The organism is Microbacterium sp. GCS4 (assembly GCF_001262495.1).
In the GTDB taxonomy this organism is placed as follows: domain Bacteria; phylum Actinomycetota; class Actinomycetes; order Actinomycetales; family Microbacteriaceae; genus Microbacterium.
In genome coordinates, this window is record NZ_LGYE01000001.1 from 167,348 (window position 1) to 224,615 (window position 57,268).

The 57,268-nt window shown below is 69.6% G+C and carries 51 protein-coding genes (2 of these 51 cut by a window edge); 27 read left to right on the forward strand and 24 right to left on the reverse strand.

Features of this window, described 5'->3' with window-relative positions:
- A protein-coding gene (glnA, locus tag AKH00_RS00895) for a type I glutamate--ammonia ligase (RefSeq protein WP_050720853.1) crosses the window boundary here: on the reverse strand, positions 1-1,384 show its 5' portion. The gene continues 41 nt to the left of window position 1, outside the view; the window shows 1,384 of its 1,425 coding nt (coding positions 1-1,384); its start codon is at positions 1,382-1,384; its stop codon lies off the left edge, out of view.
- 160 nt (positions 1,385-1,544) lie between these two features.
- Between glnA and AKH00_RS00900 the strand changes: the two genes are divergently transcribed.
- Positions 1,545-1,931 carry an RDD family protein gene (locus AKH00_RS00900; RefSeq protein ID WP_152926116.1) on the forward strand — a complete coding sequence of 129 codons (387 nt, stop codon included), beginning with the start codon at positions 1,545-1,547 and terminating at the stop codon, positions 1,929-1,931.
- A 6-nt stretch (positions 1,932-1,937) separates the two neighbouring features.
- On the opposite strand, the gene AKH00_RS00905 is transcribed toward AKH00_RS00900, so the two are convergent.
- Complete coding sequence (locus tag AKH00_RS00905) at positions 1,938-2,417, reverse strand: ATP-dependent zinc protease family protein (protein WP_050720855.1); 480 nt, start codon at positions 2,415-2,417, stop codon at positions 1,938-1,940.
- A 26-nt stretch (positions 2,418-2,443) separates the two neighbouring features.
- On the opposite strand from AKH00_RS00905, the gene AKH00_RS00910 reads away from it, so the two are divergent.
- Positions 2,444-3,631, forward strand: coding sequence for a RimK family alpha-L-glutamate ligase (locus AKH00_RS00910; RefSeq protein ID WP_050720856.1), 1,188 nt, complete (start codon positions 2,444-2,446; stop codon positions 3,629-3,631).
- A 72-nt stretch (positions 3,632-3,703) separates the two neighbouring features.
- On the opposite strand, the gene AKH00_RS00915 is transcribed toward AKH00_RS00910, so the two are convergent.
- Positions 3,704-4,414 (reverse strand): DUF4191 family protein, encoded by a 711-nt coding sequence (locus tag AKH00_RS00915; RefSeq protein ID WP_050720857.1) that lies wholly within the window; start codon positions 4,412-4,414, stop codon positions 3,704-3,706.
- 146 nt (positions 4,415-4,560) lie between these two features.
- Between AKH00_RS00915 and AKH00_RS18225 the strand changes: the two genes are divergently transcribed.
- Positions 4,561-6,135, forward strand: coding sequence for a hypothetical protein (locus AKH00_RS18225; RefSeq protein ID WP_050720858.1), 1,575 nt, complete (start codon positions 4,561-4,563; stop codon positions 6,133-6,135).
- Between the two features lie 14 nt (positions 6,136-6,149).
- Here the strand turns inward: AKH00_RS18225 and sucB are convergent, their stop codons facing one another.
- From sucB to AKH00_RS00935, 3 genes are all read right to left on the reverse strand, one after another.
- A complete protein-coding gene (sucB, locus tag AKH00_RS00925; RefSeq protein WP_050720859.1) occupies positions 6,150-7,934 on the reverse strand; it encodes a 2-oxoglutarate dehydrogenase, E2 component, dihydrolipoamide succinyltransferase in 1,785 nt (594 codons plus the stop codon).
- A gap of 97 nt (positions 7,935-8,031) precedes the next feature.
- Positions 8,032-9,405 (reverse strand): dihydrolipoyl dehydrogenase, encoded by a 1,374-nt coding sequence (gene lpdA / locus AKH00_RS00930; RefSeq protein ID WP_050720860.1) that lies wholly within the window; start codon positions 9,403-9,405, stop codon positions 8,032-8,034.
- 4 nt (positions 9,406-9,409) lie between these two features.
- Positions 9,410-10,882: a leucyl aminopeptidase gene (locus AKH00_RS00935; RefSeq protein WP_050720861.1), complete on the reverse strand. Its 1,473-nt coding sequence runs from the start codon at positions 10,880-10,882 to the stop codon at positions 9,410-9,412.
- A 105-nt stretch (positions 10,883-10,987) separates the two neighbouring features.
- Here AKH00_RS00935 and AKH00_RS00940 point away from each other — a divergent pair, with 105 nt between their 5' ends.
- From AKH00_RS00940 to AKH00_RS00950, 3 genes are all read left to right on the forward strand, one after another.
- Entirely contained in the window at positions 10,988-11,929 is a 942-nt protein-coding gene (locus AKH00_RS00940; protein ID WP_050720862.1) for a proteasome assembly chaperone family protein, read from the forward strand.
- A gap of 130 nt (positions 11,930-12,059) precedes the next feature.
- Complete coding sequence (locus AKH00_RS00945; protein ID WP_050720863.1) at positions 12,060-13,337, forward strand: RNA polymerase sigma factor; 1,278 nt, start codon at positions 12,060-12,062, stop codon at positions 13,335-13,337.
- Entirely contained in the window at positions 13,334-14,029 is a 696-nt protein-coding gene (locus tag AKH00_RS00950; RefSeq protein ID WP_050720864.1) for a coenzyme F420-0:L-glutamate ligase, read from the forward strand. Before AKH00_RS00945 ends, AKH00_RS00950 begins: the two co-directional genes overlap by 4 nt.
- Positions 14,030-14,114: 85 nt before the next feature.
- Here AKH00_RS00950 and AKH00_RS00955 read toward each other — a convergent pair whose 3' ends face one another.
- Positions 14,115-15,131, reverse strand: a complete 1,017-nt coding sequence (locus AKH00_RS00955) for a sugar-transfer associated ATP-grasp domain-containing protein (protein ID WP_050720865.1) — start codon at positions 15,129-15,131, stop codon at positions 14,115-14,117.
- A gap of 80 nt (positions 15,132-15,211) precedes the next feature.
- Here AKH00_RS00955 and AKH00_RS00960 point away from each other — a divergent pair, with 80 nt between their 5' ends.
- Both AKH00_RS00960 and AKH00_RS00965 read left to right on the forward strand, forming a co-directional pair.
- Positions 15,212-15,910 carry an alanine racemase C-terminal domain-containing protein gene (locus AKH00_RS00960; protein WP_235556649.1) on the forward strand — a complete coding sequence of 233 codons (699 nt, stop codon included), beginning with the start codon at positions 15,212-15,214 and terminating at the stop codon, positions 15,908-15,910.
- On the forward strand, positions 15,907-16,959 hold the full coding sequence (locus AKH00_RS00965; protein WP_050720866.1) for an alanine racemase: 1,053 nt from the start codon (positions 15,907-15,909) through the stop codon (positions 16,957-16,959). The genes AKH00_RS00960 and AKH00_RS00965 overlap by 4 nt, the downstream gene beginning before the upstream one ends.
- Before the next feature lie 52 nt (positions 16,960-17,011).
- On the opposite strand, the gene AKH00_RS00970 is transcribed toward AKH00_RS00965, so the two are convergent.
- The gene (locus AKH00_RS00970; protein WP_050720867.1) at positions 17,012-17,230 is read right to left on the reverse strand and encodes a DUF7455 domain-containing protein; all 219 of its coding nucleotides are present in this window, start codon (positions 17,228-17,230) and stop codon (positions 17,012-17,014) included.
- Between the two features lie 157 nt (positions 17,231-17,387).
- Between AKH00_RS00970 and AKH00_RS00975 the strand changes: the two genes are divergently transcribed.
- A complete protein-coding gene (locus AKH00_RS00975; protein WP_082297458.1) occupies positions 17,388-19,529 on the forward strand; it encodes a DNA gyrase/topoisomerase IV subunit B in 2,142 nt (713 codons plus the stop codon).
- Here AKH00_RS00975 and AKH00_RS00980 read toward each other — a convergent pair.
- Positions 19,483-20,730: a glycosyltransferase gene (locus AKH00_RS00980; protein ID WP_050720869.1), complete on the reverse strand. Its 1,248-nt coding sequence runs from the start codon at positions 20,728-20,730 to the stop codon at positions 19,483-19,485. The two genes, AKH00_RS00975 and AKH00_RS00980, sit on opposite strands and share 47 nt — an antisense overlap.
- Before the next feature lie 32 nt (positions 20,731-20,762).
- Between AKH00_RS00980 and AKH00_RS00985 the strand changes: the two genes are divergently transcribed.
- Genes AKH00_RS00985 through AKH00_RS01005 form a run of 5 tightly spaced genes read left to right on the forward strand, consistent with a single transcriptional unit; the run spans position 20,763 to position 25,710 of the window.
- Complete coding sequence (locus AKH00_RS00985; RefSeq protein ID WP_082297459.1) at positions 20,763-21,752, forward strand: NAD-dependent epimerase/dehydratase family protein; 990 nt, start codon at positions 20,763-20,765, stop codon at positions 21,750-21,752.
- Positions 21,749-22,546, forward strand: coding sequence for an MBL fold metallo-hydrolase (locus tag AKH00_RS00990; RefSeq protein WP_050720871.1), 798 nt, complete (start codon positions 21,749-21,751; stop codon positions 22,544-22,546). Before AKH00_RS00985 ends, AKH00_RS00990 begins: the two co-directional genes overlap by 4 nt.
- The gene (locus AKH00_RS00995) at positions 22,546-23,838 is read left to right on the forward strand and encodes a F390 synthetase-related protein (protein WP_050720872.1); all 1,293 of its coding nucleotides are present in this window, start codon (positions 22,546-22,548) and stop codon (positions 23,836-23,838) included. Before AKH00_RS00990 ends, AKH00_RS00995 begins: the two co-directional genes overlap by 1 nt.
- Positions 23,835-24,767, forward strand: coding sequence for a 3-oxoacyl-ACP synthase III family protein (locus tag AKH00_RS01000; protein WP_050720873.1), 933 nt, complete (start codon positions 23,835-23,837; stop codon positions 24,765-24,767). Before AKH00_RS00995 ends, AKH00_RS01000 begins: the two co-directional genes overlap by 4 nt.
- Positions 24,768-24,804: 37 nt before the next feature.
- Positions 24,805-25,710, forward strand: coding sequence for an arginase family protein (locus AKH00_RS01005; protein WP_082297334.1), 906 nt, complete (start codon positions 24,805-24,807; stop codon positions 25,708-25,710).
- 9 nt (positions 25,711-25,719) lie between these two features.
- On the opposite strand, the gene AKH00_RS01010 is transcribed toward AKH00_RS01005, so the two are convergent.
- The gene (locus AKH00_RS01010; RefSeq protein ID WP_050720874.1) at positions 25,720-26,256 is read right to left on the reverse strand and encodes an AAA family ATPase; all 537 of its coding nucleotides are present in this window, start codon (positions 26,254-26,256) and stop codon (positions 25,720-25,722) included.
- Positions 26,256-28,697, reverse strand: a complete 2,442-nt coding sequence (locus AKH00_RS01015; protein ID WP_082297335.1) for a DNA gyrase/topoisomerase IV subunit A — start codon at positions 28,695-28,697, stop codon at positions 26,256-26,258. Before AKH00_RS01015 ends, AKH00_RS01010 begins: the two co-directional genes overlap by 1 nt.
- A gap of 59 nt (positions 28,698-28,756) precedes the next feature.
- Between AKH00_RS01015 and AKH00_RS01020 the strand changes: the two genes are divergently transcribed.
- The gene (locus AKH00_RS01020) at positions 28,757-29,878 is read left to right on the forward strand and encodes an alkaline phosphatase family protein (RefSeq protein ID WP_050720876.1); all 1,122 of its coding nucleotides are present in this window, start codon (positions 28,757-28,759) and stop codon (positions 29,876-29,878) included.
- Positions 29,879-29,902: 24 nt separating this feature from the next.
- Here AKH00_RS01020 and sepH read toward each other — a convergent pair whose 3' ends face one another.
- Positions 29,903-30,949, reverse strand: coding sequence for a septation protein SepH (sepH, locus tag AKH00_RS01025; RefSeq protein ID WP_050720877.1), 1,047 nt, complete (start codon positions 30,947-30,949; stop codon positions 29,903-29,905).
- Positions 30,950-31,145: 196 nt separating this feature from the next.
- On the opposite strand from sepH, the gene AKH00_RS01030 reads away from it, so the two are divergent.
- A complete protein-coding gene (locus AKH00_RS01030) occupies positions 31,146-31,439 on the forward strand; it encodes a DUF4193 domain-containing protein (RefSeq protein WP_050720878.1) in 294 nt (97 codons plus the stop codon).
- Positions 31,440-31,516: 77 nt separating this feature from the next.
- Here AKH00_RS01030 and AKH00_RS01035 read toward each other — a convergent pair whose 3' ends face one another.
- Entirely contained in the window at positions 31,517-31,981 is a 465-nt protein-coding gene (locus AKH00_RS01035; protein WP_050720879.1) for a DUF3093 domain-containing protein, read from the reverse strand.
- 12 nt (positions 31,982-31,993) lie between these two features.
- Here AKH00_RS01035 and dut point away from each other — a divergent pair, with 12 nt between their 5' ends.
- The 5 genes from dut (at position 31,994) to dxs (ending at position 38,875) form a co-directional block, all read left to right on the forward strand.
- The gene (gene dut / locus AKH00_RS01040) at positions 31,994-32,467 is read left to right on the forward strand and encodes a dUTP diphosphatase (protein ID WP_050720880.1); all 474 of its coding nucleotides are present in this window, start codon (positions 31,994-31,996) and stop codon (positions 32,465-32,467) included.
- Entirely contained in the window at positions 32,460-33,047 is a 588-nt protein-coding gene (locus tag AKH00_RS01045; RefSeq protein ID WP_050720881.1) for a DUF3710 domain-containing protein, read from the forward strand. The genes dut and AKH00_RS01045 overlap by 8 nt, the downstream gene beginning before the upstream one ends.
- On the forward strand, positions 33,044-33,784 hold the full coding sequence (locus AKH00_RS01050) for a DUF3159 domain-containing protein (protein ID WP_050720882.1): 741 nt from the start codon (positions 33,044-33,046) through the stop codon (positions 33,782-33,784). The genes AKH00_RS01045 and AKH00_RS01050 overlap by 4 nt, the downstream gene beginning before the upstream one ends.
- Positions 33,785-33,892: 108 nt before the next feature.
- On the forward strand, positions 33,893-36,775 hold the full coding sequence (locus AKH00_RS01055; RefSeq protein WP_200903776.1) for an aconitate hydratase: 2,883 nt from the start codon (positions 33,893-33,895) through the stop codon (positions 36,773-36,775).
- 159 nt (positions 36,776-36,934) lie between these two features.
- Entirely contained in the window at positions 36,935-38,875 is a 1,941-nt protein-coding gene (gene dxs / locus AKH00_RS01060; RefSeq protein WP_050720884.1) for a 1-deoxy-D-xylulose-5-phosphate synthase, read from the forward strand.
- Between the two features lie 110 nt (positions 38,876-38,985).
- Here dxs and AKH00_RS01065 read toward each other — a convergent pair whose 3' ends face one another.
- The 5 genes from AKH00_RS01065 to AKH00_RS01085 form a co-directional block, all read right to left on the reverse strand.
- Positions 38,986-39,558 carry a hypothetical protein gene (locus tag AKH00_RS01065; protein WP_050720885.1) on the reverse strand — a complete coding sequence of 191 codons (573 nt, stop codon included), beginning with the start codon at positions 39,556-39,558 and terminating at the stop codon, positions 38,986-38,988.
- Positions 39,555-40,229: a TetR/AcrR family transcriptional regulator gene (locus tag AKH00_RS01070; protein WP_050720886.1), complete on the reverse strand. Its 675-nt coding sequence runs from the start codon at positions 40,227-40,229 to the stop codon at positions 39,555-39,557. The genes AKH00_RS01065 and AKH00_RS01070 overlap by 4 nt, the downstream gene beginning before the upstream one ends.
- 62 nt (positions 40,230-40,291) lie before the next feature.
- On the reverse strand, positions 40,292-40,987 hold the full coding sequence (locus AKH00_RS01075) for an SPFH domain-containing protein (RefSeq protein WP_050720887.1): 696 nt from the start codon (positions 40,985-40,987) through the stop codon (positions 40,292-40,294).
- Positions 40,988-41,112: 125 nt separating this feature from the next.
- Positions 41,113-42,582 carry a glycerol-3-phosphate dehydrogenase/oxidase gene (locus AKH00_RS01080; RefSeq protein WP_200903777.1) on the reverse strand — a complete coding sequence of 490 codons (1,470 nt, stop codon included), beginning with the start codon at positions 42,580-42,582 and terminating at the stop codon, positions 41,113-41,115.
- Positions 42,579-43,211, reverse strand: a complete 633-nt coding sequence (locus tag AKH00_RS01085) for a TetR/AcrR family transcriptional regulator (RefSeq protein ID WP_050720888.1) — start codon at positions 43,209-43,211, stop codon at positions 42,579-42,581. Before AKH00_RS01085 ends, AKH00_RS01080 begins: the two co-directional genes overlap by 4 nt.
- A 20-nt stretch (positions 43,212-43,231) precedes the next feature.
- Between AKH00_RS01085 and AKH00_RS01090 the strand changes: the two genes are divergently transcribed.
- From AKH00_RS01090 to AKH00_RS01100, 3 genes are read left to right on the forward strand one after another with little or no spacing between them, the layout of a single operon-like run.
- Complete coding sequence (locus AKH00_RS01090) at positions 43,232-44,854, forward strand: FAD-binding oxidoreductase (RefSeq protein ID WP_235556650.1); 1,623 nt, start codon at positions 43,232-43,234, stop codon at positions 44,852-44,854.
- A gap of 1 nt (position 44,855) precedes the next feature.
- Positions 44,856-45,782 carry a YegS/Rv2252/BmrU family lipid kinase gene (locus tag AKH00_RS01095; RefSeq protein WP_050720889.1) on the forward strand — a complete coding sequence of 309 codons (927 nt, stop codon included), beginning with the start codon at positions 44,856-44,858 and terminating at the stop codon, positions 45,780-45,782.
- Positions 45,775-47,436, forward strand: a complete 1,662-nt coding sequence (locus tag AKH00_RS01100; protein WP_050720890.1) for a GMC oxidoreductase — start codon at positions 45,775-45,777, stop codon at positions 47,434-47,436. The genes AKH00_RS01095 and AKH00_RS01100 overlap by 8 nt, the downstream gene beginning before the upstream one ends.
- Positions 47,437-47,483: 47 nt before the next feature.
- Here the strand turns inward: AKH00_RS01100 and AKH00_RS01105 are convergent, their stop codons facing one another.
- The 4 genes from AKH00_RS01105 to AKH00_RS01120 form a co-directional block, all read right to left on the reverse strand.
- Entirely contained in the window at positions 47,484-49,643 is a 2,160-nt protein-coding gene (locus tag AKH00_RS01105) for a 3-hydroxyacyl-CoA dehydrogenase NAD-binding domain-containing protein (protein WP_050720891.1), read from the reverse strand.
- A 6-nt stretch (positions 49,644-49,649) separates the two neighbouring features.
- Positions 49,650-50,855 carry a thiolase family protein gene (locus AKH00_RS01110; protein WP_050720892.1) on the reverse strand — a complete coding sequence of 402 codons (1,206 nt, stop codon included), beginning with the start codon at positions 50,853-50,855 and terminating at the stop codon, positions 49,650-49,652.
- A 73-nt stretch (positions 50,856-50,928) separates the two neighbouring features.
- A complete protein-coding gene (locus tag AKH00_RS01115; protein WP_050720893.1) occupies positions 50,929-52,122 on the reverse strand; it encodes a ribonuclease D in 1,194 nt (397 codons plus the stop codon).
- A complete protein-coding gene (locus AKH00_RS01120; RefSeq protein WP_050720894.1) occupies positions 52,115-52,696 on the reverse strand; it encodes a DUF3000 domain-containing protein in 582 nt (193 codons plus the stop codon). The genes AKH00_RS01115 and AKH00_RS01120 overlap by 8 nt, the downstream gene beginning before the upstream one ends.
- Before the next feature lie 25 nt (positions 52,697-52,721).
- Here AKH00_RS01120 and AKH00_RS01125 point away from each other — a divergent pair, with 25 nt between their 5' ends.
- Complete coding sequence (locus AKH00_RS01125; protein WP_050720895.1) at positions 52,722-53,876, forward strand: alpha/beta hydrolase; 1,155 nt, start codon at positions 52,722-52,724, stop codon at positions 53,874-53,876.
- Here the strand turns inward: AKH00_RS01125 and AKH00_RS01130 are convergent.
- Positions 53,860-54,291, reverse strand: a complete 432-nt coding sequence (locus AKH00_RS01130) for a SufE family protein (protein WP_050720896.1) — start codon at positions 54,289-54,291, stop codon at positions 53,860-53,862. The genes AKH00_RS01125 and AKH00_RS01130 overlap by 17 nt on opposite strands.
- 18 nt (positions 54,292-54,309) lie before the next feature.
- Positions 54,310-55,203 carry a sulfurtransferase gene (locus tag AKH00_RS01135; protein WP_050720897.1) on the reverse strand — a complete coding sequence of 298 codons (894 nt, stop codon included), beginning with the start codon at positions 55,201-55,203 and terminating at the stop codon, positions 54,310-54,312.
- Between the two features lie 146 nt (positions 55,204-55,349).
- Between AKH00_RS01135 and zapE the strand changes: the two genes are divergently transcribed.
- Both zapE and AKH00_RS01145 read left to right on the forward strand, forming a co-directional pair.
- Complete coding sequence (zapE, locus tag AKH00_RS01140; protein ID WP_050720898.1) at positions 55,350-56,402, forward strand: cell division protein ZapE; 1,053 nt, start codon at positions 55,350-55,352, stop codon at positions 56,400-56,402.
- A 115-nt stretch (positions 56,403-56,517) separates the two neighbouring features.
- Positions 56,518-57,268: the 5' portion of an ammonium transporter gene (locus AKH00_RS01145; RefSeq protein ID WP_050720899.1), read on the forward strand. The gene runs 488 nt beyond the window's last position; 751 of the gene's 1,239 nt are visible here — the first part of the coding sequence; it begins with the start codon at positions 56,518-56,520; the stop codon falls past the right edge of the window.

Here is a 57,268-nt window from a genome sequence, read left to right on the forward strand (position 1 = left end):
GCTGGGCCATCGGCAGGATCTCGTTCTCGTACTTGTAGGAGATCCAGGTCTCGATGAGCTCCTCGGTGAACACGCCGCCCTCGAGAAGGAAGGCGTGGTCCTCGCGCAGGGCCTCGAGCGAGTCCAGCAGCGAGTTCGGGACCTGGGGGATGTTCTTGGCCTCCTCGGGCGGGAGCTCGTAGAGGTCCTTGTCGACGGGCTCGTGCGGCTCGATGCGGTTCTTGATGCCGTCGAGGCCGGCCATGAGCTGCGCGGCGAAGGCGAGGTACGGGTTGCCCGAGGCGTCCGGCGCGCGGAACTCGATGCGCTTGGCCTTGGGGTTGGAGCCCGTGATCGGGATGCGGATCGCGGCGGAGCGGTTGCCGGCCGAGTAGACCAGGTTGACCGGAGCCTCGAAGCCCTTGACCAGACGGTGGTAGCTGTTCAGCGTCGGGTTGGTGAAGGCGAGCAGCGCCGGCGCGTGTGCCAGGATGCCGCCGATGTACCAGCGCGCGATGTCGCTGAGCTGACCGTAGCCGGCCTCGTCGTAGAACAGCGGCTTGCCGTCGTTCCACAGCGACTGGTGCGTGTGCATGCCCGAGCCGTTGTCGCCGTACAGCGGCTTCGGCATGAAGGTCGCGACCTTGCCCCACTCCTCGGCGGTGTTCTTGACGATGTACTTGAACTTCAGGATGTCGTCCGCCGAGTGCACCATGGTGTCGAAGCGGTAGTTGATCTCCTGCTGACCGGCGGTGCCGACCTCGTGGTGCGAACGCTCGAGCGTGAAGCCCGCGTCGATGAGCTTGAGCGTGATGTCGTCGCGCAGGTCGGCGGTCTTGTCGACCGGGCTGACCGGGAAGTAGCCGCCCTTGTACGGGGTCTTGTTGGCGAGGTTGCCGCCCTCCTCCTCACGACCGGTGTTCCACGCGGCCTCCTCGGAGTCGACCTTGTAGAAGCTCTCGCCCGACGTGACCGAGTAGCGGACGTCGTCGAAGATGTAGAACTCGGCCTCGGGGGCGAAGTACGCGGTGTCGGCGATGCCGGTGGAGGCGAGGTACTTCTCGGCCTTCTTGGCGACCTGGCGCGGGTCCTTGGAGTAGATCTCACCCGTGCGCGGGTTGTAGATGTCGAAGATCATCACGAGGGTGCTGGCCTCGCGGAAGGGGTCGATGTAGGCCGTGGTGACGTCGGGGATCAGCTGCATGTCCGACTCGTGGATGCTCGCGAAGCCGCGGATCGAGGAGCCGTCGAACAGCTGGCCGTCCGTGAAGAAGTCCTCGTCGACGGTCGCGGCGGGGATGTTGAAGTGCTGCTGCACACCCGGGAGATCGGTGAAGCGGATGTCAAGGAACTTGACGTCGTTCTCCTTGATGTAGGCGAGCACCTCGGACGAATCTTTGAACATGAAAAGCTCCTGGATTGCGGGTCGATGGCTTCACGGCCAATTTGCACAGTACGGCCGGGGCGTTACTCCACGGTATCCGCTTTGTTTCCAGCGTGTTACACGCCGGTAGGGTTGATGTGTGACGGATGCTGTGAACACGTACCCCGGTGAACGACTCGGAATGCCGAAGGCCGGGACCGGCAGCATCGCCCGTCCGGGACGCCGCATCGGCGCTCTGCTCATCGACTACGTCGCCGCGACGATCATCGCCACCGGGTTCCTCGGATTCGACCAGTTCGCGTTGCCGTCCGAAGCCGGCCTCACCCAGTTCGCGCCCATGGCGGTGTTCGCCGTGCTGCAGATCCTGTTCATCCCCACGGCGGGTGGCAGTCCGGGACACCGCATCCTCGGCATGCGCCTCGTGCGACTCGGCGGCGGCTGGGTCGGCATCTGGCGGCCCATCGTGCGCACGCTCCTGCTCGTCGTCGTGATCCCCGCAGTGATCTGGGACACGGATCAGCGCGGTCTGCACGACAAGGCCGCGGGCCTGGTGCTCATGCGCGCCTGAGCGGGATCACTCCTTGCCGCGGTTGCGGCGCCTCGCCTCTCGCGGTGCGCGTCCGCCCACGAACGATCGCGACGGATCGACGACGTAGCCCTGCTTGAGCGCCTCGCGCCCGATCAGCATCCGGAATCCCATCTCGTCCCGGTTGCTCAGCGTGACCTCGGCGAGCACCTCGCGGTCGTGGAGCCGGATGAGCAGCTCGACGACGAAGCGTTCCTGCGCATGGCCGGAGGAGCTCCGCACCGCGCGGCGGTCGTGCACCGGGGACTCGACGTCGACGGCATCCTCCTGGCTGTCCTGCCAGGGCTTGACTCGGAAGCGGACCCACGACACGCCGTCGCGCTCGAACTCGTGGATGTCGAAGGCGTGCAGCGATGACGTGCGCGCTCCCGTGTCGATCTTGGCCTTGAGCCAGTCGACGCCGAGATCGGGCAGGCTCACCCATTCTCGCCACCCGATAAGAGTGTTTGAATGGGATGACTTACTCACCCGACCATCCTGGCAGGAAATCCTTCGTGAAGATCGCAGTGCTCTCTCGCGCGCCGCAGGCGTACTCCACCCAACGACTGCGTGCCGCCGCCCTCCAGCGCGGCCACAACGTCAAGGTGCTGAACACCCTGCGCTTCGCGATCGATCTGACCTCCGACGAACCGGATCTGCACTACCGCGGTCGGCAGCTCAGCGACTACGACGCGATCCTTCCCCGCATCGGCAACTCGATCACCTACTTCGGCACGGCCGTGGTCCGCCAGTTCGAGCAGATGGATGTCTACACGCCCAACACCGCCAACGGCATCTCGAGCGCGCGCGACAAGCTCCGCGCGAACCAGATCCTGTCTCGGCACAACATCGCCATGCCGCCCACGGCGTTCGTCCGCAACCGCGCCGACGTGCGCCCCGCCATCGAGCGCGTCGGCGGCGCACCCGTCGTCATCAAGCTGCTGGAGGGCACCCAGGGGATCGGCGTCATCCTCGCGCCGCAGGTCAAGGTCGCCGAGGCGATCATCGAGACGCTGCACTCCACCAAGCAGAACGTGCTCATCCAGAAGTTCATCTCCGAGAGCCGCGGCAAGGACATCCGCGCGCTCGTCGTCGGCGACCGGGTGGTCGCGGCGATGCGCCGGTCCGCCGCGGGCGACGAGTTCCGCTCCAACGTCCACCGGGGAGGGTCCGTCGAGGCGATCGAGCTCGATCCCGTGTACGAGCGCGCAGCCGTGCGGTCGGCCCAGATCATGGGCCTGCGCGTCGCCGGCGTCGACATGCTCGAGGGGGAGGACGGGCCGCTGGTGATGGAGGTCAACTCCTCGCCCGGCCTGCAGGGGATCGAGACGGCCACGAAGCTCGACGTCGCCGGTGCGATCATCGACTACATCGCCGGGCAGGTCGCGTTCCCCGAGATCGACGTGCGCCAGCGTCTCACCGTCTCCACCGGCTACGGCGTGGCGGAGCTCATGGTGCATGGAGCCGTGGACCTGGTCGGCAAGACGCTCGGTGAGGCCGGGCTCTGGGAGCGCGACATCACCGTGCTCACGTTGCACCGCGGTGTGACCGTGATCCCGAACCCGCGCAAGCACGTGGTGCTCGAGGCGGACGATCGGCTCTTCTGCTTCGGCAAGCTCGACGAGATGCGCTCCATGGTTCCCGAGCGTCGTCGTCGTCGCGCCAAGGTGCGTCGACTGCCTCGTCAGCCGCTCTCCGAGTAGTTCTCGATACGACGAAGCGCGGCCGTCCTCGGAAGAGGACGGCCGCGCTTCGTGTACGTCAGTCGATGCGGATCAACGCGGACGCTGTGCGCGCACCTTCGTGGGGTCGATGCCCTTCGGGATCGGCAGCGAGGAGATCGACTGCGACACCGATTCGATGCGCTTGATGACGGCGGCCATGGTGGCCTTGTCGATCGCCTTGGGAAGCTTCTTGATGGTCTTCGACAGGTCGGCGATCGCGACGTCGTCGTCGCCGTGTCCGACGTAGAGAACGGTGACAGGCACACCGTGCGCGACGCGGGCGGCCTTGCTGCGCTCGTCGTTGACGAGACGGGTCAAACGTCCGCGCGAGCCCTCGCCGACGACGACCACGCCCCCGCGGCCGACGGTGCGGTAGACCGCGTCCTGCGTCTTGGGGTTGATGCCGACGGGCGTCTCGGAGGCCTGCCAGCTGCGACCGAGGCTCGTGCTCAGCACGTGGCCGGTAGCGCCCGGCATGCCGTCGATCTTCTGGTACATCGCGGAGGTGGAGAGTCGCGTCATGAGGAACATGGCGCCCAAGACACCGAGCATCAGGCCGGAGATGCCCCAGAGGATCAAGGTCCACACCTGGAACGGCGGGATCAGGAAGCCGGCGATGAGGCCGACCAGCACACCGGCGATCAGAATCGCGATCTGGGCCCAGGGAAGCCAGGGGTACACCTCACGGGTGAACCGGAAGAGCGACTTGATCTGGGAGAAGAACCCCGGGCGCTTCTCGGGAGCGGACGAACGGTTTGCCATGCTCCCAGGATACCGACTCCCGGATGCCGTCATGACTCCGTTCGCGTCGGGCGGATTCGCTGACTCGTCCTCCACATCCGCCGGTCGCGGCCGGATCCGTCCACACCCCCTCGATCGTGCTCCGGAGCTCCTCGGGATGCGCTCTGATGGACGCCATGACGACGAGCGAGACGACCATGCGGAGGACGAGAGCGCTGCTTCCGGGCGCGCATCGGGTCGTGCGTCGTCTGGGGGCTGGTGAAGGGCCGTTCCCCGGGGTGCTCGTCGCGGATGGGGACTCCATGGCGGTGCTGCGGGATGCGGAGGGGCTGGCCGGGTGGGGCGGCTGGTCCCTCGCGGGGGCGAGGCATGTCGCGGCGCCGCTGGACGTGGTGCGTCGTGTCGACGGACACGACGTCCTGCTGCCGTGGTGCACGGAGAAGGTGGCCGTGTTCCTCGGACGCCGAGCGGGGCAGGGGAGCGCGCTGTCCGGTGGGGAGGTCAGCACACTGGCCGTGAGCCTGCTGCGTGGGATCGGCGAACTGGGCGTCGATCCCACCGACGCGCGCAGCGGTGAGTGGTGGCTGACGGATGCGGGATGCCCGGTGCTCGTGATCGGCGAGGAAGAGGACGCGCGTATCGCCGCGGCAGTGCTTCTGGAGACGGCGGCATCCGAGAGCGCCGACCGCGTGCAACGGCGGGTGCTCGAGGCGGTCGCAGAGGGGCTGCGTCGGCACTCCGAACGCCCCGAGGTCCCACGACGACAGATCGACGCCTGGGAGTCCGAGCTCCTCTCCGTGGCCGCGCCCAGACCGCTCGTCAGCGCGGATGACACCGAAGGGAGTGGGGCGCCGAGCAGTGCCGGGCGGGAGATCGGCGCCCTGCGAGCAGCAGTGACTGATCGCCCGCAGGGCCGCGTGACGCGAGCCGAGGACGGGCGAAGGGGTCGGCGTCACCCGCGGGCGCGGGCGCCGCGGGGAGAGGGCGTGGTGGCTGTCGTCCGCGCGGCCGCTGCGCGGGGCCTGAGCGCGGTGCGCGGGCTGCCGCTGCCGACGCGTGCCGCGGCGTCGGTCGGTACGGGAGGGGCGGACCGGCAACGCCCTCGAGAGGGTGACCGGCGTCGGATGCCGAAGCTGGCGGTGGGGCTGGCTGCCGCCGGCGCCGTGCTTGCGGCGGGCCTGCTGTGGCCGTCGGACTCCGGCGGGCAGGCGGATGAGCCCACGGTCGGGCGCGGAGTGGCACCTGCGGAGTCTGATGGAGGCGGAGCCTCCCTGTTACCGACGGACTCGCCGACGACTGCGGCCGGCAGCTCACCCGACGCCGTGCCGCCGGGACCGAACGACCAGGACCATCCGCTCGCGCACGGAGCCGGTGACCGACCGGTGTCGGTGATAGAAGACGAGGCGGCCCGGCTGGTGGCGGTCATCCGCGACTGCGCCGTCGCAGACGACCGGTCGTGCGCCGGCGCGGTGGTCGCGGGGGCAGATCACGTCGTCGAGCTCTTCCAGAGCTCCCCGGATGATGCGCGTCCGTCCGGGGGAGAGGAGAGCATCGCTCTCGTCGACGACTACGGTGGCGCCGTCGTCGTGCGTCTGTCAGCGGGCGGTGACGGTGTCGGCGGCGGAGATGCCGGCGCTGGCGGCGCGGGAGTCGCTGGATACGACCGGATGCTGGTGCTCGTCCGCATGGACGAGAAATGGCTGGTCCGCGACGCCTACGACGTCGCGGACCAGCCAGGATGATGATGCGTGTGCGGTCAGGCTCCGAGCTGCGCCGCGAACTGCGCCGACTCGAGACGTGCCTTGACGGCGCCGAGGAAGCGGGCCGCGTCCGCACCGTCGATGATGCGGTGGTCGTACGAGAGCGCGAGGTACACGTACGAGCGGACCGCGATCGCGTCCGTGCCGCCGACCTTGACGAGACCGGGGCGCTTGACGACCGTTCCGGTGCCGAGGATCGCGGACTGCGGGAGGAAGACCACGGGGGTGTCGAACAGAGCGCCGCGCGAACCGGTGTTGGTCAGCGTGAACGTTCCGCCCGCGAGCTCATCCGGCTTCAGCTTGTTGTCGCGCGTGCGCGCGGCGAGGTCGGCGATCTCGTGGGCGATCTCGGCGATGTTCTTCGACGCCGCGTCGCGCAGGACCGGCGTGAGCAGCCCGCGCTCGGTGTCGACGGCGATCGAGAGGTTCTCGGTCGCCGGGTACACGATCTGGTCGCCGTCGACCGTGGAGTTCACGATCGGGAAGGCCTGGAGGGCCTCCGCAGCAGCCAGCGCGAAGAACGGGAGGAACGAGAGCTTGTCGCCCGTCTTCTCGAGGAACGAGCCCTTGACGCTGTCGCGGTACTCGGCCAGAGCCGTCACGTCGACCTCGACCACCGTCGTGAGCTGCGCGGTCTGCTGCATCGACTCGACGGCACGCTGCGCGAGGACCTTGCGCAGGCGGGACATCGGCTGAGTCGTGCCACGGAGCGGGGAGACCTCGAGCGCCGGTGCAGCCGGGGCCGCAGCCGCGGCCGGAGCGGTCGCAGCGTTCTCCGCTGCCTTGAGCACGTCTTCCTTGCGGATGCGTCCGCCGACACCGGTACCCGTGACGGTCGCCAGGTCGACGCCCTGCTGCGAAGCGAGACGGCGGACGAGCGGCGTCACATACAGGTTGTCGTTCTCGGTCGGGAGCGACAGCTTCGGAGCAGCGGGTGCCGGAGCCGCGGCAGGTGCGGCGGGTGCCGGAGCGGCGGCCGGTGCTGCAGCGGCGGGAGCGGGAGCGGCCGGAGCGGCCGGTGCCGGAGCAGCCTCGGCAGCGGGAGCCGCGGCGGGTGCCGGAGCGGCTTCGGGAGCAGCAGAGGCTTCGGGCGCAGCAGCGGGTGCCGGAGCGGCTTCGGGAGCTGCTCCCGAGCCGACTCGGGCGAGCACGGCGCCGACAGCGACGGTCTCGTCCTCGGCCGCGACGATCTCCTGGAGAACGCCGGCGACCGGCGAGGGGATCTCAGTGTCGACCTTGTCGGTCGAGATCTCGAGGAGCGCCTCATCGACCTCGACGGAGTCGCCGACCTGCTTCAGCCAGCGGGTCACCGTGCCCTCGGTCACGCTCTCGCCCAGCTCGGGGAGCACGATGTCCTTGGCGTCGCCGGACGGAGCGGCGGCGGGTGCGGACTCGGCGGGCGCCTCAGCCGCGGGCGCCGGAGCAGCCTCCGCAGCAGGTGCCTCCGCAGCGGGTGCCTCGGCCGCGGGCGCCGCTTCGGCGGGAGCAGCCTCGGCTGCCGGAGCGGCAGCCTCGGGAGCGTCGGCCGCGGGAGCGGCGCTGTTGCCGTCGCCGATGCGCGCGAGCAGCGCGCCGACCTCGACGGTCTCGTCCTCGGCGACGAGGATCTCCTCGATCACACCGCTGACGGGGGAGGGGATCTCGGTGTCGACCTTGTCGGTCGAGATCTCGAGCAGGCCCTCATCCGCCTGCACGGTGTCTCCCACCTGCTTGAGCCAGCGGGTGACCGTACCCTCTGTGACGCTCTCACCGAGAGCGGGGAGGACCACGGATGTGCTCATGACGGAGTCTCCTTCAGGAAGTTGTATGACGCTTGTCTAGCTTAGTGACCTGCGCGGCGGTTGGTGTTCCGCCCCGCTGGTCGGGGGTTTCGGGATGTCAGAGGGCGTGCAGCGGCTTGCCGGCGAGGGCGAGGAACGCCTCGCCGAGAGCCTCGCTCTGAGTGGGGTGAGCATGGATCAGCGGCGCGATGTCCTCTGGGTGGGCTTCCCACGCCACCGCGAGCTGTCCCTCGGTGATGAGCTCGCCCACGCGGTCTCCGAGAAGATGCACGCCGACGACCGGGCCGTCCTTGAGGCGCACCACCTTGACGAGGCCACCGGTGCCGATGATCTCGCTCTTGCCGTTGCCGGCGAGGTTGTACTCGTATGCGACCACGGCGTCCGCACCGTGCTCCGCGACCGCCGCTTCCTCGGTCACGCCCACCGATGCCACCTCGGGGCTCGAGTACGTGACCTTCGGGATCTGGGAGTCGGGGACGTTCGCCGGCGTGAGGCCGGCGATCCGCTCGGCCACCGCGATGCCCTGCTGGAACCCTCGGTGCGCGAGCTGCAGGCCGGGGACGATATCGCCCACAGCCCAGACCCCCGGCACACCCGTGCGCAGATCCTGATCGACCGTGACGAAGCCGCGATCGAGCGTGACCCCCGCCTCCTCGAAGCCGAGGTCGGCCGTGACGGGTCCGCGTCCCACCGCGACGAGCAGGTAGTCCGCAGTGAACTCCTTCCCGTCCTCGAGCGTGACCGTGACGGACGAGTCGTCCTGCGCGGCCGTCTGGAACCGCACACCGAGCGAGTACTGGATTCCGCGCCGACGGAACGCCCGCTCGAGCCCCTTGCTCAGGGCGATGTCCTCATTGGGCACCAGGTGCGGCAGAGCCTCGATGATCGTGACCTCGGCGCCGAACGAACGCCAGACGCTCGCGAACTCCACGCCGATGACGCCGCCGCCGAGGATGAGCACGCGCTCCGGGATCACGTCGAGCGAGAGGGCCTGCTCGCTCGTGAGGATGCGTCCTCCGATCTCGAGTCCAGGCAGCGTGCGGCTGTACGACCCGGTGGCGAGCACGACGTCCGCACCGACGTAGACGTCGTCGCCGACGCTCACCGAACGGTCGGCGTTGAGCCGTCCGGCGCCGGAGACGGTCGTGATGCCGCGAGCCTTGACGAGTCCCTCGAGCCCCTTGAACTTCTTGGCGACGATTCCTTCGCGATACGCGCGGACACCGGCGGGGTCGATGTTCTCGAGCGTCGCGGTGATGCCGACGTGCGCCGCGTCGCGCACATGCTCGGCGACCTCGGCCGCGTGCAGCAGTGCCTTGGTGGGGATGCAGCCGCGATGCAGACACGTGCCGCCGACCTTGTCCTTCTCGATGAGGGCGACGCTCTTCCCGAGCTCGCTGGCCCGCAGCGCCGCGGCGTAGCCGCCGCTGCCTCCGCCCAGGACGACGATGTCGAAGGTGTGGGTTGTCATGTGGTCAAGCCTCCGTGTGGGATGCGTCGGCGAAGGCGATGATCGATCGGACCATCGCCCCCGTTGGACCCTTGTCCGTGAAGCCGTAGGGGGCTCCGTTGTGCTCGCCGGATCCGGCGATGTCGAGGTGCACCCAGGGGATGCGCGGCGCGTCGTCCTCGTCGGACACGCGGCCGATGAACCGGCGGAGGAAGAGACCCGCGTACGACGCGCCGCCCATGCGGTCGCCCATGTTCGCGTTCTGCATGTCCGCGATGGGCGAGTCGAGCGAATCCTCCATGTAATCGGGGAGCGGCATGTGCCAGGCGAGCTCGTCGGCGGAGTCCGCGGCCGCCAGCAGCTCGGCCACCGTGTCGTCGTCGCCGAACACGCCGGTGTGGCGGTGCCCGAGGGCCATCACGATCGCGCCCGTGAGGGTCGCGACATCGATGATCACATCCGGGTGCTCGCGGCTCGCGGCGACGAGGCCGTCGGCCATCACGAGACGCCCTTCCGCATCCGTGTTCGGCACCTCGACGGTCGTGCCGTCCAGCATCCGCAGGACGTCGCCCGGGCGCAGTGCGCGGCCCGAGGGCATGTTGTCGGTGATGCACAGCCACGCCGTCACCCGCACCGGCAGGCCGAGTGTCGCGATCGCGCGCAGCGCGGCGAGGCTCGTGGCCGCGCCCGCCATGTCGAACTTCATGCCGACCATGGACGCGGCGGGCTTGAGCGACAGGCCTCCGGTGTCGAACGTGATGCCCTTGCCGACCAGAGCGATGTGACGCGTCGCATCGGCGGGCGCGTAGTCGAGGCGGACGAGGCGCGGGGGACGGTCGGAGCCCTGCGCGACGCCGAGGATGCCGCCGAAGCCCTGCTCGGCGAGAGCATCCTCGTCGAGGATCTCGACAGTCACGTCGAGGCCCTGGACGCTGTCGGCGGCACTCTGCGCGAGCTGTGCGGGGCTCTGCCATTCGGCGGGGGTGAACACGAGGTCCTTGACGAGCGCGACGGCGTCGCCGACCGCGGCCGCCTTCTCGACGGAGGCATCGTCGAGCGCCGCGTGCAGGATGACCGAGGTCGCGCGGGGCTTGCCCTTCTCGGTGCGGTAGCCGTCGAAGCGGTAGCCGCCGAGCACGGCGCCCTCGGCCGCGGCATCCGCGAACTCCTCGAGCCCGGGAGCCAGGGCGAGGGAGACGGTGTCGAAGCCGGTGAGGCTCCGAAGAGCGGTGCCGACCGCGGTGCGGACCGCGGCGGCATCCGGAGTGCGACCGACGCCGACGACCGCGAAGGGCAGCGTCGTCGTCTCGGGGGCGTGCACGCGGGTGAAGGCCGACGCGGATCCCGTGTACCCGACGCCCTGCAGCGATTCCGCGAGTCCGGGGTAGCCGGACAGCGGTTCGACCGAGTCGCTGATCTCGGGGATGACGAGCACTGCGGCGTCTGCAGCGCTTCCGGGGAACTGATCGGTGGTGCGCGAGAGCGCGGGAAGCGTCATGACTCCATCCTAGGGATCGTGCCGCCCGCGGTCGCCGTGCGGCGTGTTCGCTGTGAGCATGACGGTCGCCGCCCCCGCGTCGGCCGCGGCTCGTAGCATGGACTCATGCCCTTCTCCGGAGACATCCACGAACGTGTCGCGAACGCGCCGGCGGTGCCGCGCGGGCTGCCCCTGGTCCTGCTGCTGACGGGCTTCACCGACGCGGGCAACGCGGTCTCCGGGCTCATCGAGCACCTCCGGGAGACCACCTCGCCGCAGCCCATCGCGGTCTTCGACAACGACGTGCTGCTCGACTACCGGGCCCGTCGTCCGGTGATCGCATTCGATCAGGATCACCTGACCGAGTTCCGCCCGGCCCGCCTCGAGCTCTCGCTCGCCACCGACGCGCTGGGTCAGCAGTTCCTGCTCCTCGCCGGATACGAACCGGACTTCGTCTGGAACGAGTTCGCCCGCACCGTGCTCGACCTCGCGTCCGAGTTCGAGGTGTCGGGCCTCAGCTGGGTGCACTCGATCGCGATGCCTGTGCCTCACACGCGGCCGATCGGCACGACGGTGAGCGGCAACCGCCGCGAGCTCACGGTCGCGCACTCGGTGTGGCGTCCGCGGACCCAGGTCCCGGCGACGGCCGGACACCTCCTGGAGTTCCGCTTCGCGGAGCGCGGCGACCGCGTCGTCGGGTTCGTCCTGCTCGTGCCGCACTACCTCGCCGAGACCGAGAACCCGGATGCCGTCATCGCGGCCGCCGAGCGGCTCATGGCGGCGACCGGGCTGGTGCTCATGCTCGACGAGGTGCAGGAGCGCCGAGAGGACTACCTGTCACGTGTCGACGAGCAGGTGCTCGGCAACGACGAGCTGCAGCAGATGGTGCACGGCCTCGAGCGGCGCTACGACGCCTACATGGCCGGCCGCGATCCCGAGGACGCCTCCTACGACGAGGGCGGATTCAACGAGCGCGATCTCCCGTCCGCCGATGAACTCGCGGCGGAGCTGGAGCGCTATCTGGCCTCGCGGCGCACCGGTGACGAGGACAAGCCGGGCCGGGGCTGAGCCTGCGCGGGCGGCAAGTTCGTCCGAGTGGACCTTCGCACTCGCACGTGTGGGTATACTAGGAGTCCGACCCGTTGTCAATCGATCTCCCCGGAGATCGGGCTTGACAAGGGTCTTACTAGTGTCCGAAATGTCCCGAGGCCGCCCGCGGCCCCGTGAAAGGCGAAACGTGACTCCTGCCACGACGAAGAAAACCCGGACGAAGAAGACCGCCGAGGCTCCCGAGGTCGAGCCCCAGGCGGAGGAGACGGCCGAGAAGCCCGCGCCCAAGACCGCCGCGCAGCGTGCGGCCGCCAAGCGCGCTCCCGCGAAGAAGAAGAAGTCGGACGACATCGTCGAAGATGACGAGTCCGCGGCCCCTGCGGCCGAGGAGACCGACGAGGACGAGGACGACAAGAAGCCCGCGTTCACCGAGCCGCTGCCCACGGGTGCGATCGTCATCTCGTCGAACGACGACGAGGACGTGCCGGTCTACTCCACCCAGATCACGGGTGCGACGGCAGACCCGGTCAAGGACTACCTGAAGCAGATCGGCAAGGTCGCACTACTGAACGCGGCCGAAGAGGTCGAGCTCGCGATGCGCATCGAGGCCGGTCTGTTCGCCGAGGAGAAGCTCTCCGCGATGTCGGCCGCCGAGAAGACCGGCCAGCTCGGTCTGGACCTCCAGTGGGTCGCCCGCGACGGTCAGCGTGCCAAGAGCCACCTGCTCGGCGCCAACCTCCGACTCGTCGTCTCGCTCGCGAAGCGCTACACGGGCCGCGGCATGCAGTTCCTGGACCTGATCCAGGAGGGCAACCTCGGTCTCATCCGCGCGGTCGAGAAGTTCGACTACACCAAGGGCTTCAAGTTCTCGACCTACGCCACCTGGTGGATCCGCCAGGCGATCACGCGCGCCATGGCCGACCAGGCCCGCACCATCCGCATCCCGGTGCACATGGTCGAGGTCATCAACAAGCTCGCCCGCGTCCAGCGGCAGATGCTGCAGGACCTGGGCCGCGAGCCCACCCCCGAAGAGCTCAGCCGCGAGCTGGACATGACGCCCGAGAAGGTCGTCGAGGTGCAGAAGTACGGCCGTGAGCCCATCTCGCTGCACACGCCGCTCGGCGAGGACGGCGACAGCGAGTTCGGCGACCTGATCGAGGACACCGAGGCCGTCGTGCCGGCGGACGCCGTGGGCTTCACGATGCTGCAGCGTCAGCTCGAGCAGCTGCTCGACTCGCTCTCCGAGCGCGAGGCCGGAGTGATCCGGATGCGCTTTGGGCTGGGCGACGGTCAGCCGAAGACGCTGGACCAGATCGGCGACACGTTCGGCGTGACCCGAGAGCGGATCCGTCAGATCGAGTCGAAGACCATGGCGAAGCTGCGTCACCCGAGCCGCTCGCAGTCGCTGCGGGACTACCTCGAGTGAGTGCCGCGAACGAGGGCAAGGCGCTCGAGGCGAACGTCGACGGGGCGAGCTATGCGCGGATCCCGATCAAGACCCGCGTGGTCATGCCCAAGGACGACCTGGACTCCGTCATCACGGAGTACGCGAAGGACGCCGTGCAGCCGGGCGACCTGCTGTTCGTGACCGAGAAGATCGTCGCGATCACGCAGGGACGCTCGTATCGTCTCGACGAGATCACGCCGCGTCCGCTCGCGCGCTTCCTCTCCCGCTACGTCGTGCGCACGTCGTACGGCATCGGCCTCGGCATGCCCGAGACCATGGAGATGGCGCTGCGCGAATGCGGGACGCTGCGGATCCTGTTCGCCGCCGGTGTCTCGGTCATCACGAAGGCGTTCGGCCGACGCGGTGACTTCTACCGCATCGCGGGAGACAAGGCCCGGGCGATCGACGGACCCACCAAGAACACGATCCCTCCGTACAACGAGGCCGTCGTGCTGGGGCCGAAGAACCCGCGGGAGGTCGCACACCGCGTACAGAGGATCGTCGGTGCAGACGTTGACGTCGCCGTGGTCGACATCAACGACATCGGCGGCAACATCCTCGGCTCGACGCTCGACAAGGCGGGCGAGCGGCGTCTCGTGCAGATCCTCAGCGACAACCCGCTTGGTCAGGGCGGACAGTCCACGCCGATGGGCATCGTCCGCGCCGTCTGACTCCGAAGACCCTCTGTTTCTGCCGAACGGCAGAAACAGAGGGTCTTTTGCTGCCGTTCGGCAGAAATAGACGGGCGGGGGACGGTCAGAAGCCGATCGCGGCCTGATAGCGCGGCTTGTGCCCGGTGCGGATGCCGGTGACGCTGGGCTTGTTCTCGTACACGCCGGCGCCCCAGTTGCCCTCGACGAGCACGGGGCCATCGGGGGTGACGACGACGTCCCAGCCCACGTACTGGACCTGCGGGACGACGCGCGCCGCCTGATCGACGAACTCGCGGACCTGATCCATCAGCGGCAGCTGGAAGTCGGCGATCGTGAAGCCGGAGTCCGGGTGCGTGACGTGCACGTGCCCATGCGAGTCGTAGCCGGGACCGACCGCGTGACCGTCGTCGTCGAGCATCGTGTAGAAGCCGCCGAAGCTCATCTGGTCGCTCACCGCTCCACGCCCGAACTTCTGGGCGATCGCGAGGATGTGCGTCTTCTCACCGTCGAAGAACGCGGTGACGCGCGTCGTGTTGACGGTGCCGGGGCAGACGGCGGCGAGGTCGGCATGCTGGCGGATGACCTCCTCGACGAGGACCTGCTTCTTGGAGAGCAGCTCGGCGTGGAAGGCATCCCAGTCGGTGACGTCCTTCGCGTGGTACCGGTGCACGCCGGTGCCGGCCTGGCCGTGCGTCTCCTTGACGACGATCGTGCCCTGACGCTCGGTGAAGGCACGCAGCTCTTCGGCGTTGTCGGCCGTGATCAGCATCCACTCGCGCTTCAGCAGCGCATCGAACTTCACGTTGAACTCGGCCTTGTCGTGGAAGAGGTGCCGGTAGTCCGGGTGGTCGTACTGCTGCGAGATCTGGTTCGACACCGGGTGGGTCATGTACGTGTCGCGCTCGGCCTTCGAGAGGATCGCGAAGTCGTAGTCGATGTAGTCCTGGAAGCCGACGTTGTGCCGACCGGCCGACCACAGCATGTCGATCACGACGAGCGGCACGGCCTTGCCGTGCTGCGCGGAGGCTTCTTTCGCGCGCTCGATCACGGAGCCGACGTCGATGCGCCGGGCGCGGTCCATCAGGTAGCGGACGCGGGGCGCGAGGGAAAAGCGTGACATGGATCTCCAAGTTCGGGGGTCGAGACCAGTCTACGGTGGGGTCGCCGGGCATCCTGGGAGGGCGGAGTTAGGCTGGTCGGGTGTGTGAGACGTCTTCCAGTTCCCGCCCGCGCGCGTTGATCTCGCGATCCGCGCTCGCGACCGCCGCAGCCGCCGCGGTCGCCGCCGGAGGCACTGTGGCCGACCTGCGACGCGACGCCTGGGGGCACGGGATCGGGGCCGTGGCGCGGGCAGCGACGGTCGCCGGTGCCGGTGCGGTGCGCGTGGACTCGGCGGAGCAGGTCGAGGCGCTCGCGCAGGACGGGATCGTCGCGGTGACGACGGGCGAACCGGACATCGATCCGCGCCTGCTCTACGGACTCGCGGGTTCGTCGAACACAGCCCCCGTGCTGCGCCTGGCGGGCCGGGTGCTGTCCACCAAGCCGCTCAAGACCGGCGACGCCGTGTCGTACGGCTACACGTTCCGCGCTGAGGCTCCGACGACGGTCGCGCTGGTGACGGGCGGTTACGCGCAGGGGATCATGCGTGCTCTCGGCAATCGTGCGGAGGTCGAGATCGACGGACGGCTGCGGCCGATCGTCGGCCGCGTCGCGATGGACGTGTGCGTCGTCGATCTTCAGGATGCCGCGATCACCGCTGCGGGCACAGAGGCGACCTACTTCGGCGGCTCGGGTCCTGCGGCGCGGGCGCTGACCCGCTGGAGCGAGATCACGGGCCTCGGCGACGCCGAGCTCCTGGCGGTCACCGCCGCGCACGCGGACCGGGGGTGGGAGGCATGAGCCGTCCCGAGCTGCGCATCCGCACCGACCGCTTCCTCGCGAACATCGCCGCCGTGCGCGAGCGCATCGCGCCCTCCGACCTCATGATCGTCGTGAAGGATCAGGCCTACGGGCACGGGCTCGCCTGGGCCGTCGACACTGCTGTCCAAGCGGGCGTGCGTCGGTTCGGCTCGTACGACATCCGCAGCGGCATCGATATCCGACGCCGACTCGGACAGGCGGAGCACACGGATGTGCAGATCTTCGCCTGGGCGACGTCGACCGACGAGGAGATCGACGAGGCCCTCGACCATCGGATCGATCTGGGCGTCGGCACGGCGGAGTACCTCGACCGGGTTCTCGCCCGCGCGGAGGCACGCGGCATCGCTGCGCGCATCCACCTCAAGATCGACACAGGTCTGCACCGCAACGGGCTCCTCCCCGAGGAGTGGCCCGACACGATCGTGCGGGTGCGGGCAGCGGAGGCCGCCGGACACGCGTCCCTCGTCGGCATCTGGAGCCACCTGGCCGAGGCGAGCGACGCGGAGGACGACGAGGCGCGGGAGGTCTTCCTCACCGCCATCCGCACGGCGGAGCAGGCGGGTCCGACCCCGGAGGCGCTGCATCTCACCGCGTCCGCGGCATCGTGGTGGCGTCCGGAGCTGCGGGGCACCGTGTCTCGCATCGGAGCCTTCTGTTACGGCATCCGCTCGGCTGACGGACCCGATCTGGAGGGCATCCTGCCCGTGGCTGAGCTCCGCGCGACCGTGGTGGACGTCCGCGGCGGAGACGCGTTGATCGGCGTCGGCTCGTTCGACGGGCTGCCGTCCGCGCTGGCGGGCGCATTCGTCGGCACACCGGCGGGTCCGCGGGAGCTGCGGCTCGTGGGCGAGACGTCCGCGACGATCGCCGGATGGTCCGGGATGGCGGTCGGCGACGAGGTTCACCTGTTCGGCGCGGGGGAGCACGGCGAGAGCAGCGCGACCACCCTGGCCGAACGGATCGACACCGTCGGCGAGGAGATCCTCACGAGGCTGACGCCGTTCGTGCACCGCGTGATCGTCGACTGACAGTCGGGAGTGGATGCAGAAGGAGCCCGTCAGGTGACGGGCTCCGGGACGATCAGACGGCGTCGATCAGGCGAGCGGTCTCATCGTGCCAGCTCGTGGCGATGCTGCGCAGCTTCTCCTCGTACTTGCGGCCGTGGTGGGCGCAGAAGAGAAGCTCGGAGCCGTTGACCTCGGCCGCGATGTAGGCCTGAGCGCCGCAGGAGTCGCATCGATCCATGGCGGTCAGGCGGAACTCGACGGCGGAGGTCTCACGTTCGGTCGTTGCGTTCATCTCGGTGCCTCCTATGGTGTCGGGTTCGCTGCTGGGCGTGTTCAATACAACCACGCCCCACCTGTATGCATGCCCGGTTGACGGCGTGTTTCGCTCGGAGCGTACGCGCTCGAGACGGGGTCGGTCCCCGTGGGGAGTGTCGGCGGCCTCGTCGGGCATGCCGAGAATAGAATCGGAGATTGTGACCGCCGAGTATTCCGCCCATCATCTCCAGGTGCTCGAAGGCCTCGAGGCCGTTCGCAAGCGCCCTGGCATGTACATCGGGTCGAACGGCTCCCCGGGCCTCATGCACTGTCTCTGGGAGATCATCGACAATGCCGTGGACGAGGCCGTCGCCGGCAACGGCTCGAAGATCGACGTGATCCTCCACGACGACGGCAGCGTCGAGGTGCACGACAAGGGCCGCGGCATCCCGGTCGACGTCGAACCGCGCACCGGGCTGACCGGCGTCGAGGTCGTTTACACCAAGCTGCACGCGGGCGGGAAGTTCGGCGGCGGTTCCTACGCGGCATCCGGTGGTCTGCACGGCGTCGGCGCCTCGGTCGTGAACGCCCTCTCGGAGAGACTGGACGTCGAGGTCGACCGCGGCGGCAAGACCTATGCGATGTCGTTCCACCGCGGCGAGCCGGGCATCTTCGCCGACAAGGGCGAGAAGCGGCCGGATGCGCCGTTCACGCCCTTCGAGCAGAAGAGCGAGCTGCGCGTCATCGGCAAGACCGCACGCGGCGTCACCGGCACGCGCGTGCGCTACTGGGCCGACCGCCAGATCTTCACGAAGGACGCCGCGTTCCAGCTCGGCGAGCTCGAGACGCGGGCACGACAGACCGCGTTCCTCGTGCCGGGACTCGAGATCGTCGTCCGCGATTTCCGCGCCTCCGGCGCGCCCGCCGAGGGCGAGGGCACGCCGGAGCCGACCGTGAACGAGACCTCGTACCTGTACGAGGGCGGCATCTCCGAGTTCGTCGAGTTCCTCGCGACCGACGCTCCCGTGACCGACACCTGGCGCATCCAAGGCGAGGGCACCTTCAAAGAGACCGTTCCGGTTCTGCAGGCCGACGGCCATATGGTTGCGACCGAAGTCGAGCGCGTGTGCGCGGTCGACATCGCGATGCGCTGGGGCACGGGCTACGACACGATCAGCCGCTCGTTCGTGAACATCATCTCGACGCCCAAGGGAGGCACCCACCAGCAGGGCTTCGAGCAGGAGCTGCTCAAGGTGCTGCGCGCCCAGGTCGAACAGAACGCCCGTCGGCTCAAGGTCGGAGCGAACGACAAGCTCGAGAAGGACGACGTGCTCGCCGGTCTCACGGCCGTGCTCACGGTGAACGTGCCCGAGCCGCAGTTCGAGGGTCAGACCAAGGAGGTCCTGGGCACGCCCGCCGTGCGCCAGATCGTGGCGCAGGTGATCCGCAAGGATCTCGCCGCCCGCTTCTCGTCGACCAAGCGCGACGACAAGAGCCAGGCGACCCAGCTGCTCGACAAGATCGTCGCCGAGATGAAGGCGCGCGTCTCGGCACGGGCCCACAAGGAGACCCAGCGTCGCAAGAACGCACTGGAGTCCTCGACCCTGCCCACCAAGCTCGTCGACTGCCGGACCAACGAGGTCGAGCGCAGCGAGCTGTTCATCGTCGAGGGCGACTCCGCGCTCGGCACGGCCAAGAACGCCCGCAACAGCGAGTTCCAGGCGCTGCTGCCGATCCGCGGCAAGATCCTCAACGTGCAGAAGGCCTCGGTGGGCGATATGCTCTCCAACACCGAGTGCGCCTCGATCATCCAGGTGATCGGCGCGGGGTCGGGTCGCAGCTTCGACATCGACGCGGCGCGCTACGGGAAGATCATCCTGATGAGCGACGCCGACGTCGACGGCGCGCACATCCGCACGCTGCTGCTCACGCTGTTCTACCGCTACATGAGGCCGCTCATCGAGCACGGCCGGGTGTTCGCGGCCGTGCCGCCGCTGCACCGCGTGATCGTGATGAACCCGGGCTCGAAGCCCAACGAGACGATCTACACGTACAGCGAGCAGGAGATGCACGCGCTGCTCGCCAAGCTGCGCAAGGCCGGCAAGCGATGGCACGAGCCCATCCAGCGCTATAAGGGCCTGGGAGAGATGGACGCCGAGCAGCTGGCCTCCACGACCATGGACCGTGGCGGGCGGCTGCTGCGCCGGGTGCGCATGGAGGATGCCGAGGCGGCGGGTCGCGTCTTCGAGCTGCTGATGGGCAACGAGGTGGCCCCGCGCCGCGAGTTCATCATCGATTCCTCGGATCGTCTGTCGCGCGAGTCGATCGACGCGTGACCGCCGCGCGGTAGACGTCGACCAGCGCCTCGCCGTGCGTGGACTGCGCGACGCCGTCCCGGCCGGCGATCGCGGCGAGGCTCATCCGGGTGATGCGCTCCGAGTTGTCGCGCAGATCGTGCAACACGGCGGCCAGTCCGGCGGCATCCGGTGACGGGGTCACCGCGCCCGCGCCCGTGGGGAGGGCCTCTGCGAGATCGGGGTCCGTCACGATGACGGGAAGTCCGCTCGCGATGGCTTCGAGGATCACCATGGGCTGGTTGTCGAAGTCGAACGAGCTCGACACCAGTACATGGGCGGACCGCATAGTCTCCAGCACCCTGGACTGCGGTACCCCGCCGTGCACGACCAGACGTCCGTCGCCGATGCGGGAGGCCGCCCGCGCGACCGCGGCACGGGACACACCGTCCCCGAGCATGTCGGCGCGGATTCCGGGCGTGAGACGCACCGCCTCCGTGAACACCTCGGGCCGCTTCTCGGGGGAGAGTCGTCCGCACCACAGCACCCGCAGCTCACCGTCTGCGTCGCTGCGGCGTGGCGTCGGGTCGCCGACGGCGTCGAGAACCGAGGCCTCGATCCCGTTCGACAGCACCGTGAGCGGGGTGTCCACGCCCTGGGCCACGAGCTTGCGTGCGAAATGCGCGGAGGGGACGATCACGTGGTCGGCATGATTGGCCTGGCTCACCATCAGCCGCCACATCCGGCGTGCCGTGCGGGTCCGCGTGTACGGGGCGGAGCCGTCGATCCGCGCCCGATCGTGGCTCAGGTATCGGCGGTGCAGACCGGCGAGCAGCACGGTCGTGATCGACGGCAGCGGCAGCACCGAGCGTGTGTATACGTCGATGCGGCCGTGCATGGTCTGCACGACGGGAAGGCCGAGCGCGCGGGCGGCCTCGAACCCGGCGAGAGCCGCGAACATCTCGGTGTGCACGTGGACGACGTCGACGTCCCGTGCGGTCAGCGCGGCCGTGAGGGTGCGCGCAGCCGCCCCGGGGGTCCATGTGAAGGGGTAGCCGTCCGGCGCGAAACCGCGGGCGCTCGGAAGCCGCACGACCTGCGGATCGAAGCTCGGCGCGGCGAGAGGCGTGAACACGACGACCTCGTGCCCGGCCGCCTCGAGCATCTCGCGATGCGCCTTGATGACGGTCTGCACACCGCCGAGGGTCGGCAGGTAGTAGTCGGTGACCATCGCGATGCGCACCCGACCACCATAGGACGGCTAGGGTGATGACCATGTCCGGAGCCCGTGTATTGGTGACGGGGGCGAGCGGGTTCCTCGGCGGCCACGTCGTGCGTGATCTGCGTGCGCACGGGCACGAGGTCTTCGCCGCGGGGCGTCGTCGCGATGTCCTCTCCGCCCTGGTGGACGAGGATTACCGCGTGGTCGGCGATCTGGCCTCGCTGCGCAGCCTCGACCTCGACGTCGACGCGGTGATCCACTGCGCGGCACTGTCGACACCGTGGGGGCCGTGGCGCGACTTCCACGAGGCGAACGTGGAGGGCGCGGGGCACGTCGTCGAGTTCATACGACGGACGGGCGTGCGCCGTCTCGTGCACGTCTCATCGCCCAGCGTCTATGCGGCGGCGCGCGACCGTGTCGGCATCCGGGAGCACGAGGTGTACCCGCGCAACAGGCTGAACGGCTACATCCGTTCGAAGATCGCGGCCGAGATGCGACTGCGTGAGGCACAGCGCGCCGGCGACGTGGCGGAGCTCGTCATGGTGCGGCCGCGCGGGCTCATCGGCGTCGGCGACCCGAGCCTCGTGCCGCGCCTGCTCGACGTCCACGCTCGTCTCGGGGTCCCGCTGTTCGACGATGGACACACCCTCATCGACGTGACAGCGGTGCAGAACGTCGCGACAGCGCTGCGCCTCGCTCTCACCCGAGGAGACTCGCAGGGCGGTGTCTACAACATCACGAACGACGACCCGCGGCCGTTCCGCGACCTCCTCGTGCAGTTGCTGGGGATGCTGGGAGAGACGCCCCGACTCCGCCCGGTGAACCGCCGGATGGCCTGGGCCGCGGCGACGGTGTTGGAGGGCGCGTACGCCGTGCTGCCGGGCCGCCCCGAGCCCCCTTTCACGCGATACACCCTGAGCACGATCGCGTTCTCCCAGACCCTGGACATCACGCGCGCGAAGGAGGAGCTCGGATACCGTCCGGAGGTCACGCTCGACGACGCGCTCGCGGACGTCGCCGCCGATCTGAGGATCCGCGCGTGACGGGGCGGCTGCGGCACTACGTGTGCGGCCGGACGACGCACGACCTCGGCGCGATGTTCCGAGGAGAGTCCCGCGGCGTGCGGGAGTTCCCCTCCGGGGTGTTCCTGTACGACGGCCCGGACGGGCGTCGCGTGCTGTTCGACACCGGATATGCGACCGGGGAGTGGCGCACGGGATGGCGAGGGGCCGTGTACCGACGTCTCCTGCCCCCGATCGTCGACGATACGGATGACGTGGCCCGCCGGTTGCGGGAGGACGGCCTGGACCCGGCCTCCGTCACGCACGTGGTGCTGTCGCACCTGCATCCCGACCACGTCGGCGGTGTGAGTCGTTTTCCCGACGCGACCTTCGTGCTCTCCGCCGGGCTCGCGCGGACGCTCGCCTCACCACGACTGCGCACTGCCGTCCTGCCCGGTCTCTTCCCCGACTGGTTCCCGCGGGCTCGCCGACGGCTCCTGGAGGACGCGGAGTTCCGCGATCACGAGGTGGGCGGTGTCCGCGTACCGGCGGTCGACCTCTTCGACGACGGGTCCTACCTGGTCCTCGCGCTCCCCGGGCATGCGGACGGCCATGTCGGAGCGCTCGTCGAGGGCCGGGTCCTGCTCGCGGGCGACGCGGCCTGGGGGTCGGACCTGATCGGCGCCGTTCCGCGTCTGCGCGCCCTCCCGCGGGCGGTGCAGTTCGACGCCGACGCGTACGCGGCGACCGCCCTCGCGCTCCGGACGATCAGCAATGCGGGGATCCGCGTGGTGTGCAGCCACGACGCGCTCGGCGCCACGGAACTGCTGCCGTGATGTCCTCGCTGCGCATCCTCCGCGAGTTCGCGGCCGTACGGTGGTTCCGACCGTTCCGCTCCCGCCGAGCGGTCGAGAGGCGTCAGCGGCGGCTGCTGCGCGCGCACCTGCGGTTCCTGCGCCGCCGGTCGCCGTACTTCCGCGATCTGCTCGACCACGCGTCCTTCGCAGAGCTGCCGTTCATGGACAAGGCCGTCATGATGGCGAATTTCGACGAGATGACCACGGTCGGAGTCCGCCGCGACGAGGCGCTCGACCTGGCGATGGCGAACGAGCGGTCGAGGGACTTCGACGCCGACCTCGGCGGGCTGTCGGTGGGACTGTCGAGCGGCACGAGCGGACACCGCGGGCTGTTCGTGGTGAGCGCGGCCGAACGGGACGCGTGGGTGGGGACGGTCCTCGCCCGCACGCTGCCGCGGGGTCGACTGCGCGGCCACCGCATCGCCCTGTTCCTCCGGGCCGACAACAGCCTGTACGAGTCGGTCGGGTCTCGCGTCGTGTCCTTCCGTTATTTCGACGTGTACGCGGACATGGACGAGAACATCGCCCTGTTGCGCGAATACGCCCCGACGATCCTCGTCGCCCCGCCGTCGGTCCTGGGCCTGATCGCCCGAGCGGCGCTCGCGGGGGACTTCGACATCGTGCCGGACAAGGTCTACTCAGTCGCCGAGGTGCTCGAGATCGCGGACGAGCGGCGGATCCGCGCAGCGCTCCGGCAGCCCGTGCTGCACCAGCTCTACCAGTGCACCGAGGGGTTCCTCGCCCACACCTGCGAGCACGGTGTGGTGCACCTGAACGAGGACTCGGTGCTCGTCGAGAGGGAGATGCTCGACGACCAGCGCTTCGTGCCGATCGTGACGGATCTCCGGCGGCGCGCCCAGCCGATCGTCCGCTATCGCCTCGGAGACGTCCTCCGTCTGCGTGCCTCGACCTGCGCGTGCGGCAGCGCGCTCACGGCCCTCGACCGCATAGAGGGCCGTGAAGGGGACACACTGCGTCTTCGTGGACGGGACGGACGCAGCATCCCGGTCTTCGCCGACCTCGTCTCCCGCGCCCTGCTGTTCGCCGAAGGATTCGAGGAGTACCGCGTCGTGCAGACCGGGGAATCGCGGATCGAGGTCGCCCTCGACGTCGTGGACGAGCGATCGCGGCAGAGCGTCGAGGCCGAGTTGCATCGACTCGCCGACAGGCTGACCTGCGAGCGCCCGGAGATCGTGTTCGTGCCGTACGCTCACGACGGGTCGGTGAAGATGCGCCGCGTGGTGCGCGCCCCGGGGGAGGGACGGTCATGAGGAACTGCGAGATCGCCGGCTGGGGCACGTCCCTGCCCGAGCACGCCGTGCGGTTCGGGGACGAGGTGCGCCACCGGATCGCCGACGACGTCTCCCACCTGGACATGCTGGTGGATGCCGCAGAGCAGGCGCTCCGGCACGCGGGCATCGCCGCGGAGGATCTCGACCTCGTGCTCGGCGCCTCGGCCGCCGGCGTCCAGCCGATCCCGTGCACGGCCGCACTCGTGCTCGAACGGCTCACGCTCCGAGGGCACGCCGCGGCGTTCGATGTGAACTCCACCTGCACGAGCTTCATCACCGCGCTGGACGTCGCATCCCGATACCTCGACGCCGGCGACCACGACATGATCCTCGTCGTCGCCGGCGACGTCGGCTCCCGATTCCTCAACCCCGAGCAACGCGAGAGCTTCGAGCTGTTCAGCGACGCGGGGGCCGCGGTGGTTTTGCGCCGCTCGACCGATCCCGACCGCGGGGTCATCGCCAGCGCGCAACGCACCTGGCCCGCGTACGCGCACGACACCGAGATCCGCGGCGGACTGTCGCGCTCGCCGGCGCAGGCGTACGCGAGCGCCGACCGGGCCGACTACCTGTTCGACATGGACGGTCGGCGCGCCCTGCTCGCGATGATGCGTGTGCTCCCGGAGTTCTTCGCCGGGTTCCATGAGAGGTCCGGCGTCTCGCCGGACGACGTCGCTCTCTGGGTCCCGCATCAGGCCTCGGCCGCGCTCGGACCCATGCTCGACCGTCTCGGTGTTCCCGCCGATCGCCGGGTCGACGAAGTGCGCGCGTTCGGGAACATGGTGTCAGCCTCGGTGCCGTTCATGCTGGCCCGCGCACTGGATGCCGGCCGCGTCGGCCGGGGTGACACGGTGATCCTGTGCGGCACGGCGGCGGGGCTCACGGCGAACGTCCTGGCGCTCCGCCTGTGATCCCGTCGCGCCGGAAGCGCACTGCGAGGATGGGGGGATGATCGCGATCGTCTCCGCGCCGACGAACCTCGGGTTGCGTCCACCGAGGGCGGGGTCGGTCCCCGGCACCGCCAAGGCGCCCGAAGCGCTGCGCGAGACCGGACTGTACGAGGCGCTGCAGTCGCGCGGAGCGCGGGATGCCGGCGCCGTGATCCCCGGCCGGTACGAGGACGATCCCGGCCGCGATCCGCGCACCCTGCGCAATCAGGTCGCGATCGCGGAGCACGCGCGGAGACTCGCGGCGCGAGTGGTCGACATCCGTCGGCGCGGCGACGTCCCTCTCGTGCTCGGCGGCGACTGCAGCCTCGTGATCGCCGCGGGAATGGCTTCGCGCGTCACAGAGCGAGGTGGCCTCGTGCACGTCGACGGCCACACCGACTTCCGGCATCCGGGCAACACCTCCGCGATCGGCGCACTCGCCGGAGAGGACCTCGCCGCCGCGATCGGTCGGCACCTGCCCGAGATCGCCGACCTCGACGGGCTCGGGCCCTACTTCGACGCCGAGGCCACGGCGCACATCGGATGCCGTCGAGACGACGAGCACCTCGACGAGGTGTCGGAGACCATCGCCCTCACCATACCGGCCGACCGCATCGTGCTGCACGGTGCGGCTCGTGCTGCGGCCGATGTGCTCGCGACGCCGCGCCTCGAGCGCGGGTTCTGGCTTCAGGTCGACGTCGACGTGCTCGATCCGGAGCACATGCCCGCGGTCGACAGCCCCGATCCGGGAGGCCTGTCCCCGGAGGAGCTGACGCGCCTGCTCCAGGAGTTGGCTCCCCGTGCCTGGGGCGCCTCGGTGACGGTGTTCGACCCCGACCTCGACCCCACCGGTGCGTACGCGCGTGAGGTCGCCGAGATCGTCGCGACGGGTCTGTGCCGCCTCGGCAGTGAGTACGCGAGCTGACGCCGCTCGTCAGACCCAGGACGACGACAACCGCGCGTCGGATTCACCGCGTCGCACCGCATCGATCGTCTCGTCCACGGTGAGTTCGCTGGTGTCGAGTCGCAGACCCGGCGAAGCCCAGGCATCCTGATCTGCGCGCAGATGCGACCACGCATCGGCGACCTGCTTGTCGCGCGCGGAGTCCCTGGCGCCGATCGTCGACTCATCGGCGGTCAACAGCACGAATCGGAGCTCTCCCGGGATCGCGGCGCGGTAGGACGCGAGAAGTGGAGGCCAGAGCACCACGTCGGAGATGAAGACCTCGAAGCCCTCGGCGGCGAAGTTTCCGGCGAGCATGCACAGGTTCCGTCGTCGGAGCGTCAGTTGTCGCTCGGACTCCTCCGCGGGGGTGCCGCCGGGAAGGACGAGTCCTGAGACGATGAACTCCTCGCCCACAGCATCCGAATCCAACAGGACGCCGCGCGATGCCGACGTGGCGAGCGCGCGGGCCACCGTCGTCTTGCCGACTCCCGGCAGGCCTGAGACGATCGTGACCACCCCGGTCATCAGACCAGAGTCCGCCCGATGCTGCCGATGACCCCGTCGACGGGCTGACCCGAGGCATCACGGCGGGCACCGGGTTCGGGGAGCCTGCGCACCGCGCCGGTCGGATCGACAGCCTGCGCAGGACCCGGTCCGACCCACGCGACCGTGAGCCTGTCCTCGCCCTTCAGGAAGGAGTGCGCCCGCACGCCACCCGTCGCACGGCCCTTGGCCGGGTAGTCGGCGAAGCTCGAGATCTTGGCCCGGCCGGGGTCGGTGCCGGGCAGCACGCTCTCGGCGCCGGACACCGTCGCGACGACGGCATCCGTTCCCGGGGGCACTGCGCCGAAGAAGAGCACGGAGGCGCCCGCGCCGAGCTTGATGCCGGCCATGCCGCCTGCGGCCGCGCCCTGCGGACGCACCGTCGACGCGGAGAACCGGAGGAGCTGTGCATCGCTCGTGAGGAAGACGAGCTCGGCGTCGTCCGCGGCCTCGGCCGCGCCGACGATCCGGTCGCCGGCTTTCATGCCGATGACCTCGATGTCCGGGCGCACGGCGAGAGCCGACGGCACGAAGCGCTTGACCGTGCCCTGCGCGGTGCCGAGAGCGATCGGCACGTCGCTGTCGAACCGCACGAAGCCCAGCACGCGCTCGCCCTTGGTCGTGATGCCGAGGTAGTCGCGCAGCGGGGTGCCTGCGGCGAGCTGCACCGACGAGGACGGCACGGAGGGCAGATCCACGGGGGAGAAGCGCAGCACCCGTCCCTCCGAGGTCAGCGCCCCGAGCTCGGCGCGCACGGTCGTCTCGACGGTCGTCAGGATCGCGTCGTGCTTGCTGCGACGAGCGGGTGCCGTCAGCTCCTGCCCCTCTCCGAGATCGACACGCACCGTGCGACCCGTCGTCGACAGGACGAGCACCGTCGGCGCATCGGCGATCTGCAGATCCACCGCGCCCTTGGTGGCCCGCGGCTTCGGCGGGGCGGCGTTCATGAGCAGGGTGCGCCGCGGGGTGCCGTAGGCATCAGCCACGGCATCCAGCTCCTTCGCGACGGCCGCGCGCAGCAGCGTCTCGCTGCCCAGCAGCTCGCGCAGGGCCGCGATCTCTGCCTGCAGGGCGTCGCGCTCGGTCTCGAGCTCGATGCGCGAGAACTTCGTGAGCCGTCTCAGCCGGAGCTCGAGGATGTACTCGGCCTGCGGCTCGCTGAGATCGAACACCGTGCGCAGGCGCCCGCGGGCCGCCTCCGAGTCGTCGGACGAGCGGATGACCTGAATGACCTCGTCGATGTCGAGGATCGCGATCAGGAGGCCCTCGACGAGATGCAGACGTTCCTCGCGACGGGCGAGGCGATAGCGGCTCCGACGCGTGATGACCTCGAGGCGATGCTTCACGTAGACGCTGAGCATCTCCTTGAGGCCGAGCGTGCGGGGCTGGCCGTCCACCAGGGCGACGTTGTTGATGCTGAACGAGTCCTCGAGGGGGGTGAGGCGGTACAGCTGCTCGAGCACCGCGTTCGGGTCGAAGCCGGTCTTGATGCCGATCGCCACGCGCAGGCCGTGGTTGCGGTCCGTGAGGTCGGTGACGTCGCTGATGCCCTGGAGCTTCTTCGCCTGCACCGCGTCGCGGATCTTCTCGATCAGCCGCTCGGGGCCGACCATGTACGGCAGCTCCGACACGATGATGCCGGTGCGGCGCGGACCGAGCGGCCCGACCGACACCTTGCCGCGCACCTTGAGGGCTCCTCGGCCGTTCGTGTACGCGTCCTTCACGCCGTCGAGACCCATCAGGATGCCGCCGGACGGGAAGTCCGGACCCGGCACGAACTCCATGAGGTCCTCGGTCGTGGCGTCGGGGTTCTCGAGCAGATGCGTCGCAGCGGCGACGACCTCGATCAGGTTGTGCGGGGCCATGTTGGTGGCCATGCCGACCGCGATGCCGCTCGCGCCGTTGACCAGCAGGTTCGGGAACGCGGCAGGGAGCACCGCGGGCTGCTGGAACTGGCCGTCGTAGTTGGGGATGAAGTCGACGACATCCTCATCGAGGTCCTGCGTCAGCGCCATCGCGGGTGCGGCGAGACGTGCCTCGGTGTATCGGGCCGCCGCGGGGCCGTCGTCGAGCGAGCCGAAGTTGCCGTGGCCGTCGACCAGCGGAACACGCAGCGCCCATTCCTGCGCCAGACGCACCAGGGCGTCGTAGATCGCCGAGTCGCCGTGCGGGTGGAGCTTTCCCATGACCTCGCCGACCACGCGCGCGCTCTTGACGTGCCCGCGATCGGGCCGCAGGCCCATCTCGGCCATCTGGAAGAGGATGCGTCGCTGCACCGGCTTGAGGCCGTCGCGCGCGTCGGGGAGCGCGCGCGAGTAGATGACGGAGTAGGCGTACTCGAGGAACGAGCCCTGCATCTCGCTCTCGAGGTCGATGTCCTGGATTCTCTCCGGGGCGAGCTCGGGCGGCGGGGTCTTCGGCATGGGCATCCTGGATGGTGCGAGGCAGAGGGGGGACCGACGCCTGTGTCAGACTGGCTCGGATGTCCCTCATGCTACCGTCCGAGTCGCCCGCAGCTCGGAGCGTCGTCGGGGTGGCGGACGACCTCTTCGCCGCGCTGCGCGGCGAATCGGCCGTCCTGCCGCCCGCGGAATCGGTCGTGCTCGTGCTGGTCGACGGGCTCGGCGCGATCGCTCTGCGCGGTCACGCCGGTCACGCCCGCGCCCTCACCGCGGGGATGGCGAAGAAGGACGTCGCGCACTCGGTGTTCCCGTCGACGACCGCCGCGGCGCTCACGAGTCTGCTCACCGGTGTCTGGCCGGGCGAGCACGGGCTGGTCGGATACCGCGTGCTCGATCCTTCGCGCGACGTCCTCGTGAACCAGCTCACGGGGTGGGAGTCGGAGGGGCTCGACCCGCTTACCTGGCAGGCCGCGCCGACTGTGTTCGAGCGGGCACGCGCCGAGGGTCGTCCCGCCTTCGCGACCGGTGTCGCCGCGTACGCCCGAAGCGGTTTCACGCGGGCGACGCTGCGCGGCGCCGACTTCGTGGCCGCGCAGACCGCCGCGGAGCGCGTCGAAGCGGCCTACGACCTCGCCGAGCGGCACCCTGGCGCCCTCGTCTACTGCTACCTGCCCGAGGTCGACAAAGCCGGGCACAAGCACGGCATGGACTCCCCGCAGTGGATCGCCGCCCTCGAAGAGGTGGACGCCGCGCTGTCGGTTCGCGTCCCGTCGGGCGTCGGCGTGCTCGTCACCTCCGATCACGGCATGCTCGACGTGCCCGCGCATCGTCAGGTCGTGCTCGACGCCGAGCACCTGGCGGGAGTCCGCCACATCGGCGGCGAGCCCCGCATGCTGCACGTCTACGTCGAGCCCGACGCGGATGCGGCGCACGTGGCGGACCGCTGGCGCCGCGACCTCGAAGGCTTGGCCGACATCGGGACCCGCCGCGAGGCGATCGCGGCGGGGCTGTTCGGTCCCACCGTCACGGAGGCCGCAGCATCGCGCATCGGGGATCTGCTGGTCGTGGCCCGCGGCAATGGAGCGGTGTACGACGGGACGGCGGCCGATCAGCGCGGTCGCGGCATGATCGGGCAGCACGGTGGCCTCACGCCGGAGGAGCGTCAGGTCCCGCTGATCCGGCTGGGTACCTTCTCGCGCTGAACGGTGCGGCCGCCGGCGCCAGGGTCACTCGTCGGTGCGTGCGCCGAAGACGATCTCGTCCCACGACGGCATCGCGTTGCGCCGACGCCGGCGCGTCCCGCTGTCGTTCGCGGGCTCCGGCGCGGTCGGCTGCTCATCCGGGTCCTCGCGCTCCGCGTCCTGCTCTGTGGAGTCGAAGGCGTCGAACAGCGCGATCGGGTCGTTGTCGGCCTCGTCGGCCGCATCCTCCAACAGAGGTGCGGTCTCGCGCTGACCGCGCCGACGACGAAGGGCCTCGAGCAGGTCGGCCGTCTCGGGACTCGTGTTCGAGGACTCCGGGGCGCGCTTGATCGCTGCGTCCTGCACAGCCGGTCCCGAGCGCTCCGGCGTCGACGGCTCTTCGCTCTCGGCCTCGGGCGAGGGCACGAGCCGAGGACCGAAGGCCCCGGAGTCGAATCGGCTGTCGTCCTTGTACGGCGAGGTCGTGCGCTCGGACTCGACCGCGCGCAGTCGCGGGATCAGCCCCTCCGGGAGGGCGCCCTGGCGGGAGAGCTGCGTCGCGTCTGCGTTGAGGGGCGACAGAGCGCTGCGGCGCGGGTCGAAGCTCCACCGCGCGTCGTGATCGACCTCGTTCGCGGAGAACTCGAGCTTGATGACCCAGGTGCGGTCCTCCTTCCAGCTCGCCCAGCGCTCGTCCGTCGCCTGGACGTCGGCGAGCTTCGCCCGGATCGCCGTGCCGAAGGTGGGTTGCGCGTCCGGCTCCACCTCGCTGCCGATCAGGACGGGCACAGCGAGAGCCTGACCGATCACGTGCTCGCGCTCGGCGAGCACCGGCCCCTCGAAGCGGATGACGTCGTCGACGTCGATCCCGAGCAGCTCGGCGACCTCGGGCGCTGTGAGCCCGGCACGGATCTGCGCCTGGATGTCACGCGGGCTCGCCGCGAGGCGCTGCGCCGTCGGCTCGCTCTGGCGGGTAGCCCGACGGATCTCACGGTGCAGCACGTCGTCGATGGGCAGCGAGAACCGCTCGCCCGACTCGGTCGCGAGTACCAGGACTCCGGATTCGGTGCCGACGATGGTGACGTTTTCCATGCGAATGCCCCTCTGATGGGTGTGGGTTCATGGTGTCACGCGCCACCCGCCGGATCCGGGAATAGTCTGGGCGCGCCGTGAGTTTGGTCTGTCGCGCCCACGGGCATTTGCTTATTCACCCGAGGTCGTGCAAACTATGGCCGCCGATTACCCCGACGGCGCACCACCCACTCGCATGAAAGTGGAGATTCTCCATATGGCAACCGACTACGACGCTCCCCGCAAGAGTGAAGACGACTCCGAGTCGATCGAAGCCCTCAAGGAGCGTGTGCCGGACAAGAACTCCGGTTCCACGGGAGACGAGGACGCGGACAACCCGTCCAGCTTCGACCTCCCGGGAGCGGATCTGTCCGACCTCGAACTCGATGTCGTCGTGCTGCCCGCGCAGCAGGACGAGTTCACCTGCATGAGCTGCTTCCTCGTGAAGCACCGCTCGCAGCTCGACCACGAGGACGCCTCCGGCCCCATCTGCAAGGAGTGCGCTGCCTGAGCGCATCCCGAGCGAGACGTGCGCGCCCCGGACCTCGGTCCTGGGCGCGTTGTCGTATCCGGGGAGCCCGAGGGCGGTCAGTCCTGGGCGAGCCGGATGGCCGCCGCGAGACGGTCGGGGGTGCGCGAAGAGATCGTCCAGCTGACGGTCGGGTCGTCTTGGTCGGTGACGGGAACGACCACCACGCCGTCGATGCCCCCGCGGATCAGGTGCCAGCCGTGCAGCGGGAGGCCCGGACCGCGTGCCTGCCGCGCCTCTTCGCCCGACAGGGCGACCGGTTCGCCGAGATGCCGGACGTCGATGTGGGCGCGGCCCGCGCGGAGCTCGCCCTCCTCGACGGACACCACCGGCGTCACCGCGATCGCCGCGAGCACGAGCAGCGCGGATACGGCCGCACCGACGATCAGGGCCACGGTCGATCCGACCGGCACGAAGATCAGGGCGACCATCGGGCCGGCGAGCGCGACGGTCACCAGCAGCCAGAGGCTCGGCGAGAGCCGCTCGCGGTAGCGGGCACGTGTCTCGGGGGCGGTGTTCTGCATTAGCCTCATGGGGTGACTGCTTCCGTTGATGTCCCCATTATCGCGTCTGTCGTTCCCGGATACGCCCACCCGGGTGACGCGGGGGCGGATCTGGTCGCCGCAGAGGCCGTGCATCTCGGACCGGGGGAGCGCGCTCTCGTCGCGACCGGCGTGCGGATAGCGCTGCCCGACGGATACGCCGCCTTCGTGGTGCCCCGCAGCGGCCTGGCGGCGAAGCACGGCATTTCGATCGTGAACTCGCCCGGCACGGTGGACGCGGGCTACCGGGGCGAGATCAAGGTGAGTCTGATCAACACGGACATCCACAGCGCGTACGATGTGGCCGTCGGCGACCGCATCGCGCAGCTGATCGTCATGCCCGTGACGCAGGCCACGTTCATCCCGGTCGAAGAGCTGCCGGAGAGCGTGCGCGGCGAAGGCGGCTTCGGCTCGACCGGCTACCAGGCAGGACACCACACGAACCCGGCAGGACAGAGCAATGACTGACAACAACGAGACCCCCTCGAAGGCCGCACCGGCGAACCGCGCCACCGAGGGCCCGTTCGACGACTCCGAGGCGAACCCGGTCCGTCCGTACATCGACCTCGGCGGGATCAAGATCCTCCCGCGTGAGGGTCTCAACCTGCGCCTCGAGGTCGAGGAGCAGAGCAAGCGCATCGTGGCCGTCGGCCTGGACTACGCGGACTCCTCGCTGCAGGTGCAGCCCTTCGCCGCTCCGCGTTCGGGCGGACTGTGGGACGAGACGCGTGTTCAGCTGCGCGACCAGGTGCGCTCCCAGGGGGGTCGGGTGGAGGAGCGTGAAGGGCCGCTCGGAACCGAGCTCCTCGCCGAGGTGCCCGCGCCCGCGAGCGAAGGCTCGGAGCTGCGGCTCGCCCGCTTCATCGGCATCGACGGCCCCCGCTGGTTCCTGCGCGGCGTGATCGGCGGCGCTGCGGCCTCCGACCTCGACGCCGCGGCGAAGGTCGAGGACCTCTTCCGCTCCATCGTGGTGGTGCGCGGTGGGGCGCCGATGCCTCCGCGCGACCTGATCCCGCTCAAGATGCCCGCCACCCCGGGCTCGGCGTGAGCACGCCCCTGACGCCGCCGGAGCCCGAGCGCGAGCAGAGCGCCTCCGAGATCCTCGGCGCGGCCCTCGGGGGAGCAGCTCGTCGTGCCGGGCTCGATCCGACGGAGACCGGTGCCACGCACAAGGTCGTCTGGTCGGCGATCGGCGGCTGGCGCGGCATCCTCGAATCGGTCCTGCCGAGCCTCGCGTTCGTGATCCTCTTCACGATCAGCCCGGAGCCCCTGATCCTGTCACTCGGCGTGTCGGTCGGCATCGCGGCACTGTTCACGATCGTGCGCCTGCTTCAGAAGTCCCCGCCGTCCGCGGCGATCGGGGGACTGGTGGCCGCGGCGGCGGCCGCCGCGCTCGCCCTGTTCACCGGTCGCGGCGTCGACAACTTCGTTCCCGGTCTCATCACGAACGCGGCCTACGGCACGGCCATGCTCGTGTCCGCGCTCATCGGCTGGTCGCTGATCGGCCTGGCCGTCGGGTTCCTCATGGGCGACGGCACGGCGTGGCGTCAGGACCGCCGCAAGCGTCGCGCGTTCCTGTGGCTCGGGATCGCCTGGGCCGCACTCTTCTTCACGCGTCTCGCGGTGCAGCTGCCGCTCTACCTCGCGGGAGAAGTGGCAGTGCTCGGCACGCTCAAGCTGATCATGGGGCTGCCGCTGTTCGCGCCGCTCATCGCCGTCACCTGGCTGGTGGTCCGTGCGCTGTACCCGCGCGCGCAGGATGCTGGAGCACCCGCCGATTCGTGATAGATTTATCTTGACATCAAGATAAATTGCAGGCTTCCGCCCAGCGGTCCCGCGGAGCAGACTGGTTAGGTCTGCCTTGCTAGCCGCAGGGGCTCGCTGGCGAGCAAGATGGAGGCGCCTGTCGCTCCCATCCGAATAGAAGGAGACGGATTCGTGTCCACGGTGAACAGCTTCGGTGCCCAGAGCACCCTGACGGTCGGCAGCACCGACTACGAGATCTTCCGCATCGACACGGTGCCCGGTTTCGACAAGCTCCCCTTCAGCCTCAAGGTGCTCCTCGAGAACCTGCTTCGCACCGAGGACGGCGCGAACGTCACGAAGGCGCAGATCGAGGCCCTCGGATCGTGGGATGCCGCGGCCGAGCCCAACACCGAGATCCAGTTCACGCCGGCGCGCGTAGTCATGCAGGACTTCACCGGTGTGCCCTGCATCGTCGACCTCGCCACCATGCGCGAGGCCGTCACGGCTCTCGGCGGCGACGCGAACAAGATCAACCCGCTCTCTCCCGCCGAGATGGTGATCGACCACTCCGTCATCGCCGACCTCTTCGGCTCGGAGAACGCGCTCGAGCGCAACGTCGAGATCGAGTACGAGCGCAACGGCGAGCGGTACCAGTTCCTGCGCTGGGGCCAGACGGCGTTCAGCGACTTCAAGGTCGTCCCGCCCGGCACCGGCATCGTGCACCAGGTGAACATCGAGCACCTGGCCAAGGTCATCTACGACCGCAACGTCGACGGCGTGCTGCGCGCCTACCCCGACACCTGCGTCGGCACCGACTCGCACACCACCATGGTCAACGGCCTGGGCGTGCTCGGCTGGGGCGTCGGCGGCATCGAGGCCGAGGCCGCGATGCTCGGCCAGCCCGTGTCGATGCTGATCCCGCGCGTCGTGGGCTTCAAGCTGTCCGGCGACATCCCCGCCGGTGTGACCGCGACCGACGTCGTGCTCACGATCACCGACATGCTGCGCAAGCACGGCGTCGTCGGCAAATTCGTCGAGTTCTACGGCGAGGGCGTCGCCTCGGTGCCGCTCGCCAACCGTGCGACCATCGGCAACATGTCGCCGGAGTTCGGCTCCACGGCCGCGATGTTCCCGATCGACGACGTGACCCTCGACTACCTGCGCCTCACCGGCCGCTCCGAGGAGGCCGTCGCGCTCGTCGAGGCGTACGCCAAGGAGCAGACGCTCTGGCACGACGCCTCGAAGGAGCCCGTCTTCAGCGAGTACCTCGAGCTCGACCTCGGCACCGTCGTGCCGTCGATCGCCGGCCCGAAGCGCCCGCAGGACCGCATCCTCCTCTCCGAGGCCAAGTCGCAGTTCGAGCAGGACATCCTCTCCTACGCGACGGCGTCGACGTCCGACGACGTCGTCGACCTCGAGTCGAAGCACTCCTTCCCGGCATCCGACCCCGGGGCCGTCCCCGGCGAGGAGGAGCCGCGCACGACGCGTCCTGTGCACATCAACAGCGGCGCCCCGGCGAACGCCTCCAAGCCCGTGCCGGTCACGACTCCCGAGGGCGAGAAGTACATCCTCGACAACGGCGCCGTCACGCTGGCCGCGATCACGTCGTGCACCAACACCTCGAACCCGTCGGTCATGATCGCCGCCGGTCTCGTGGCGCGCAAGGCTCTCGAGAAGGGCCTCAAGCAGAAGCCCTGGGTCAAGACGACGCTCGGTCCCGGCTCGAAGGTCGTCACCGACTACTACGAGAAGTCCGGTCTCGACAAGGACCTCGAGGGTCTCGGCTTCTACACGGTCGGCTACGGCTGCACGATCTGCATCGGAAACTCCGGACCGCTGATCGAGGAAGTGTCCGAGGCCATCAACTCGCACGACCTCGCCGTCACCGCAGTCCTCTCCGGCAACCGCAACTTCGAGGGCCGCATCAGCCCCGACGTGAAGATGAACTACCTCGCGAGCCCGCCGCTCGTGATCGCCTACGCCCTCGCCGGCTCGATGCACTTCGACTTCGAGAACGACGCGCTCGGCAAGGGCTCCGACGGTCAGGACGTGTTCCTCAAGGACATCTGGCCCACGCCCGACGAGGTGCAGGAGATCGTCGACTCGTCGATCTCGCGCGAGCAGTTCATCAAGCAGTACGCGACGGTCTTCGACGGCGACGAGCGCTGGCGCAGCCTGCCCACCCCGGAGGACGACACCTTCCAGTGGGACGAGAACTCGACGTACGTCCGCAAGGCGCCGTACTTCGACGGGATGACGATGGAGCTCACCCCAGTGAAGGACATCGAGGGTGCGCGCGTCATGGCGACGCTCGGCGACTCCGTCACCACCGACCACATCTCGCCCGCCGGCAACATCAAGCCCGGTACGCCCGCTGCGCAGTACCTCACCGAGCACGGCGTCGACCGCAAGGACTTCAACTCCTTCGGCTCGCGCCGAGGCAACCACGAGGTCATGATCCGCGGCACGTTCGCGAACATCCGCCTGAAGAACGTCATGGTCTCGGCCGTGAACGACGGTCAGGTCGTCGAGGGCGGTTACACCCGTGACTTCACGCAGCCCGGCGGCCCGCAGTCGTACATCTACGACGCGAGCATGAACTACCAGGAGCAGGGCACGCCGCTGGTGATCTTCGGCGGCAAGGAGTACGGCTCCGGTTCTTCGCGCGACTGGGCGGCCAAGGGCACGAGCCTCCTGGGCGTCAAGGCCGTCATCACTGAGAGCTTCGAGCGCATCCACCGCTCGAACCTCATCGGCATGGGGGTCGTCCCGCTGCAGTTCCCCGCCGGCGAGAGCTGGGAGTCGCTCGGCCTCGACGGCACCGAGATCGTGTCGATCACGGGCCTCGAGGAGCTGAACGAGGGCGTGACGCCGAAGACCGTCAAGGTCACCGCGACCCCGAGCGAGAACTCGCCCGAGGGTAAGCAGGTCGTCGAGTTCGACGCGGTCGTGCGCATCGACACCCCCGGTGAGGCGGACTACTACCGCAACGGCGGCATCCTGCAGTACGTGCTGCGTTCGCTGGTCTGAATCCCGTGACGAGAGGGGCTCGGTTCTTCGGAACCGGGCCCCTCTTCGCGTGTCAAGGGGGTATGTCGTCCCCGGCCCCTTCCATGCTGCCCGGGGTAGGATCGGACCTGCATCCGGACCGGAATCGGATGCTCATACGGTGCCTGTGAGGAGGTGCAGATGCCCATTCTCCGGAGCATCTCAGGACCCCGGGATCTCGACGCCCTGTCGGAGGACCAACTCGAGGAGCTGGCGGGCGAGATCCGTGAGTTCCTGGTCGAGAACGTCTCCCGCACGGGCGGGCACCTCGGTCCGAATCTCGGCGTCGTCGAGCTCACGATCGCGCTGCACCGCGTGTTCTCCTCCCCGGACGATCCGTTCATCTTCGACACCGGGCACCAGTCGTACGTGCACAAGCTGCTCACCGGACGTCAGGACTTCTCCTCGTTGCGCCTGCGCGGCGGCCTGGCCGGATACCCGCAGCGCGGCGAGAGCGCTCACGACGTCGTCGAGTCCTCGCACGCGTCGAGCTCGCTGAGCTGGGCCGACGGGGTGTCGCGTGCTCTCACGGCCACCGGACGCGCTGACCGCCACGTCGTCGCCGTGGTGGGAGACGGCGCCCTGACCGGGGGCATGACGTGGGAGGCGCTCAACAACATCTCCGACGACAACGACCGCAACCTCGTGATCGTCGTGAACGACAACGGGCGCTCGTACGCGCCGACCATCGGCGGCATGTCCCGCTACCTCAACCGCGTGCGCACCGCCGCGGCCTACAAGGACCTCCATCAGCGGTCCGACCGCTTCTTCCGCACCTTCGGCCCGGTCGGACGCGCCGTGTTCCGCGGTGTCCGTGGCGGCACGCACGGCTTCCTCTCGCGCTTCACGAACAACGAGGCGCTGTACTCGAACCTCGACATCAAGTACCTCGGCCCCGTCGACGGGCACGACCTCCCCGCGCTGATCGAGACGCTCGAGCTCGCGAAGTCCTACGGTGCTCCCGTGATCGTGCACGCGATCACCGAGAAGGGACGCGGCTACCAGCCGGCCCGTGACGATGAGGCCGACCAGTTCCACGCCGTCGGCAAGATCGACCCCGCGACGGGCGAGACGCTGTCCTCGGGCGGCCGCGGGTGGACCGACGTGTTCTCCGACGCGCTCGTCTCGGTGGGCGAGCGCCGTTCCGACGTGATCGCGATGACCGCGGCGATGCTCCGTCCGACCGGACTCGCACCCTTCGCCGAGCGGTTCCCCGACCGTGTGTACGACGTCGGCATCGCCGAACAGCACGCCGTGGCCTCGGCGGCCGGCCTCGCTTTCGGCGGCCTTCACCCCGTGGTCGCGCTGTACGCCACGTTCATGAACCGTGCGTTCGACCAGGTGCTCATGGACGTCGCCCTGCACCGCGCCGGCGTCACGTTCGTGCTCGACCGCGCGGGGGTCACGGGCCCCGACGGACCGAGCCACCACGGCATGTGGGACCTCGCGATGCTGCAGATCGTGCCGCACATCCGCATCGCAGCTCCCCGTGACGCTGTGCGCCTGCAGGAGGCGCTCGACGAGGCTGTGCTCGTCGACGACGCCCCCACCGTGATCCGCTTCCCGAAGGGCGACGTCGCCGCGGAGCTGCCCGCGATCGATCGTCTCGACGACGGCGTGGACGTTCTGGCGCGTGGCGAGTCGGAGGACGTCCTGATCGTCGGGATCGGGCCCTTCGCGGCTCTCGCCGTGGACGTCGCGGAGCGGTTGCGCGCGCAGGGCATCGGCGCGACCGTGATCGACCCGCGGTGGGCGATCCCCGTGCAGCCGTCGATCGTCGAGCTCGCGGCGCGGCACCGTCTCGTGATCACGCTGGAGGACGGCATCCGCGTCGGCGGCGTCGGCACCCGCGTGCGTCAGGTGCTGCGCGAAGCAGGCATCGACACGGCGGTCGATGAGCTGGGGCTTCCGGATGAGTTCATCGACCACGCCTCGCGCGACCAGATCCTCGCGGATGCGGGGCTCACCGCCCCGAAGATCGCGCAGGACGTCGTCGCGCAGGTGCTCGGCACCCGCATCCCGATGGCTCGTCAGTCGGGGGAGACCGGCGCGATCGAGTTCCCGTTGCACGAACGGGGTTGATCAGCGGGTACGGGATCCGCGACGATGCCGAGGCGGTCGCGCCGCGCTGCGGCGTAGGCATCCTCAAGCCGCGCGCGACGCGCCGTCAGCCACCGGCACGGCGTGCGCGTTCATGACGTCGTGGCATCCTCGACGACGGCATCCTCGTCCACTCGTGTGCGGATGAGCACGGCGTCCTTCCGCAGTGCTCGCCGGGCGCTGAGCCACCAGCCCAGCGGCGTCGCGATCGTGATCGCGACCGCCGGGGTCGCGATGAGGATCGTGTAGGTGTTCACCTCGGCGAGAGAGGGGATCACTCCGATGACCGTCAGGTAGAGCGCACCGATCGCGGCGCCCAGCACGGTGTAGGCCGTGACGTGCACGGGCATCGCACGCACACGGCGAAGTGCGAGGGCGATGGGGCGGACGAGGAGGATGCCGAACGGCACGATCACCAGCGAGACGATCGCGACGATCACCGAGATCACCAGGATCGCGAGGCCTGAGATCAGCCAGTCCGACCAGAGCGGCTGCGTGGCGGCCGGCAGGGCCCAGAGCATGCTCGCGAGGATCCCCACGGGCACGAGCCCACAGAACAGCAGCCAGGTGAGCAGGCCGCCGTTCAGCACCTCGTCGGTGCTGAAGGCCATCGGGCGCTCGGGAGTGCGGACCGACGGGTCCGGCGCATGCGGCTCGGGGGTCACGATCGCACCTCGGCGACCTGCACGAGGAGGTCGCGTACCGCGGAATGCACCCCGGGTACGCGGACGAACGGGAGCGCCAGCGCGAGCAGGCGCAGGCCCGTGGCGAGTAGCGTGCGCGTGTTCGTCTGGTCGGGGGACTGGTCGTAGGTCCAGCGGAGCACGAGGGCGAGATGTCCGACGAGCAACGCCTCGGGGAGCGGCGCGACGACGTCGTCGGGGAGTCGGTGCTGCGCCCCCTCCACGGCATCGCGGAAAAGCGCGACGGTCGTGTCGCGGGCGGGAGACGATTCGGTCGACAGGGGATTGAGCGGGGAGTCGGGCGGGATCATCGCCGTGAGAAACCCCGGGGCCACGGCGCGGTACGGTGCGAGCGCGTCCAGACCGCTCAGGTAGACGGTGCGCAGCCGGTCGACGAGCGCGGTCACGCCCTCGAGGCGCTCGCGCGCGAGATGCTCGTGCTCGCGCTGCACCTGCTCGTACAGCGCCTGCACGAGATGCTCCTTGGAGGGGAAGTAGTAGTAGGCGTTGCCGACCGAGACCCCGGCCTGCTCGGCGATGGACCGCATGGTCGTGTCGGTGTAGCCGCGAGTCGTGAAGGAGTCGATCGCCGCCGCGCTGATGCGTGCGCGCGTGCGGTCGCTCTTGCTGCCCCGCTCCTCGGTTTCGAACATGTTCAAAAACTACACCCGGTGGCGACGGACCGCCAACCCGACGGTCACTCGCGCCGTGAGGATCAGTTCAGCGCATGCAGGGCGGCGACGGCCTCCGCGCCGCGATCGCTGTCGCGGAGCGCCGTGGACAGGAGGTACCCGTCGGTGAGCGCGTCGCCCGTGACCATCACGCGCACGAGCTCGACGCCGCAGGCGCGACGCACCTCCTCGGCGCTGGCCGCGATCACCCGCGTGTTGATCTCGTCGTTGTGGGGGAGCTCAGCGCCGTCGAGCCCGCGGATCACGTCGCGCAGGGAGGCGCCGACGATGTTCGACGCCCGCTCCGTCACGTTCACGACGTCGAGTTCGAACACCCGAAGATCTCGCCCGTTCGGTATCGGTCGCCACTCGAACGATGCGTGCACGCGATGCTGGTGGCCGCTCGCGCCGGTCATCTCTCGGGCGGGAAGATCGGTCGCCCGGCAGCGCACGTCGACGAGCTTGTACCAGTAGAAGAGCGGGAACGCGCCGTGGGTTCCCGGGTGCAGCACGACGACCTCTCCCACCGCGCCACCGCGGTTCGTCGGGCGACGCGGCGGACGGTTGCGGATGATCGGCTTCCCGTTGCGGGTGCGGATCGCGGCCCACCCCTCGTCGACCGTGACCAGGAAGATCTTCAGCAGCGCGGGAACCACGAGCAGGATGGTGAGGATCGCCGTGCCGGTCTTGAACAGCCCCGACATCCCCTTGCCTCCGAGCATCGAGAGGATCATGTCCATGACTCCACTGTGCATGCTCGACGCTGTCGACACGGCCCAGAGGGGATGTCGTACGGCGGAGTTCACACGCTGTTCGATGCGCGTTCGCCGCTCCGCCTCCCGCTGGATACGGCATGCGAGGGAGGTCAGTCGTGCTCGGCGAGGATCTCCGCGACGATCGCCTCGACGACAGGGAGCAGGAGCGCCCGGTCCGTCTCGACGAGCCCCACGCGCGTCCGGCGATCCAGCACGTCGTCCGCCGTCAGAGCGCCCTCCGCCCGCACCGCGTAGTCGACCTCGGCGCGGGTGAGTGCGAGCCCCTCGAGAAGGGGAGCGGACGCCGTCGGCGCAGCGGTGTCGTGCGGTATGACGCGATCGACGAGGCGCAGGGTCGCCGTGCGGCTCGGCGTCGCGGGCAGACCGCGCAACCTCGCCGCGAGGTCGACCGCGTCCTCGGCCATGCGCCGATAGGTCGTGAGTTTTCCGCCGAGCACGTTGACGAACCCGCCGGCCGACTCCGCGGCCAGATGCCGTCGCGAGATGTCCGCGGTGGAATCGGCGCCCGAGTCCACCAGCGGTCGCAGGCCGGCGAACGCACCGCGCACACGGTCGCGCGACACCGGCGCGTCGAGCACGCGGTTCAGGGTGTCGAGCAGGAACGCGATCTCCGGCTCCGTGGGCGTTGCGACGTCCGGTACGGGACCGGGGGCGTCTTCGTCGGTCAGACCGACGATCACGCGACCGCCCTGCTGGGGCAGCGCGAACACGAAGCGACTGATCGAGCCCTCATGGGGGATGGTCAGGGCGGCGGTCGGGTGGCCGAGGTCGCGCGCGTCGAGGACGATGTGCGTTCCGCGGCTGGGGCGGATGGTGATGGCCTCGTCCAAACCGCCGGCCCAGGCACCCGTCGCGTTCACGACGCTGCGTGCACGGAAGTCGACCCGGGTCCCCGTGAGCGCGTCCTCGGCAGCGGCGCCGTCTGCGCGCAGCGACACCGCCCGCACTCGGGTGAGGATGCGCGCGCCGTGTGCCGCGGCGGTGCGGGCCACGGTGGCGACGAGGCGCGCGTCGTCGACCAGTTGGCCGTCGAACGAGAGCATCCCGCCTCGCAGACCCTGTGCAGCGAGCGCCGGCACGAGTGCTCGGGCGGTGCGTGCGGTGACGGGGCGCGGTGCGGGCAGGACGCGCCTGGACGTGCCGGCGCGCATGCGCAGCAGGTCGCCGAGCGCCATCCCCACCGCACCCGTCGCATGCTGCCGGAGGCTGACGCCCGGCACGAACGGCAGCAGCTGGCCGAGCGGCCGGATCAGGTGCGGAGCGATGGTCGTCATGAGCAGGTGGCGTTCGACCGCGCTCTCCCTCGCGGTCGCGACGTCACCGGTCGCCAGATAGCGCAGGCCGCCGTGCACGAGTTTCGAGCTGAAACGGCTCGTGCCGTAAGCGAGGTCCTGCGCCTCGATGAGCGTCACGGTGAGGCCGCGTGAGGCGGCGTCGAGCGCGACGCCTGCGCCGGTGATCCCGCCGCCGGCCACCAGCACATCGACGGTCTCGGATGCGGCGCGGTCGAGATCCACGGCCCGACGCGCGGCGTTGAGGTCGGGGGAGCCGGTGATCATGCGCGGAGCAGCCCGTCCAGTGCGGCACGCAGCTCCCGCTCCCAGGCGCTCTCGGAGACCAGGTCGGAGACCGTGCCGTGCGACAGCACCGCGGACTGGGCGAGGAGCAGCAGCATCACGGCCATCTCGGCGGGATCCTCGCGGCGCACATCGCCGTTCTCCTGAGCGGCGGCGATGGCGCGGGCGAGCCAGGCGAGGATGAGTCGCTGGCTCGAGCCCACCCGCTGCAGCGTGTAGCGCGTGAACGCCTCGGGTTCCTCGTCGAGGAGCCTCCCGTAGACGGGGTCTCTGCGGAAGAGCGCGGAGAAGCGGAGGACGTCGTCGACGAGGGCCTCACGGGAGCGGGACGGCTCCGGGAACTCCGCGACGATGCCCGCCACGCGCCGCAGCAGGGCAGCGCGCACGACGTCGTCGGCGTCGGTCCAGCTGCGATAGATCGTCGGGCGGCTGTGGCCGGCGCGGCGCGCGAGCTCGGCGATCGTCACGCCATGCACTCCGCGTCGCAGTATGAGCTCGTCAGCGGCGTCGAGGATGCGGATCTGCGTCGCGTCCCAGTGCGGGACGCGGTCGCGCGGCGGAACATCGTGCGACGAGAGCTCGACGGGCGTCACTGCTTGACGTTCTTCCATGATGTGTCACACTGTAACGCATGACCCACGGGAACGGCAGAGAGGCCGCGGACTCGGAGATGCGCTGGAACGGCTGGGGCGATCCGGCCCGGGCCAAGGACCTCCCACTGGCAGTGCGGACGCTGCTTCCCCTGCTGCTCGGACGGATCCGCAGGCCCGCCGCCGGCGTCGAACTCGCGGCGGTCGCACTCGCGGAGTCCGCGCTGGACGACGCCGACATCGCGGCATTCGCGGCCATCGTGGGCGCGCAGCACGTCACGACCGCTCACGATGCGCGCGTGCGCCACTCCGGCGGGCGCTCGACCCCCGATCTGCTGCGGCTCCGCGAGCACGAGCAGACCGCGCCCGACGGCGTCGTGCGCCCGGCTAGCCACGAGGAGGTCTCGGCGAGCCTGCGCGTGGCGGTCGAGCGCGGGATCGCCGTCATCCCGTTCGGCGGAGGCACCAGCGTCGTGGGAGCGCTCGACCCCGAACGCGGAGACCACCGCGCGGTCGTCAGCCTCGATCTGCGACGCCTTCGCGGCGTGCTGAGCGTCGACGGCGTCAGCGGCGAGGCCGTCATCGCGGCAGGCACGACCGGACCGGACGCCGAGGCGGAGCTCGCCCACCATGGCTACGAGCTCGGGCACTACCCGCAGAGCTTCCGATATGCGACGATCGGCGGCTTCGCCGCGGCGCGGTCCTCGGGGCAGAACTCGGCCGGGAACGGACGCTTCGACACCATGGTCACGGGCATCCGCGTCGCGACGCCGACGGGGGACCTCGCGCTCGGTCGCTCGCCCGGGTCCGCGGCCGGGCCCGATCTGGTCCGCGTCTTCCTCGGCTCCGAAGGGGTGTTCGGCGTGATCACCGAGGTCCGCGTGCGTGTGCATCCGATTCCCCGCGACCGGGTCTTCGAGTCGTGGACCTTTCCCGACTTCTCGAGCGGCGTCGACGCGCTGCGCCGGGTCGCGCAGGGAGGAGGCGGTCCCACGGTGATCCGTCTCTCGGACGAGGCGGAGACGGCAGTGAGCCTCGCACAGGTCGGACGGATCGGGAAGGCGCTCGCGAAGGGCGCCAGCGCGGTCACCGTCTACGAAGGCGACGGGATAGCCGAGAGGCGGGAACGCACGAGCGCGCTGCTGCGTGCCGCCGGCGGCACGTCCGCGGGGCAAGGCGCGTCGGAGGAGTGGCTCACCGGACGCTTCGACGGGCCGTATCTGCGTGACTCCCTGCTGGACGCGGGAGTGTTCTGCGAGACGCTCGAGACCGCAACCGTCTGGTCGAACCTGACGGCTCTGAAGGCCGCCGTCGAGAGCGCTCTGCGTGACGGCCTCTCCGCCGAGGGCGCGCGAGTGCACGTGATGTGCCATGTGTCGCATGTCTACCCGACCGGGGCGTCGCTGTACTTCACGGTGCTCGCGGGCATCCGAGCGGACCCGCTGCCGATCTGGGCGCGGGTCAAGGCACGGACCAATGACGCCATCATCGCCGCCGGCGGCACCATCAGCCACCATCACGCCGTCGGCCGCGATCATGCGCCCTGGCTCGAGAGGGAGATCGGCACCACCGGTGTGCGTATCCTCCGAGCGATCAAGCGCGAGCTCGATCCGACGGGCATCCTCAATCCCGGAGCGCTGATCCCCGTGGAGCGGACGCACTGAGATGGGAGCGCACATCGCCGTGCTGACCAACCCCTCTGCCGGCAAGGGACGCGCGCGGAGGGTCGCCGATGCGGTGGTCGAGCACTTGCGTCGGCGCCGCTCCGAGGTCCGCGTGTACGAGGGCGCGACCGCGGTCGAGACCAGGGAGCTCGCAGGCCAGGCGATCGCCGACCGACCCGACGCCCTCGTCGTGGTGGGCGGAGACGGCACGCTCTCCGGAATCCTCGACGATCTGATCCGTGGCGGGATCCCCGTCGTGCTCGTGCCCGCGGGGACGGGAAACGATCTCGCGCGGGCATTGGGGCTGCCGCGCCACGATCCGACCGCCGCCGTCGACGTCGCACTCGACGGTGCCGTCCGCAGGATCGACGTCGGCGAGGTGCGCTCCGGGGGATCCGCCTCCGCCTTCCTCACGATCGCGGCCCTCGGCTTCGATGCGAAGGTGAGCGAGCGCACGAACGTGCTGCGGTGGCCGCACGGAGCGCTGCGCTACTACCTCGCACTCGTGATCGAGTTGGCGCGGCTGCGTCCGCTGTCGTTCGCCGTGGCGGTCGACGGCGGTGCGCGACAAGAGCGGCCGGGCACGCTGATCGCGGTCGGGAACACCCCGAGCTACGGCGGCGGAATGCCGGTGTGCGTCGGCGCCGATCCGGCGGACGGGATGCTGGACCTCGTCGAGGTCGCCCCGATCGGCCGTCTCCGACTGCTGCGGCTGTTCCCGCTTCTTCTGAAGGGCAGGCATCTGGCCCGCCCGGAGGTCGCCCACCGCCGTGCGCGCTCGGTGACCGTGAGCGCTCCCGGTCTGGTCGTCTACGCGGATGGCGAGCGTCTCGGCGAGGACGAGTGCACCATCACGGTGCGTCCCCGCGCGTTGGCGATCCTGCTGCCGCACGATCAGCCGGCCGGACGGGAGCGCGAGGATGACTGAGCGTCAGGCCACGGCATCCGATCCCGGATTCGACGATGACGTCGTGATCGTGGGCTCGGGGTTCGGCGGATCGGTCGCAGCACTGCGCCTGGTCGAGAAGGGCTACCGCGTCCGTGTGATCGAGGCCGGACGACGCTTCGAGGACCGGGACTTCGCGAAGACGAACTGGGATGTACGCCGATACCTGTGGGCGCCGCTGCTCGGCTGCTTCGGTGTGCAGCGGATCCACCGGTTGCCGCACGTCATGATCCTCGCGGGAGCCGGCGTCGGCGGCGGTTCCCTCAACTACGCGAACACCCTGTACCAGCCCGGCGCCGCCTTCTTCACGGACCCGCAGTGGGGAGCGGTGCGCGAGTGGGAGTCCGAGCTCGCTCCGCACTACACGACCGCGAAACGGATGCTGGGCGTCGTGGAACAGTACCCGCACATCGGGCCGGTCGAGCGGATCATGGCCGGCGCCGCCGAGGACCTCGGGGTCTCGGACACCTTCCGCAGAGCACCGGTCGGCGTGTGGTTCGGCCGACCCGGAGAGACGGTCTCCGATCCGTTCTTCGGGGGCGAGGGACCGGATCGCACGGGCTGCACGATGTGCGGCAACTGCATGGTCGGATGCCGGGTCGGCGCGAAGAACACGCTCATGAAGAACTACCTCGCACTCGCCGAGCGCCGCGGTGCCGTGATAGAGCCGCTCCGGACGGTCGTCGAGGTGCGTGCGCTCGACAGTGGGGGATTCGCTGTCACGACGCAGCGCAGTGGGGCGTGGGTGCGCCGCGCGCGCCGCACGGTGCGTGCGAGGCAGGTCGTGCTGGCCGCCGGGACCTGGGGCACGCAGCAGCTCCTGCACCGGATGAAGGCCAGTGGGGCACTGCCGCATGTCTCGAGCGCCCTCGGACGATTGACGCGCACCAATTCCGAGGCTCTGGACGGGGCCGTGGCCACCCGGGTGCCCGAGAGCCTCGAGCTCGCACGCGGTGTCGCGATCACGACCTCGTTCCACGTCGACGACCGCACGCACGTCGAGAACGTGCGCTACGGTCCGGGGTCGAACCTCATGGGCGCTCTCGCGACGATCATGGTACCGGGCGACCTCCCATTCGTGCGTCGTGTCGCTGTCCTCTTCCGTCGCGCCCTCCGGGCACCGTTGCGGCAGCTGCGTCTCGGTTCGCTCCGCCGGTGGAGCGAGCGCGGCATCATCGCGCTCGTGATGCAGACGGCCGACAACTCGCTCACGCTGTCGCTGCGACGTCGATTCGGACGGCAGGTGCTCACGAGTGCGCAGGGGCATGGCGAACCCAATCCCCGTCACCTGCCTCAGGCGCACCGTGCGTCGGAGGCGATCGCGCGCCGGGTGCAGCTCGAGGGCGGCGTCCCGGCCGAGGCGAGAGGCTCCTGGCCCGAGGTCTTCGGCATCCCGCTCACGGCGCACTTCCTCGGCGGCGCGGTGATTTCGGCCTCGCCCGCCGACGGCGTGGTCGACGAGTACCACCGGGTGTGGGGGCATCCGGATCTGCACGTCGTGGACGGCGCCGCGGTGCCCGCCAATCCTGGGGTGAATCCCTCTCTCACCATCACCGCGCTCGCAGAGCGGGCGATGTCGTACTGGCCGCGGAACGGCGAGCACGACGAGAGGCCTGAACAGCGTCCCGGGGTGTGAAACGCCCCACCCGACGATTCGCGTCGGATGGGGCGTTCGGTCCGAGATCAGTGGCTCTCGATACCGCGGATCTGCGGGGTGTGGAAAGCCCCTCCGAAGGCGCGCTCCGACGCGCCCTCGCGATCGAGGTACGGCGATGCGCCGCCGTCGATGAAGGGCCAGCCGGCGCCGAGGATCAGGCACAGATCGATGTCCTCGACCTCGGGCACGACGCCCTCGTCGAGCATGAGCTTGATCTCGCTCGCGAGTCCGTCCTGCACGCGCTGGAGGATGGTGGCGGCCGACGCAGGGCTGCTGCCGACGGCAGGCTTCAGGATCTTCTCGGCCTGCTTGGTCCACCCCGTGACCCGACCGCCCTTGTCCTTCTCGACGACCGCATCCAGCTCCGCGAGGGCATGGAAGTTCTCGTTCGCGTAGAAGCGCTCCGGGAACGCATGCGCCATGGTGTCCTGCACGTGCGCCGCGACCTTCCAGCCCACGAGATCGATGAGCTGGAACGGGCCCATCGGCAGGCCGAGCGGCGCGAACGCCTTCTCCACATCGGCGATCGGGGTGCCTTCGTAGACCGCACGTGCCGCCTCGCCCATGACCTTGGCGAGCAGGCGGTTCACGACGAAGCCGGGGGCGTCGGCGGTGAGCACCGCGTTCTTCCCGAGGTTCTTCGCGACCACGAATGCGGTCGACAGAGCCGCCTCCGAGGTCACAGGCGTCTTCACGATCTCGATCAGCGGCATCACCGCGACCGGGTTGAAGAAGTGGAAGCCGACGAGGCGCTCGGGGTGGGCGAGCTTCGCGCCGATCTCCTCGACCGACAGCGAGGAGGTGTTGGTGGCAAGGATCGCGTCCTCGGCGATGATCTGCTCGATCTGGCCGAACACCTGCTGCTTGACCCCGACCTCCTCGAACACCGCCTCGATCACGAAGTCGCAGTCCGCGTAGAGGGTCTTGTCGGTCGTGCCGGTGACGAGCGCGCGCAGCTTGTTGGCCGTGTCGGCGTCGAGCCGCCCCTTGCCCTCGAGCTTGCCGATCTCCTCGTGGATGTAGGCGACACCCTTGTCGACGCGCGCCTGATCGAGGTCGGTGATCAGCACCGGGACCTGGAGCTTGCGCACGAACAGCAGCGCGAACTGGCTCGCCATGAGGCCGGCGCCGATGATGCCGACCTTCGTGACCTTCTTGGCGAGCGCCTTGTCGGGTGCGCCGACCGGACGCTTCGCACGCTTCTGCACCAGGTCGAACGCGTACATGGACGCCGCGAACTGGTCGCCGGTGACGAGATCGGCGAGCGCTGCGTCCTCGCGGGCGAATCCCTCCGCCTTGGTGCCGCTCTTCGCCTTGTCGAGCAGATCGAGGGCCACGTACGGCGACTTCGGCACCGTACCGATCTTCGACTCGAGCATGCCTCGGGCCATCTTGATCGCGATGGGCCACTTGGTCAGACGCTCGATCTTGCCCGCCTCGTTCCTACGCTCGACCTTCTTGCCGCCGAGGACCGCGTCGGCCCAGCTCAGCGAGTTCTCGAGGTAGTTCGCCGCGGGGAAGATCGCGTCGACGACGCCGAGGTCGAACGCCTGCTGCGGCTTCAGCATCCGGTTCTGCTTGAGCGGGTTCGAGATCACGACCTCGAGCGCGTTCTCGATGCCGATCAGGTTCGGCAGCAGGTACGCGCCGCCCCAGCCGGGGATGATGCCGAGGAAGACCTCGGGCAGCGCGATCGCGGCGGCCGAGGCGTCGACCGTGCGGTAGGTCGAGTTCAGAGCGATCTCGAGGCCGCCCCCGAGCGCGAGGCCGTTCACGAACGCGAAGGACGGCACTCCCAGGTCTCCGAGCTTGCCGAGCACCTTGTGACCGAGCTGCGCGATCATCCGTGCGTTGTCGCGGGACCCGACGCGGCTGATGTCGGACAGGTCGGCGCCGGCGGCGAGGATGTACTGCTTGCCGGTGATGCCGACGGCCTGGATCTCTCCCGCCGCGGCGCGCGTCGCGAGCCCGTCGAGCGTCTCGCCGAGCGCCGTGAGCGTGGCGGGACCGAGGGTGTTGGGGCGAGTGTGGTCGCGCCCGTTGTCGAGCGTGACGAGGGCGAGTACCTTGCCCGAGGGGAGGCGGATGTCGCGCACGGGGGAGTGCGTGATCACCTCGCCCTGGGCGAGAGCCTGGATCGGCGAGAAGTCGATGCTCGCGTACTGGTCGGAAACCGAAGTGGCCATCTGCGCTTACTTCCTCTTCTTGCCGTCGAAGTGCGGGTTCTCCCAGATCACGGAGCCGCCCTGCCCGAGGCCCACGCACATCGCGGTCAGGCCGTAGCGGACGTCCGGTCGCTCGGCGAACTGGGCCGCGAGCTGGATCATGAGGCGGACGCCGGAGGCGGCGAGCGGGTGCCCGAGTGCGATCGCACCGCCCCACTGGTTGACCCGGGGGTCGTCGTCGGCGATGCCGAAGTGGTCCAGCAGCGAGATCACCTGGATGGCGAACGCTTCGTTGAGCTCGAACAGGCCGATGTCGGCGATCGTGAGACCGGCCTTCTTGAGGGCCTTCTCCGTCGAGGGGATGGGTCCGATCCCCATGATCTCGGGCTGCACGCCGGCGAAAGCGAACGACACCATGCGCATCTTGGGGGCGAGTCCGAACTCCTTCACGGCGCCGCCGCCGGCGAGCAGCGACATGGTCGCGCCGTCCGTGAGCGGGGAGGAGGTCCCGGCGGTCACGCGTCCGTGCGGACGGAACGGCGTCTTGAGTGCTGCGAGGTCCTCCATCGTGGTCTGAGGGCGGCGGCCCTCGTCCTCCGCGGCGAGGCCCCAGGCGCCCTCGGCGTCCTTGATCGCGACCGGCACCAGGTCGGGCTGGATCTTGCCCGCCTCGTACGCCGCCTGCACCTTGTGCTGGCTCAGCATCCCGAACCGGTCGGAGCGCTCCTTGGTGAGGTGCGGGAAGCGGTCGAAGATGCGCTCGGCGGTGACGCCCATGTTGAGCGCGCCCGGGTCGACCATCTTCTCGGCGACGAACCGAGGGTTGGGGTCGGCGTTGCCGCCGATCGGGTGGTGGCCCATGTGCTCGACGCCACCCGCGAGGGCGAGGTCGTACATGCCGACGCCGATAGACGCGCCCATGGTCGTGACGCTCGTCATGGCGCCGGCGCACATGCGCTCGACGGCGAGGCCGGGCACCGTCTGGGGCAGGCCGGCGAGGATCGCGACCGAGCGTCCGAGGGTCAGGCCCTGGTCTCCGGTCTGACTCGTCGCGGCGATCGCGACGTCGTCGATGCGGTCGGCCGGCACGGCGGCGTTGCGCTCCATCAGACCGATGGTCGCCTTCACGGCGAGGTCATCTGCGCGGGTGTTCCAGTACATGCCCTTTTCGCCGGCGCGCCCGAAGGGGGTGCGCACTCCATCGACGAAGAAGACGTCCGAGATCTCGGCCACTCTGCCTCCAAGTTTGTGCGGTTCCCTCAGTCTAGGAAGCGCGCGAAACCGGGAGGAATCGGTTGGATCGAACCTACGAAGCGGGTGCGGAGGCCTCGTCGGGCGTTTGCGCAGCCTCTACAAAGGCGTTGGCGATCTTCTGTGCAGTCTGTGCAATCTGCCACGGCCGCGCTCCGAGCTTCGCGAGAGCCTCGCCGATCGCCTCCGGCGTCGTTCCTGGAACGTCCCACGCGATGCGACGCAGGAAATCGGGAGTGAGCAGGTTCTCGGTCGGCATCCCGAGCTCCTCCGCCACGGCCTCGACGACGGGACGCGCGGCCTTCAGGCGGCGATCCGCCTCGGGGTTGCGGTCGGCCCAGGCGCGCGGCGGTGGAAGCGCGTCGCTCGGCACGCGCTCGCGCGGGAGCTCCTCGATCGCACGGCCGTCGACCATCGCCTGCCACCAGCGGTCGAGCTGTGTGCGGCTCGCTCGGCCCTGGAAGTCCTTGGTGCCCGCGAGCGCCTGCTTGCTCTGAGGATTCGCGAGTACGGCCGCCACGAGGGAACGATCGGGAACGAGCCGCCCGGGGGACACGTCCTGCTCCTGCGCGTAGGCCTCGCGTGCCTGCCACAGCGAGCGGGCGACCGCGAGGTTTCGGGCGCCGCGCACCTGGTGCAATCCGCTCAGCCGGCGCCAGGGATCTTCGCGCGGGGGCTTCGGCAGACGCGTGAGCGTCGCCGCGAACTCCTCCTCGGCGAACTCCGTCTTGCCCTGCTCCTCGAGCTGCGCCTCCAGGGCCTCCTGCACGTCGATCAGGTGCAGGACATCCAGCGCCGCGTACTCGAGCCAGGCGGCGGGAAGAGGCCGCGTCGACCAGTCCGCTGCCGAGTGCTCCTTCTTCAGAGTGATCCCGAGCGTGCTCTCGACGACGGCGGCGAGCCCGACGCGCTCGTGCCCGAGGAGGCGCGCCGCGAGCTCCGTGTCGAAGAGGGCAGCGGGGAGGAGGTCCAGTTCTCGGAGCGACGGCAGATCCTGGCTGGCGGCGTGGAACACCCAGAGGACGTCGCCGATGGCGGCCTGCAAAGCCGAGAAGTCGCCGATCGCCGGCGGGTCGAAGAGGAAGACCCCCGCGTCACGGCGGAAGACCTGCACGAGATAGGCGCGCTGCGAGTAACGGAAGCCGGATGCCCGCTCGACGTCGACCGCGACGGGACCGGTGCCCGCGGCGAGCGCGGCGCACGCCGCCTGGAACTCCGAGACGTCGGAGATCACAGAGTATTCAGTCACGTGCAGCCTTTCGCGCGCCGATCACGGCGATGCCCTCTGAGCCGGGCGGAAGACCCGCCAGCATCCCGACCAGCTCGGCCCATGCTTCGACGTGCGGTCGGAACGGGCCTTCGGGGGTCCAGGACGCCCTCAATTCTATCTGCGCGCCGTCGCCTTCGATCGCCAGTCCGCCGAAACCCTTCGACAGGGTCTTCGTCGATGTGCCGGATGCCGAATGGTAGACCGCGCCGCGGGAATCCAGCGCGTCCACGAGCCACGACCACGTCACGTCCGCCAGCAAGGGGTCGGTGCCGATCTCGGTCTCGAGAGGCGCCTGCGCGAACAGGACGATGCGCCAGGATCCGCCCCACGCCGCGGGACCCTCGGGATCGTGCAGCAGGACGAAGCGTCCCGTGCCGTAGACCGAGTCGCCGTCCTCGTCGGGGCGCACGTCGGCGGCGAGCGCGATCGCGTGCGGGGCGAGGCCCTGCGGGGTGGCGATCTCACGGACGGTGATGTCCGCGCGGAACGCGGTCTCCTGCAATTCGGCCACGGCGGCGTCGAAGACGGTCCCGGCATCGGGGTGTGCGGTCACGGTGACAGGCTAGAGTCAGGAAGCGATGAAGAGTCTCAGGCACGCCGTTGCGCTCCTTGTCCCTGCACTGCTCGCTCTCGGGGCGGCTCTAACGCTGCTCGTGTTCAGCGTCGCCCGCCGGGTCGTCGTCCCCGCGAAGCGGGGCGCGGACGCCGAGATCATCGCGGTCGACACAGGGGCGCAGACCATCGAGCTGTCGCGCACCCCGGACACCGAGCTGCCCGGTCGCTACGGGCTCTTCACCTCCGGGACCTACGGCTACGTGAAGCTCGGGGCGGTGCTGAGCGCGGACGCCACGACCGTCCGGCGCAAGCTGCTCACGCAGATCGAGCCGGGTGCCCGGATCGATCGCCATGCGGCCTTCAGCGGGTGGTACTACGCCACGCCGAGCGAACTGCACCTGCGCTGGGAGAACGTGCTGATCGGATCGCCGGCCGGCCCGTGCCCCGCATGGTTCTTCCCGGGCGACTCGACGACGTGGGTCATCCAGGTGCACGGCCGCGGCGTCACGCGGGCCGAGTGCCTGCGCGCCGTGCCCGTGCTGCACGGCGAAGGCCTCCCGAACCTCGTGGTCTCGTACCGCAACGACGGAGAGGCCCCGCGCAGCCGTGGCGGCGCGTACGCCTTGGGCGCGAGCGAATGGCGCGACGTGGACGCCGCGGTGTCCTATGCGCTCCGGCACGGCGCGGAGCGCGTGATCCTCATGGGATGGTCCATGGGCGGCGCGGTGGCACTGCAGACCGCGGTCAACTCGGGCAACCGGGACCGCATCGCCGGGTTGATCCTCGAATCGCCGGTCATCGACTGGCGCACGGTGCTGCGGTTCCAGGCCAGGGAGGCGGGGATGCACGCACCGCTCCCGGATCTCGCGATGGGTGCGCTGTCGGTGCCCCTTACGGCGCGGCTGAGCGGTGCGGAGGACGCGATCCCGTTCGACCGCCTCGACATGGTGGCGCGGGCAGAGGAGCTCGCGGTGCCGATCCTGATCCTGCACAGCGACGACGACGGGTTCGTCCCGGCCGACGCCTCGCACGCGCTGCAGGAGGCGCGGCCCGACATCGTGACGATGCCGCGGTTCTCCGTCGCGCGGCACACCAAGCTGTGGAACTACGACCAGGCCGGGTGGTCGGACGCCATCACAGGCTGGCTGCGCGCGCAGGGGTTCAGCGCTTCTGCGTGACCTGCTTCTTGGCGCGCATCAGCATCCCGGTCATCCCGCCGATCCGCAGCGGCGAGACGGCCTTCGTCAGCCCGATCGACTGCGGGTAGTCGTCGGGGATCGCCAGGACCTCGTCGGGCGAGAGTCCGGTGATGCCTTGCACGAGGATGCTCGCGAAGCCGCGCGTCGTCGGCGCCTCCGGCGGTGCGGTGGCGTGCATGGTAACGACGTCGTCGTTCACCTCGACGTAGATGTAGACGGGGGACTGGCACTCCGCGACGCGCTCGCACATCTCGGGGTGATTCGCGACCTCTTCGGAGACCTCGGGCAGTTCGTCCGCGAACTCCAGCAGGAGCAGCAGACGGTCGGCCTCCGGAGTCTCCAGGAAGCCGTCGCGGATCTCGGCGAGGACGTCAGGAACGTGCGTGGTGCTCATCCCTGTCATTGTCACACGTCAGAGTGAACCGGGCTCCGCGCCCGTCACGATCGGGACGCGCACCGCGCTGCCCCACTCGGTCCAGGAGCCGTCGTAGTTGCGGACGTTCTCGAAGCCGAGCAGGTGCTTGAGCACGAACCACGTGTGGCTCGACCGCTCGCCGATCCGGCAGTAGGCCACGACGTCGTCGCCGTCGGCCAGCCCGGCGCCGTCGCGGTAGATCGCGTCGAGCTCCGCGCGTGACTTGAAGCCGCCGTCCTCGGCGACCGCCTTGGCCCACGGGACGCTCTGCGCGGTGGGGATGTGGCCGGCGCGCAGCGTGCCCTCCTCGGGGTACGCAGGGGCGGTGGTGCGCTCCCCGCTGTACTCCTCGGGGGAACGCACGTCGATCAGCGGGTTGCCGATGTGCGCGAGCACGTCCTCCTTGTAGGCACGGATCACCGAGTCGTCGCGCTCCACGACGGGGTACTCGGTGGGGGTGACCGCGGGAGCCTCGCGAGTGAGCTCGCGGCCCTCGGAGATCCAGCGGTCGCGGCCGCCGTCGAGCAGGCGCACGTCCTCGTGGCCGAACAGCGAGAACACCCACAGTGCGTAGGCGGCCCACCAGTTGTTCTTGTCGCCGTAGATCACGACGGTGTCGTCGCGGGAGATGCCCTTGCGGCTCAGGAGTGCGGCGAAGCCCTCGCCGTCGACGTAGTCGCGCACCACCGGGTCGTTGAGCTCGGTGTGCCAGTCCACCTTGACGGCGCCGGGGATGTGCCCCGTCTCGTAGAGCAGCACGTCCTCGTCGGACTCCACGACCACGAGGCCGGGGGAGCCGAGCCGCTCCGCGAGCCAGTCGGTCGTCACGAGCCGGCCGGGCTCGGCGTACTCGGCGAACTTGGACGAAGACGTGTCGAACTCGATGGCCACAGGGATCTCCTCAGTCGGTGAGCGGCGATGGGGCGGGTGGTGACGGCGTAATGTGGAGCCGACACTTCGACGATAGATCCCCGCCGTGCACTCCGGACCCGATTCGTAAGACTTCGACACAGGTGAGCACCCGATCCAGGACCGTGATGACCGACACGCCCACCCGCACTGGTCTCGTGCACCTCACCGATCGCGAACCGACCGTCTCCGGTCCCGAGATGCTCGCGAGCCTCGTCCCGCCGCCGCAGTTCGACGGTGCGACCTTCGAGAGCTATCGCGCCGATCCCGCCTATCCCTCGCAGGAGGAGGCCAAGGAAACCCTGCAGCGTTTCGCGGGTCGGGGCGGGAGTCCGGTCAAGCGCGGCGGACTGTTCAGCCGCGCCAAGAAGGAACCGGAGATGAAGCCGGGCGTCTACCTGGACGGCGGGTTCGGCGTCGGCAAGACCCACCTCCTCGCGTCGATCTTCCACGCGATGCCCGCCCGGCGGAAGTACTTCGGATCTTTCATCGAGTACACCGCGCTCGTCGGCGCGCTCGGGTACAAGAACACGGTCGACCTGCTCAAGGGCGCCGACCTGCTCTGCATCGACGAGTTCGAGCTCGACGACCCGGGCGACACGATGGTCATGACCCGTCTGCTCGGCGAGCTGGTGCCGACCGGCACGCGCCTGGCCGCGACCTCGAACACCCCGCCCAACGCGCTCGGCGAGGGGCGTTTCGCGGCGCAGGACTTCCTCCGCGAGATCCACGCGATGTCCGACAGCTTCCAGACGCTCCGCATCGACGGTGTCGACTTCCGGCAGCGCGCGCTCGACGGCCACGCGGTCGTCAGCGACCCGGCGGAGTATCAGGCTGCAGTGGATGCCGGGGCTGCGGGCGGCACGGCGTCAGATGACGCTTTCGACGACGTCATCCGCCATCTCGCCCGTGTGCACCCCTCGCGCTATCTGCGTCTCATCACGGGACTGGGGCTCGTCGGCCTGCGCGATGTGCGCACCCTGACGGATCAGTCCGAGGCCCTGCGCTTCGTCGCTTTCGTGGACCGGGTCTACGACGCGCAGATCCCGATCGTGGCCACGGGCACGGCCCTCGACCAGGTGTTCTCGGAGGAGATGCTGGGCGGCGGTTACCGCAAGAAGTACCTGCGGGCGATCTCGCGACTGAACGCTCTCACGCATGCGGATCGCAGCTCCGCGTAACACAGAGTTCACACAGCGCGCGTTCCTGTAACGCCCTCGCAACACACCTCGCGCATTCCGGAAATCGGGCCTCGCCACACTGAAGCTCTCAGACCACCCGAATGTGAGGTTCACTATGGATGCTCCAGGCAACATCTCCTGGGCGATCACCGCGACCGCCCTCGTCCTGCTCATGACGCCCGGCGTCGCCTTCTTCTACGGCGGCCTCGTCAAGGCGAAGAGCGTCGTCAGCATGATGATGATGAGCTTCGGCTCGATCGGTCTCGTCGCGGTGCTCTGGATCCTCTTCGGATTCTCCATGAGCGCGGTCGACAACCCCATGGCCTTCGCCGGCAACCCGTTCGCGGACTTCGGCCTGTCTAGCCTGGCCGCGGGTGAGGGCTCGAACGTCGCGCTCCTCGGCGTCGCGTACGGCGCGACCTTCGCGATCATCACGGTCGCCCTCATCTCGGGCGCCATCGCCGACCGTGCGAAGTTCGGCAGCTGGCTGATCTTCGCCGGCGTGTTCGCCACGGTCGGCTACTTCCCGGTCGCAGCCTGGGTCTGGGGCGGCGGCTGGATCATGAACCTCGGCACCACGCTGTTCGGCGAGGACAGCGGCATCGGTGTGATCGACTACGCCGGTGGTACCGCGGTGCACATCAACGCGGGTGCGGCGGCTCTGGCCCTCGCGCTGGTCCTCGGCAAGCGCATCGGCTTCCAGAAGGGCATCCTCAAGCCGCACAACGTGCCCCTGACGCTCCTCGGCGCAGCGCTGCTGTGGTTCGGCTGGTTCGGCTTCAACGCGGGCGCGGAATGGCTCGCGGAGGACATGGGCGGCGTCGGCCTCATCGGCATCAACACCCTCGGCGCCACGGCTGCCGCGA

Coding starts and splice junctions, on each gene's coding strand:
- AKH00_RS00900 (WP_152926116.1), top strand. CDS start 1,545: ATGCCGAAGGCCGGGACCGGCAGCATCGCCCGTCCGGGACGCCGCATC.
- AKH00_RS00915 (WP_050720857.1), bottom strand. CDS start 4,414: ATGGCAAACCGTTCGTCCGCTCCCGAGAAGCGCCCGGGGTTCTTCTCC.
- AKH00_RS18225 (WP_050720858.1), top strand. CDS start 4,561: ATGGACGCCATGACGACGAGCGAGACGACCATGCGGAGGACGAGAGCG.
- sucB (WP_050720859.1), bottom strand. CDS start 7,934: ATGAGCACATCCGTGGTCCTCCCCGCTCTCGGTGAGAGCGTCACAGAG.
- lpdA (WP_050720860.1), bottom strand. CDS start 9,405: ATGACAACCCACACCTTCGACATCGTCGTCCTGGGCGGAGGCAGCGGC.
- AKH00_RS00935 (WP_050720861.1), bottom strand. CDS start 10,882: ATGACGCTTCCCGCGCTCTCGCGCACCACCGATCAGTTCCCCGGAAGC.
- AKH00_RS00940 (WP_050720862.1), top strand. CDS start 10,988: ATGCCCTTCTCCGGAGACATCCACGAACGTGTCGCGAACGCGCCGGCG.
- AKH00_RS00945 (WP_050720863.1), top strand. CDS start 12,060: ATGTCCCGAGGCCGCCCGCGGCCCCGTGAAAGGCGAAACGTGACTCCT.
- AKH00_RS00955 (WP_050720865.1), bottom strand. CDS start 15,131: ATGTCACGCTTTTCCCTCGCGCCCCGCGTCCGCTACCTGATGGACCGC.
- AKH00_RS00965 (WP_050720866.1), top strand. CDS start 15,907: ATGAGCCGTCCCGAGCTGCGCATCCGCACCGACCGCTTCCTCGCGAAC.
- AKH00_RS00970 (WP_050720867.1), bottom strand. CDS start 17,230: ATGAACGCAACGACCGAACGTGAGACCTCCGCCGTCGAGTTCCGCCTG.
- AKH00_RS00975 (WP_082297458.1), top strand. CDS start 17,388: ATGCCGAGAATAGAATCGGAGATTGTGACCGCCGAGTATTCCGCCCAT.
- AKH00_RS00985 (WP_082297459.1), top strand. CDS start 20,763: ATGTCCGGAGCCCGTGTATTGGTGACGGGGGCGAGCGGGTTCCTCGGC.
- AKH00_RS00995 (WP_050720872.1), top strand. CDS start 22,546: ATGTCCTCGCTGCGCATCCTCCGCGAGTTCGCGGCCGTACGGTGGTTC.
- AKH00_RS01000 (WP_050720873.1), top strand. CDS start 23,835: ATGAGGAACTGCGAGATCGCCGGCTGGGGCACGTCCCTGCCCGAGCAC.
- AKH00_RS01005 (WP_082297334.1), top strand. CDS start 24,805: ATGATCGCGATCGTCTCCGCGCCGACGAACCTCGGGTTGCGTCCACCG.
- AKH00_RS01010 (WP_050720874.1), bottom strand. CDS start 26,256: ATGACCGGGGTGGTCACGATCGTCTCAGGCCTGCCGGGAGTCGGCAAG.
- AKH00_RS01015 (WP_082297335.1), bottom strand. CDS start 28,697: ATGCCGAAGACCCCGCCGCCCGAGCTCGCCCCGGAGAGAATCCAGGAC.
- AKH00_RS01020 (WP_050720876.1), top strand. CDS start 28,757: ATGTCCCTCATGCTACCGTCCGAGTCGCCCGCAGCTCGGAGCGTCGTC.
- sepH (WP_050720877.1), bottom strand. CDS start 30,949: ATGGAAAACGTCACCATCGTCGGCACCGAATCCGGAGTCCTGGTACTC.
- AKH00_RS01030 (WP_050720878.1), top strand. CDS start 31,146: ATGGCAACCGACTACGACGCTCCCCGCAAGAGTGAAGACGACTCCGAG.
- AKH00_RS01035 (WP_050720879.1), bottom strand. CDS start 31,981: ATGCAGAACACCGCCCCCGAGACACGTGCCCGCTACCGCGAGCGGCTC.
- AKH00_RS01045 (WP_050720881.1), top strand. CDS start 32,460: ATGACTGACAACAACGAGACCCCCTCGAAGGCCGCACCGGCGAACCGC.
- AKH00_RS01055 (WP_200903776.1), top strand. CDS start 33,893: ATGGAGGCGCCTGTCGCTCCCATCCGAATAGAAGGAGACGGATTCGTG.
- dxs (WP_050720884.1), top strand. CDS start 36,935: ATGCCCATTCTCCGGAGCATCTCAGGACCCCGGGATCTCGACGCCCTG.
- AKH00_RS01070 (WP_050720886.1), bottom strand. CDS start 40,229: ATGTTCGAAACCGAGGAGCGGGGCAGCAAGAGCGACCGCACGCGCGCA.
- AKH00_RS01075 (WP_050720887.1), bottom strand. CDS start 40,987: ATGGACATGATCCTCTCGATGCTCGGAGGCAAGGGGATGTCGGGGCTG.
- AKH00_RS01080 (WP_200903777.1), bottom strand. CDS start 42,582: ATGATCACCGGCTCCCCCGACCTCAACGCCGCGCGTCGGGCCGTGGAT.
- AKH00_RS01085 (WP_050720888.1), bottom strand. CDS start 43,211: ATGGAAGAACGTCAAGCAGTGACGCCCGTCGAGCTCTCGTCGCACGAT.
- AKH00_RS01090 (WP_235556650.1), top strand. CDS start 43,232: ATGACCCACGGGAACGGCAGAGAGGCCGCGGACTCGGAGATGCGCTGG.
- AKH00_RS01095 (WP_050720889.1), top strand. CDS start 44,856: ATGGGAGCGCACATCGCCGTGCTGACCAACCCCTCTGCCGGCAAGGGA.
- AKH00_RS01100 (WP_050720890.1), top strand. CDS start 45,775: ATGACTGAGCGTCAGGCCACGGCATCCGATCCCGGATTCGACGATGAC.
- AKH00_RS01105 (WP_050720891.1), bottom strand. CDS start 49,643: ATGGCCACTTCGGTTTCCGACCAGTACGCGAGCATCGACTTCTCGCCG.
- AKH00_RS01125 (WP_050720895.1), top strand. CDS start 52,722: ATGAAGAGTCTCAGGCACGCCGTTGCGCTCCTTGTCCCTGCACTGCTC.
- AKH00_RS01130 (WP_050720896.1), bottom strand. CDS start 54,291: ATGAGCACCACGCACGTTCCTGACGTCCTCGCCGAGATCCGCGACGGC.
- zapE (WP_050720898.1), top strand. CDS start 55,350: ATGACCGACACGCCCACCCGCACTGGTCTCGTGCACCTCACCGATCGC.